Below are 57,671 nucleotides of genomic sequence, written 5' to 3'. Positions count from 1 at the left end.
AAGACAACATTTGAACCTTCTTCTCTCCCTGTTCAAAAACGACCATTTTCCTATGATAACCTGGGTTTTCAACTGCATAATTACTTCCCTTTAACAATTGAAACAGTAGCTTTACTAATATTTGTGTACCCGCCCCTAATACGATCTGGCTAGCTGAACAACGCACACCTCTAGATTCATACAAATAGTTCGCAATTTCTTCTCTTAAGCTCAATTCCCCTTGAGGGTGTCCAAGAAAAAGCAACTCCTTATTATGTGGCTGCCATACATCATTTATAAGCCTGCGGTACATAGTGAAAGGAAAAGTATTCGTATCAACTCCTGTTTGGGTGAAATCAAATGTATAGTTCTCCTCCCGAAACGGTACTTCTTCTACTTTCTCTTCACTTCCTTCTACATAAATCATTTTTTCAATTTTACATACAAAATAACCTTTTCTCGATGCCGATTCAATATAACCTTCTGCAAGTAATTGCTCGTAAACCGCTTCTACTGTATTCTTACTCACTTGTAAATAGCTCGCCAGCTTTCTTTTTGCAGGTAATTTTGTAAAAGCCGGAATCGTTCCATCTTTAATTTCTTTTTTTATATACTCATACAATTGCACGTACAATGCCTTTTTACTATTCATATTTAAATTAGGCGTTAATTCTAACATAATATCTGACCCCTTAATAAAACCGAAATCTGATACTTTTTACAGTACCAGAAATTATATATAATTCCTTTTATCATGTCACACATAAAAAATCAAATACTCGAGAGGGGATGCATGATTATGAACAACAATAGACAGATTGGACTCATTATGATTATTACAGGAGCTACCTTATGGGGATTATCTGGCCCGATGATTCAGTGGCTATTTCAACATACTAACGTATCATCAGTTGATTTTTTAACAATTCGCTTGTTGCTTGCGGGAATATTTATTTTATCCTTCTTACTTATAAAGAAACAAAACATATTTCAAATTTGGAAACATCCTAGACATTCTATACAACTTATTATTTTCTCTATTCTCGGCATGCTCGGTGCGCAATATGCCTTTATCGAAACAGTTCATATTAGTAATGCGGTCACAGCGACATTATTTCAATTTCTAGGTCCTGTTCTTATTACCATTTATGTCGCATTTGGACAAAGAAAATTCCCTGCTTCTATGCAACTACTCGCAATTATAACTGCCTTAACTGGAACGTACTTTATTATTACAAACGGTTCAATTGAAAATATTGTTTTATCGAAAGAAGCCATTATTTTCGGTCTATTAACAGCAATTGGATTTGCATTTTATACCCTTCATCCAGCTTCTCTTATTAAAGAATGCGGAACAACTGTAGTAATTGGCTGGGGGATGTTAATTGGCGGCATTGCCCTCCTTATTTGTAATCGCTCATTTGAATGGGATCAGCTTTCACAAACTTTTACACCAAAAACTTTTTCTATGCTTATTCTTATCATCATAAGTGGCACTCTTTCTTTCCTCCTTTATATCGGTAGTCTGAAATATTTAGCAGCAACAGAAACGAGCATTTTATCTAGCATTGAACCACTTGTAGCTGCCATCGTTTCAATCGCTTGGCTGAATGAATCCTTTGGAGCCTATCAATTATTAGGCGGCGTATGTATCGTTCTTTCTGTTATTTTCTTAACGATGCCGCAAAAAGAGAATGAACCTACCTTTACAACTGAACAAATATAAAAAATGTCAAAAGAGGTCGCACAAAACTTACGACCTCTTTTGACGTTTTAAAGGAATTGTCCCGCCTTCTAGCAAATACAATTACACTAACAATAAAAATTAGGAGTGTGACACCATGAAAAAAATTGGAACTATGCTACTTTTCTCCTTTCTCATCGCTGGATGCACACAAGCGCAGCCTGATTCAGAAGCACCTAAAAAAGAAGCTATCGCCACGTCATCCACCCAAGTTAATGCACCTTCCTTCTTTCATCTTAGCGTTTTAAAAGATGTAAATTGGGAAGAAACACCCTCCTTCATACAAGAAAAAATACCTTTAAAAGGTATCGAAGAAAAAATTGGAATAGCTGATAGCCCTATTATCGCAAATGAAAAAAATGAAATAATGTGGTACTTTTTAGATTCTGAAATGCCAACTGGAAAACTATCTATTATTGCACTAAAGCAAGGATCAGTAACTCCAACACCAGTACTCTTTCAACAAGAAACTTCCAAACCAACTTGGACTACTTCAAATACAATTGATTCCACTACAAACGAACTCCCTCTCACTATGTCACTACCTTCATCTGGATTATGGGTATTAAACATATATGTAAATGAAAAATATTATGATCAGTTTGTAATTACCGCTAAGTAAAGTGACAAAACTAAAACACTTTCTTACATCGATGTAATTTCTACGTCATATACTTCGATCGTTTAAGCATCTCTCTTCTCTTATACTTAAAGTAAGAAATGACACGAGGAGAGATGAAAAAAATGATAGAAGTGATCGTAGCAGTAACTAGGGTTTTAGTAGATGGTAAACAAGTTGCAATGGAATTAAATAAATAATTTTACACTTCTTCATTATTTTGCTTTCTTACCTCAAAAAAGCAGTGCCTTTTTAGGCACTGCTTTTAGCTATTAATAACTTGGTATTTCCGTAATTTGCGCCACCCCTGAATCAATGGCTGCTTTCGCTACAGCTTCTGCAACACTTGGAACAACTCTTTTATCTAACGGATTCGGGATTACATAATTCGCATTACGTTCTTCGTCCGTAATGATGTTAGCGATCCCATATGCTGCCGCTAATTTCATTTCTTCTGTAATATCGGTCGCGCGCACATCTAACGCACCACGGAATATCCCTGGGAACGCCAATACATTATTTACTTGATTCGCATAATCCGAGCGCCCTGTTCCTACTACAGCTGCCCCAGCCTTTAATGCATCCTCAGGGAAGATTTCTGGAATTGGATTCGCCATAGCAAACACAATTGCTTTCTCATTCATCGTTTGTACAAGTTCTTTCGTTAATACGTTAGGAGCAGATACGCCAATAAAAATATCGGCTTGATGAATTGCTTCTTTTAACGTTCCACGCACATATTCTCGATTTGTCTTTTTTGAAACTTCAATTTGCGCTTCGTTCATCCATGATTCACCTTCACAAACAATACCTTCTAAGCTAACTAGCGTAATGTGCTTTGCACCAGCCTTTAATAATAATTTTCCAATTGCAATTCCTGCCGAACCAGCACCGTTAATAACAATTTTCACATTATCCATTTGTTTGCTAACAACTTTTAATGCGTTAATAACAGCTGCTAAGACGACAATAGCCGTCCCATGTTGATCATCATGGAATACAGGAATATTCGTTTCTTCTTTTAATCGTTTTTCAATTTCAAAACAACGCGGTGCTGCAATATCTTCTAAATTGATTCCTGCAAATGTAGGCTCTAAATTTTTCACAAGGGTAACGATTTCATCTACATCCGTCGTACCTAAACATAACGGGAAAGCATCTACATTCGCAAATTTCTTAAATAAAATACTCTTCCCTTCCATAACAGGCATAGCTGCTTTCGGTCCAATATTCCCTAAACCAAGTACCGCTGTTCCATCTGAGACAACTGCCACCATATTACCACGTGCTGTATAGTCATACACTGTTTCTTCATCTGCTGCAATTGCTTTGCAAGACTCGGCTACACCAGGTGTATATGTCAGACTTAAATCATCCGCTGAATTTACTTCTACTTTACTTGTAATTTCAATTTTCCCTACTAATTCTTTATGCAGTAACAATGATCTTTCATTAATTTGATTTTCTAACATACTTATAGTCGCCCCTTAATTTGACAAGCTAGCTATATTTATATAGCTAGCTTGTTTGATCATGAAAACATTTTCAATAAAATTGTCGCTGTTACAACCATTGCTGCCCCGCCTAAACGAGTCGAAATTTGTGCGAATGGCATTAATTCCATACGATTTGAAGCTGATAAAATAGCAACATCTCCAGTTCCACCTAAACCACTATGACATCCCGTTACAATTGCTGATTCAACTGGATACATTTTCATCACTTTCCCTACAAGAAAACCTGATGCTACCATTGTAAGAACAACTGATGCGCACACAACAACATATCCTACTGAAAGAACTGCTGCTACGTCTTTTAGCGGAATATATAGCAATCCTAATCCAACCATTAACGGCCAAGTTAAATTCTTTGAAATAAATTTATATAAATGGAATGCTCCTTGCTCCATTTTTGCTGGCATTAATTTAAAGTATTTCACAAGTGCTGCTGAGAAAATCATAATGATTGCCCCAGGAATACCAATGAACTTAGAAGCAAATCCTCCGAAGATGAAGAACGTACACGCAATTAATAAACCCGCTCCCATTAATGAGAAGTCAATTGGCTTCTCTGTATTTTGTTCTTTTAATAACTCCGCTTGATTGTCTGTTTTCACTAATACACCGTTACCACTAAGCTCCGGTTTCTTCTCACCTAAACGCTTCATATACCCTGCACTCACAATTGCGAACATATTTCCAATAATAGCCGCTGGAATAAGCTGTGATACAAACGTTGCTGATGATTCGTTTAAAATATCACTATAAGCTAGCGATAATGGTAAAATCCCTTCTCCAATACCACCGCTCACAATTGGTACGATGATGAAGAAGAATGTTTGCTTCATTTCAAATCCAAATAATGAACCGACCAATAATCCTACTGCTACCGAAGCTAAGGTCCCTACTACTAAAGGTATAAACATACGAACGAAACCTTGTACTAACACTTTACGGTTCATTCCTAAAATACTTCCGACTACTAAACAAGAAATATATAAGTATAAAAAGTTCGATTTTTTCATTAACATAGTCGCAGCTTCCATTGAAGCTGGATTCATCCAGTTAAAAAATACAAGTAATGATGGAATAAATAATGAAAGTATTGCCGGACCGCCGATATTTTTTAAAATTGGAATTCTCATCCCAATGTCTCCTAAGAAAATACCCATGATCATAATAACTGCAAATCCACCAATCATATCTGCTGGCAATTTATTATATACAGATGCCCCATAAATAATAGCAGCCAATACTACATATAACGGTAAAGGTATAACACCGATTTTTACATTCATAATTTTAGAAGCGAAAGATTCTCTTTGTACTTCATTTCCTTCAGTAAATGATACCGCTTCCACATTCTTTTGAATTCCCATATGGCACCCCCTTGTTTTCTTAATAACAATATTAAAACGCTTTCAATAGTAAAAATAGTTTTTGTAAGTTTTGTAATTGATTTTGTAATTAAAAAAAGTATAAGCGACTTATAATAAGTCGCTTATACGTAAAACTCTATTTTATTTTGGTCAATACATCTTAATTTACTCACTGGTCTTCCTACATGTTGATACACCATTTCGTTTTCTAATACTCCAATTTCAGTTAAAAACATTACATACTTTCGAATAGAAACCCTTGAAACACCAACTAATTGCGCCATTTCCTCTGTTGTAAATGCTCGTCCATTCAGCGACTCGATCTTCTGCCAAATTAATCTCAACGTTTGCTTCGTTAATCCTTTCGGAAGTTCTTTAGTAACAGTGGGTTCTCTTTTTTCTTTTTGCAAAATTAGTGTATCTAATTCGGATTGACTAATTTTTTGTTGTTCTTTCATGAATGTAAGCTTTTCTCTATATATTGTTAAGGCTTCTTTAAATCGTTCAAATGTAAAAGGTTTAATTAAATAATCTACAACCCCGTATTGCAGTGCCTTTTTAATGCTCCCCATATCATGTATAGCTGAAATCATCATAATATCGATTTCTTTTTCTTGATTTCTAATATGCATTAAAAGCTCAAACCCATTCTCTTCAGGCATAAAAATATCAAGTAATACTAAATCTATCTGTGATTTCTCTAATACTTCTATCGCTTCTTTAACGGAGTTAACTACTTGAATAAGTTCAAATCCGCCTACTTGCTCTAAATAATGCGTATTTAACATTGCTACCATCGGGTCATCTTCTACAATTAAAACTTTAATCATATTTGCCTCTCATCCCTACCTTTAGGTATTTCAATTGTCATCGTTGTTCCCTTTCCTACTAATGAATGCACATAAATTTCCCCATTTATTCGCTGTATACTTTCTTTTACAAGATACAAACCATAACCACGGTTATCTCCCTTTGTGGAATAACCTTTCGTAAATAATGCCCCTATTTCTTCTTCTGGTATACCTTTCCCCGTATCTTGTACTGTAATGATTAATGTATCCCCATGTTGTATCTCAAGTTCAACTTGCTTCTTTTCACAATTCGTCACTGCCTCTAATGCATTATCAATTAAATTTCCGACAATCGTAATTAGTTCATGAATAATACTTTCATCATCTATTTCCGGCATGTAAGAATCTTCACTTATGATTAATTTTATATCTTTTTCTCTAGCATAGCTAAGTTTTCCAAGTAAAAAACCAGCAAATATTGGGCTCTTTATTCTTTTCATAACCCCACCAATTTCATATTGATGCTCTGATACCATACTGCTTATATACTTCTGTAATTCTTCATACTTCTTCATGTGTGTAAGCCCTAATACGACATGCATTTTATTCATAAATTCATGAGATTGTGCCCGTAACGCTTCCGCATATAGCCTAATACCAGTTAGTTCTTCTGCTAATTTTCTAATCTCTGTTTTATCACGAAATGTTGCAATCGCGCCAACTATTTCTCCTTTTACATATAAAGGGACACGATTTGTCACAATCTTAATTCCATAAATATTTTGTTCTTCGTTTAATTGTACCTCTCCCGTTTGTAATACTTCTTTTATACGTGAATTAGGCATGTACAACTCAACATCTTTACCGATAAAATCTTCTTCAAGTCCACTTTTCTTAAACAATCGTTTTGCCTCATTATTTATTAAAGTTACATTGGCCTCTTTATCTACAGCAATAATACCTTCCTTTACAGATTGTAGCATCGTATTTCTTTCTTCAAGAATTTTCGCTATCCTGTGAGGTTCAAGACCGAATAAGCTTTTCTTTATATGTCTAGCTAGCAATATTGCTCCTATAATTCCGACTAGTACTCCAACTCCGACACCAATATAAATGATATGTCTACTTTCCTTAACCCTCTCTTTTACATTATCTGCTGAAATACCAACGGCCACCGCTCCAAGTTGTTCACCTATTTCAGAAAATACAGGTACAAACACTCGCATCGAAATACCTAAAGTTCCTTCTGCCAGCGATACATGTTCCTTTCCTTTCAATGCAGGCCCCTCATCTCCTCCCATAAAATGATGACCTATTTTTTGAGGATTTGGATGTGATTTTCTTATTCCATTCATGTCCATAACTACAATAAATTGAACACCTGTGTTTTTTAATATTCTATTTGCATACGTTTGGATTGCAGAAGTATCTGCTTTCCCAATCAAACCATCGATTACAATCGAATCATTCGCCACAATGTGTGCAATTGTTTTTGCTTTCTCTGCTTGGCTATCCTCCGTTGTCCGTTCTACATTATGACTAATTAATATATCTGTCACAAGTAAAGAAAAAATCACAACTGTACAAACTAACAATGTAATCGTTTTCCATAAATTCCATAGTCTTTTTCTTTTTTTCATCCCATTAATAACTCCCCTAATTGCTAAATAGAAAAATAAGTAAGGTGATATTATTTTCACCTTACTTATCTGCTGTTATTATACTTTAAATGTACTAGTCATCACTTGTAGTTCTTCGGCCATCTCAGCTAAGTTTTGCGAGGCTGAACTAATTTCTTCCATTATGTAATGCGGATACTTGTGTAATTTTATACAAGTATGCTATATAAAACAATATATAATGATATTATGCACTTTTACATATTCACTACTTCTAAAGATTTAATCATAAAAAATAAGAGAACTTCAGCTTATATAATAAGCTGAAGTTCTCTTATTTCTTAACAAAAACTCTCTTACAATTCCTTACATCTCTTTCTTACTAATTGCTTTTCATATAACTAATCGCCTGACTCCCCATTTGTACCCATGCTTTTTCAAAGTTTCCTCTCGGCACTTTTACATCTAGGCTATCCTCGAGAGGGTCCCGAATATATACAAATTCTTCATCGTATCCAATCAGTACTACACAATGTTCATTATACGTAATAGAAACATCTCCACTATTTGTCTCCCATGTAGTAAATTCATCTTCATCTAATGGTGCAAATGTTGCATTCGTAATCATAACTACCGGTTGCCCTGATTTTATACTCTCATAAATTTCTTCTATACTCTTCCCTGTTAAGTCCACAGCTTTGCTAGGTAAATATTTTTTCGCTAACTGAAAAAGTGGTCCATGATATACACCATATCCAGATTCAGAAAAGGTATAAATATTCCCTACAAATCCTTCATTCGGATTCCCACGTACACCATCGTTCATAAAATCAACTTTCTTTATTTCATTTGCTAATTTCATTTTATCCGCTTTAACACCTGCATATTGTAACAGCATCGCTAAACTTGTTACTTCGCAGCCTCTATCTAGCTCTGGTAATTGCTGAATTAAAGGTACATTTGGTAAGATGACCTTTTCACCATTATTACTAAACTCTGCTTCTTTTCCGCTTCGTATATGGAAGAATGTTAACTTCTCCACATACTTTGTAATTCCATTTGTATATACATTCCATGCTGCTATAGCTAGTAATACCATACATATATACCACTTCCATCTCCGTATCACTCTCACGCCCTTTTTAGTTCGTTAAATAAGAATAAAACGCGTCAGCATCCGTGTGAATCACCGGTACAAAATTTAGTTCCTTTCCTTTTTCAGGCTGATTTTTTTTTATTTTTTCTGCTAGTTCTTGAACGTTCATATTCGTTTTATCCATATGAAGCTCATCTGCCATTTGTAGCACTTTTTGTTCATTAATTTCGCTTAATACTTGATATATATCTTTACCATACAAATCAATATGATACTTCTTTGCTTCTTCTTGTACTTTTTGTTCGTACACTTCTTGCGCTAACGCTTCTATCTCTTTTCCTTTTTGTGAAATACCTAGCTTCCCTGCTTCTTCTCTTACTTTCGTTCCGTAGATTTCTTCCGCAATATCTTCTATTTCTTTTCCATTTGTCGAAATACCTAATTTATCCGCTTCATCGTTAATTTTAATCGTATTAATTTGATTAATTAAATTTACAATCGTTGTATTCTCTGTAGATATGCCTAGCTTTAACGCTTCTTGCTTTATTTTTGTTTCATAGATTTCTTCTGAAAGAGTTCCAACATCTTTTCCTTCAATGGAAATTCCTAACTGTTCTGCTTCCCTTCCTACTTCCGTCTCATGGATTTCTTTTTCTAGCGTAATTTGTTCTTTCCCTTCCGTTTCAATTCCTAAATTCTCCGCCTTTTCTTCTGTATGCACAGCATGTACCTTTCCATTATTTAATTGTTCTTTACTGCGCTGCGTGTAATTTGTCTTTCCTTTTGATGTTTCAGAAGGAGAGGCACCCCCTAATATACTTAAGCTCATTACTCCAATAGTGAATACCGTCATCATTTTCTTTTTCAAAATTAATTCCTCCTTCTTACACTCTCTTTTCCATCATTCCCTATACATAATCGAAATAACGTTATGATCCATATAATCTGTTCAAATACCTTTTTATAATGGCTTCTTTATGCGACGAACTTTCTGTATATAATACATGTTATAAATAGTTTCTTAACTTTCCCTTAAAAAAAGACGACCTTGTAAAAACAAGATCGTCTTCTCACTTATATTCTTTGGTTTTTAGGGAAAATCACCTCAAAGCAAGTACCCTCTCCCCATTTGCTCTCTACTAATATTTTCCCATAATGCTTTTCTACAATCCAATTCGCGATTGAAAGACCTAATCCCGCTCCTTCTGACGCACTTCTCGCTTTATCTCCTTGATAAAAACGATTAAATAGTTTTGGAATGTCCTCATCTTTCACTCCTATCCCATCATCTTTCACTCTTATACGAATCGAACTGTTCGTTTGCGTACAATCGATTTGAATATGCCCACCTTCATTCGTATACTTCATCGCATTATCTAACAATATGACCATCATTTGATGAATGCGCTCTCTATCACCCATAAATGCTATACCATGCTCTACTTTCAATATCATCTCTTTTTCTTGATAGGAAGCGATTTCCTTATATGGCTCTACTATTTCTTCTAACAATGTATCTATTTCAAATATTTTCTTATCCATCTCAATTTGATTAGAATCCGAACGTGCTAACAACAATAAGTTGCTAACCAGTTTCGATAACCGCCTGCATTCCTTAGATATTGTAGAAATGTCCATCGCTTTTTCTTCTATCGTAGCGGAGGGTGACTGAAATAACACATCCGTCTTTGATTGAATAACTGCAAGTGGCGTTCTTAATTCATGCGATGCATCGGAAACGAACTGCTGCTGTTTCTCCCATGAATTTTGAATAGGTATGAGTGCTCTGCCAGCTAGGAAAAAGCCGATACCTATTGCACAGAGACTTCCTATACCACAACCTATAACGAGAATTAAAAATAAAGTATTTAACATTCCTTCTTCCGCTGTTATATCTCGCACAATTTGAACTATTTCTCCATCTTTTTGAAGCGAAAATGATCTAAAATATCGTCCTTGCACTTCAATATCTTGCAAATCCTCTAACTTTTTCGGAGAAAACTTTTCCAAATTCTCTTCAAAAATAGAACGAAATTTACGGTTATCGCCCTCTATTTTCACTATTTTCCCATTCCAGGTTATTCTAGTTACCCGTGGGTCTCCAATTTGGATATTCTCCATGCGTTTTCTTGGTGGTATTTTAACATCTAGTTTTTCTCTATACTGAGCCATCATTTTTATAGATTGATCCACTTCATTATAAATACGCTTATATGTGTACGAATAAACTATACTACCTAATACTCCTATTAATAAGATAAATACTAATGAGTTCACTATAGTCAATCGAATACGCGTCTTCTGAAACATGCTTCCCTTTTTCATTGTTCTTTTAATATATATCCAATACCTCGAACAGTTTGAATATCTTTCTGATAACCGAATGGCTCTAATTTTTTACGTAAATGATGTACATATACCTCTACAATTGCTACTGTCGTATCTGAATCAAATCCCCAAACACGATCAAAAATTTGTTCACGCATTAAAATCTTTCCGCTATTTTGAACAAGGTACTCTAGAAGCTCATATTGTTTTAATGTTAGCTTCATACTTTGTCCATCTACTTGAACATCTTTATCTTTTCCAAACAGCTCAATCCCTTTATAGCGAATAGTCTGCTTTGTTGTTAAACTACCGCTTCGTCGTAATAAAGCACGAATTCTCGCTTTTAATTCTGGTGCCTGAAATGGCTTAACGATATAGTCATCCCCACCAAAATCCAAGCCTTTCACGCGATCTTCTAAAGAATCTCTCGCTGTCAAAAATAGGACTGGTGTTTCAATCTTTTCATCACGTATTTTTTGAATCACTTCAAAACCGTCCATTTCTGGCATCATCACATCAAGCAAAATGGCATCATATATATTTTGTAACGCTAGAAATAATCCATCTTCTCCATTCAATGCTGTATCTACTTCAAATTCATCGCGTAATATTTGGACAATGGACTCTAATAAAGAAGCATTATCTTCTACTACGAGTAAGCGCATATTCTCACCTTCCACTGTATTATTCAATTGTATTTTTAATTACATTTTAACGTTTTTTTCGATATAAAATTTGGAAGATTTATTATAAAAGCTTTTCCTTAATTTTTGCTTAATAAAAAATTGAAAGAAATAAGGTTCCCCTTATCTCTTTCAACTTTTTACTACGTATACCTTTTTACTCGGCAATTCTAAACAATTTAACTGGCCACCATATACAGCACCGCCATCAATCCCTATAATACGATTACTACCAAAATACACGCCACAATTTTCACTACCATGAAGCGTTTTTGTTTCCGTATGACCAAATACAACAACCTTTTCGCCACTATACCCATTATGAAATTCATTACGAATCCACATTAACGTATATGGTTCACATTCCGAAACTCGCTTCAATGGCTCAACACCAGCATGTACAAATATATACTCTTCTGTTTCAACGTAATGATCTAATTCTTGAATGAACTTTACATGTTCCTCTAAAACATGAGATTGTAACATTGGTTTTCGGAAGGCTTCCTCATTGACCACAATATCTTCTTCTACAAAGCCGTAGCTGTATAAAGTCTTATCTCCACCATTCCTTTTTACCCAATGGTTCCATGAACGTTCCTCATCAGTCGTTAACGCCTTAATCATCATATCTTCATGATTTCCTTTTAAAACAAAGGCACCTTCTTCTTTTAAATCTTTTACCTTTTCAATTACAGCACGCGCATTTGGACCACGATCTACATAATCACCTAATAAAATTAATTGATCCTGTCTTGCATCGTATTGAGCTTCTTCTAATAACTGTTCGAACTTTTTTATTTCTCCATGAATATCACTAATAACAAGAATTCTTTTCATATTATCCCTCCTCTTTCTAATTATAGTTCAAAACGACAGAAAGTTTCGAATTGTAATTCCGAATCACATTTATTACAAACTAAACTATTACCCTTACAACAATGTAAGTCTCTTGTCATCCAATTCGATAGTTGCAATTGCTATATTTCCTTATACTAAAAGTAAGAAATGAAACAAAAACAAGGAGAGATGAGAAATGAAAAAAGTGATGGAAGTTGTAGTAGCAGTGGCAGAGGTTTTCGTAAATGGGAAACAAGTTGCAATGGAGTTAAACAAATAATGAAAAGGACAAGATTCATTCTAGACCCTTTACTCATATAAAAGAGATAAGGCTTCTTCATTTTTTTGATCCCTTATCTCCTTGTAAAGAAAGCCGTATCCTTTTTTCGGGATACGGCTTTTTCTTATTTTTGACTCGTACGAGCTGAAATACTAATCGCTCTATCTGTCGCTTTTGCAGCTTCATCTAATGCTTCTTTACTATTCTTTCCGTCATACATTGCTTCTAACGCTTTTACAACTGCATCTCTTGATTCTGGGAGCACACTAATCAATGCTCCTTGAGTTGCTGGAGATTGCTTTGTCGCTTGTAATTGTTCCACTGTTACTTTTAACTGTGGATATTTTTCATATTGCTCTTTTACTAATGGCTCATTGTATGCATCTGGATTAATAGAGAAATAGCCTGTTGCAGTATGCCATTTTGCTTGTACGTCTGGCTTCGTTAAATATTTCATAAAGTCCCAAGCACCTTGTTGTGTTTCTTCTGAAACCATATTCGTCATCCATAATGATGCTCCGCCAATAACAACACCATTTTGTTTCGAATCCTCTGGATATGGGATATATGACACGCCTACATTAAACTTAGATGCATCAATTAAGTCGCGAACACCAGCTGAAGAATCTAAATACATAGCAACTTGTCCAGACTGGAACGCGGCACGAATATCATCCCAACTTGCTCCATACTTTCCAAGTGCACCAGCTTTATTTAATTCATCTAACATTCCAAATACTTTTTGGCCTTCTTTACCATTAAATACCGCTTTCTTTGCAGCATCTTTACGACCATTTTCATTATCTACATATAAAGCACCTTGTGTCGCTAACAATTCTTCAAAGAACCAACCATAATTCAGCATTGAGAATCCATATTGTTTTACATTTCCGCCTTCTTTAATCGTTAACTCTTTCGCTGCTTCTTGTAATTCCGCATACGTTTGTGGGGCTTTCTCTGGATCTAATCCAGCCTTGGCAAAAGCATCTTTATTATAAATTAATACTGGTGTAGATGAATTAAATGGCATAGAATACATTTTTCCATCAACTGAATAATAATTTGTAATTGCTTTTTCCAACTTTGAAGTATCGTACTTATCTTTTTTTATCCAACTATCAATTGGCGTAATCTTTTTACTATCAATCATATATTTTGTTGTAATTTCACTCGACTGAACAAGAGCTGGCGCTTCTTTCGTAGCAGACATCGTTCTAAATTTCGTTAAAGATTCTTCATATGTCCCTTGGAATTCTGGCTTTATCTCATATTTATTTTGTGACTTATTATAGTCCGCAACAAGTCCCTCTAATACACCTTGTGTTTTTCCACCCATCGCGTGCCAGAAACGAATTACAGTTTTATCACCATTTTTTTCAACTGGTGCTACTTTTGCCTTTGCTTCAGGTTTCCCCTCCGTTTTACTACTTGAACAAGCGGTACTAGATAATGCCATGCTTGCTGCTATTAATAGAGCAGCACCTTTTTTAACTAAATTCATTTTATATTCACCTTCTCTTCTTTATTTAATCGCACCTTTTGTTAATCCTTGTTGTAATTGCTTTTGCCCTATAAAGAGTAAAATCAGTGTTGGAATGACAATAACCGTAACACCGGCCATTACGCTTCCCCAATCAGTTGCGACTTCTTGAGACTGAAGTTGCTTTACACCAATTTGAACTGTTCTTACTTTTTCATCAGTGGTCACTAGGAGTGGCCATAAATACATATTCCATGTTGTTAAAAAGCTATATACTCCAAGCGTAATAAAACTCGTTTTACAATACGGAATTACAACGCTAAATAAAAACCTTACATTTCCAATCCCTTCAATAAAAGCAGCTTCTTTCAGTTCATTCGGAAGCGTCATAAAATGTTGACGTAGTAAGAAAATACCGAAAGCTGTTGCAAAAAACGGCACTGTCATCCCAGCAAAACTATTGATCCAACCAAAGTTTTGAATCGTTAAAAAATTAGGTACCATCGTCGCTTCCCAAGGAATAAGCATCGTTGAAATAAACAAGAAGAAAATAAGATTTCTTCCTTTAAACTGAAGAAAGACAAAAGCATAAGCAGCTAAACTTGATACGATAAGTTGTCCAATCATAACGACTGTTGATACTACTAAACTGTTATATAAGTATGTAAAAAGGGGTACTTTTTGAAAAATATTAATGAAATTATCAAAAGTAAATTGAGTTGGAAATAACCTCCTCATTTGAATATCGTCTGGTGTCATAAAGCTTATTAAAAACGCATACAGTACAGGAAAAAACACCATTACTGCACTAATAATGAGCAGCATATATAATAGAAAATTTTGTTTCCACTGTTTAACGATCATTTATAATGCACCTTTCTCTCAGCAAACTTAAATTGAAGTAATGTAGCAATGAAAATGAAAATAAATAATACCATCGCTTGTGCACTCGCTGTTCCAAATTGATGATTCACAAATGCCTCTTTATAAATCGAATACACAATTAAATTCGTTGCATCATTTGGTCCACCGTGCGTTAAAATATCAATTTGTCCAAAGCTTTGGAACGCACTAATTAACGTTACTGTCACGATAAAGAATAAAGTTGGTGATAGCACTGGTAATGTAACACGGCGAAGCTTATATAAATAGCTAGCACCATCTATAGATGCACTCTCATATAAAGACGTATCAATATTTTGTAAACCACCTAATATAACTAAAAATGCAAATCCTGTATTCACCCAAACCGTTGTAACCGATACAGAGAATAGCGCCCAATCCGGACTCGTTAACCATGCGATTGCAGGTAGATTCATAGAGGCTAATATATTATTAAATAATCCGACACTTGGATGAAATAAAAATAGCCAAATCACCGCACTAGCAGCTACTGATATTCCCATAGTGGAAGAAAATAACACACGGAATAACCCAATACCTCTTACTTTTTCATTTGCAATCAATGCAAGAAATAAAGCAAGTATAATACTCGTAGGCACTGTATATACAACAAATAATAAAGTTGACTTTATGCTTTTGTAGAAAGCAGGATCAGAAAATAAATATTGATAATTTTCTAAGCCAACAAAAAGATTAGCTTCTCCGTGTATATCTGTTAAATAAAAGCTATAGTAAATCGTCCTAAACAATGGATAGAAAAGAAAAATCGAAAACAGTAAAATGGATGGCGCCAAAAACAATAATCCTATTCTTAACTCTTTCGTTCTACTCCATAAACTCTTCTTTTTTGACACTTTCGCTTGAGCCGGTAACTTGCCTACTTCAATCATTATTTCGCCACCACTTTCAACTCTTCTTCAGCTACCACTTTTAATCTTTCATTTGTATTTTGGTGAAAGAAGCATAACTTATCTTGCGAGAATAATAATTTTACTTTGTCACCTTTATTCAGGAGTAGCTGTCCAATGACTTTCGCACTCCAAGTTGTTCCATTTACCGCGAAGTTTAATATAGATTCATTCCCTAATACTTCTACAGATTGTAGCGTAACTTCTTGCCCTTCCTTGGACAGTGCAATATATTCAGGACGCATACCTATTCGAATTGTTCCTTCAGGTAATTGCTTTAACTGCCCTATAGATAATGGAATTTGTAATTGCCCTATATGTAATACTCCCTTTTCTTTGTCCACTTCTCCATCATTTATATTCATCGAAGGAGACCCTATAAAGCCCGCAACAAATTCATTCGCTGGTTCATTATATATTTCAAGCGGTGTTCCAACTTGCTGTATACTTCCTTTATTTAAGACCATGATACGATCTCCCATAGTCATCGCTTCTATTTGATCGTGAGTAACGTAAATCATTGTAATTCCTAACCGTTGCTGAATCTCTCTAATTTCAATCCTCATTTGCGCACGTAATTTCGCATCTAAATTTGAAAGTGGTTCATCCATTAAACAAATTGGTGCTTGACTCACAATCGCCCTAGCAAGTGCAACACGCTGTCTTTGTCCCCCTGATAATTGTCCTGGCTTCATCTTCACATATTCTTTCAATCCTACCATTTCAATTGCTTCCATTAATCGCTTTTGTCGCTCTTCTTTTTGTACTTTTCTTACCTTAAGTCCAAATAAAATGTTTTCTTCTACAGATAAATGTGGATATAGTGCATAATTTTGAAATACCATTGATAGATTACGGTCTTTCGGTTCTAAATCATTTGCAACACGTTCATTAATAATTAAATCTCCCGAAGAAATTTCTTCTAAGCCAGCAATCATTCGTAATAATGTACTTTTCCCACATCCTGAAGGCCCAACTAAAACAAAAAACTCGCCCTTCTTAATGTGAACCGATACACCTTTAACTGCTGTCTCTTCCGCATTTTTATACATCTTTGAAACATTTTTCAATTCGATCACAAGGTTGCACTCCTTTTTTCTTCTTGTATCCATACTTCATAATGACTCGTTGAAATCGCACTTGCTCCTGCACGAATAGCAATTTCCGCATCTTCCCGCGTTTGAATCAGTCCGCCTGCAATAATAGGAAATTCCATTTCCTCCGCTAGCTGCTTAATAATTGAAGGCATAATACCAGGCATAATCTCTACTGCATTCGGTTTAGTCGTTTTACAATTTTCTATTGATTTTGTAAGAGATAAAGTATCGACAATAAAAATACGTTGAATCGTTTTTAATCCAATTTTATTGGCATTTCGAATGGTCGAACCTTTTGTCGAAATAATGCCTTGTGCTCCAATAACATCTTGAATATACAAAAGAGCTTCCTCTGTATTTGTATTTAACCCTTGTATAAAATCACAATGAAGAAATACATCATGTCCATGTTTCTGTAATTCATATACACGCTCTGGTAACTCCAGCATTGAACCAGTCATAAGAAAAACTGTTTTCGGTAATTTTTTGTATGTATTGTATCCTTTCCAATCTTTTATCATCGCAATATAAGCTTCTTTAAACATTCATTCCACCTAGCTTTTCTATTTTTATCCAAACTAAAAACACCTACTTACATAGAACACCTTTCTTCTTATTTGAACTCTAGAGAATAGAGCACACCTAAGAAAGCGGCACGTTATATGTAAGCGGGTGTTCTCAAATGTTCTCTACCCTAGTTATTTTGTTACCTTTACTATATTACGAATTTATTAAGTCAGTTTTGATAGATTGTTAATTAGGTGTTAATCGAATGTTAATATTAACCATATCCACTTTTACATTAAATCATTACATATGAATAGCACAAACAAACTCCCAACTACCTTTAATATTCTATAATTAATACTTTATAATTTTCTTATCGCTGTTTGGATTAAAGCTATCCCCAGAAGTATATTTCTTCTTGTCTTGATATTGTCCATACTGCAACATCATCAGGATCATTTTCTTGAAACTTCTTATCTATCCCCTCAAACAATTTTTTCAAAACAAAAATCCCATTTACATACACATTACTGAATCCATCATACGAAATGACTTCTTCATTCTGTCTATCTAAATGGGATTATTTCATACTTGTTATTCCACCGGTTGTGGTTGTGGCTGCATTACTTCATTCGCTCCAGCTACCCTCAACATATTTGCAATATCTTTAAACCCTCTTTTTTCAGCATATTGCAGTGGCGTAATATTTTCCTTATTGCCCATATTTACATCTGCCCCGTGGTCAATAAGCATTTGAATTACTTTCTTATGATTTTCACTACCATTTCCTAATACGATTGCTTCTACTAAAGCTGTTCCACCACGAGCATTTCTGTAATTCACATCAATATCTGTATGCTCTAATAATTCTTTTACGACTTCTACATGGCCACGTTCAGATGCAGAAATGAGTGCTGTTCCACCTGATTTAGTAATTTCTTTCGTATTAACCCCTGCATTAATTAGTAGCTTTACAATGTCTGTATATCCTTCTCTACTTGCATAAAGAAATGGATTACTTTGTTTCTCATCTTTACTTTCAATATTAGCACCTGCACCAATTAACGCTCTAACTGTCTCTACGTGATTTTGATACGTTGCTGCAAGGATAGGCGTTTCTCCGTTGTCACCTTCTACATTTATATTGGCTCCATCTTGAATCAGCTTCATAGCTGTTTCTGTGTCTCCAAGAGTCGCAGAAAGTAGCAACTGTTTGTCCATTAAATTTATACTTTTTTCTTCTTTAGATTCTTCCTGTTCTTTATGCTTTTCTTTTTTCTTTTCGTTTTTCACATGAACCGGTTTCGATTCTGGCTCCTCTTGCTTATCGCAAGCCACTACCGTCATTAAAAGTCCTAATAACATACATAATAAAATTTTTTGTTTTCTCACAACTACAGCTCCTATGAAAGATAATGTTTTCTTAACCATTCCTCCATCACATACAATAACTCTTCTTGATTACATTTATCCATAAGCCCTTTATATTCCTTCTTTAATCGGATTATCTAAACTTATACCTATGTTTCTCAACCTATATTAGCGAAGCAATTAGTTTAGCACGATTTTACCGCATTTGTATACATTTCTAAAAAGTACATACATGATTGCTTTAGGTTACTATATTCCATTGTAACCGTTCTTCTAAAAATTTTACACCTTTTCTATATTTGCACCTGAGTAATAATAGAAAAAGACAACTATGTAGTTGTCTCTTTCTATTATTAATGATGCCCACCGTGATTTCCCTTTTTCGGGTTCCCCATCATCTCTTTATTCATTTCCCATTTATGCTCTGATAGCTCTTTATATGAAAGAACTTTCCCTTTATAGTTAGACACAAAATTCTCTGCATCCTTTTTATTTTCAAATGAAATGACATTATAAGCCATCGGTGTCGTTATTGTTTTATCATATACGTAAGTCGCATCTTCTAATGAAATCCACTCTTTCGAATCATAATCTCGAACAAATTTTTCTTTCGTCTTTTCCCCTGGATTAATCTCCATCCATTTATACATACAACCAATATCATCAAACTTTAACGCTTTTCCATTTTCTAAAATAACTTCTGTTGCAAATTGATTATCCATTACCCCAATTTGGCAAATATCACACTTATCATGTTTCTCATCAATTGCCACAGCCTCTGCTCGTTTCTTACCACATCCTACTATTGTAAAGACAAGGAATAAGCATATAGCAATCATCACATACTTTGTTCTCATTTCATTTCCTCCCTAACCGTATCTTCTACAAGGAGCATATCAAAAACTTGTGTGCGATTTGTGAAAAAACAATGTGGCTTTTGTAATAAATGGAACAAAAAAGATGTGTAGTCATTTCTACACATCTCTCATCATTCACAACCTGTAATTAATAAATCGTCTTCTAACGTAACTAATAATGTATCTGTATGAATTTGCTGCCCAACAACTACATTTACTAATCTTATATTTCCACTGATACCGATCGCAACTTTTTCAAGTTCACCGTTATTTTTTTGGATCATCATTAATTTTTCCCACTCATATACGTAAGAAGATTCATTAACAAAAATCTCCTCTACTTTTCCTTCATAAGAGCTATAAATCTCTTCCATTCTCTTTTTCATATAAAATCTACTCCCTATGTCACACTTCAATATTTTCATCTTATTCTACCATTCTTACGGAGGGCGGCTTACTTTTTAAAAAATTCAAATTAACTACCGTGAACAAAATGACCAAAATAAAAATTATGCTTCTAATGATGTTATTTTTCAAATTATTTACCATTTGAATGAATGATTTTATGATAAACAAAAAACATTTTTCTGAATTTTCATTCCATTTTGAAAGCGCAATCATTTTTGAGGGGGAGATTACATGTTAGCACTACTTGGATTTACGATGGTACTTGTCTTTATGTTTTTAATTATGACGAAACGTATGTCAGCACTAGTAGCATTAATATTAATTCCGATTACTTTCGCATTAATTGGAGGCTTCTATGCAGACATGGGGCCTATGATGTTAGAGGGAATTCAAAAACTTGCACCTACCGGTATTATGCTTATGTTTGCTATTTTGTATTTCGGAATTATGATTGATAGCGGTTTATTCGATCCTGTCATTAGTCGAATTTTGAAATTTGTAAAAGGAGATCCTTTAAAAATTGTTGTTGGTACAGCGATTCTTACGATTATCGTTTCATTAGATGGGGATGGAACAACGACATATATGATTACTGTTTCCGCAATGTACCCACTATATAAACGCCTTGGAATGAATCCACTTATATTAGCTGGGGTTGTTATGTTAGGGGCAGGAGTGACAAACCTTACACCGTGGGGCGGACCGACAGCTCGTGTTATGAGTGCTCTTGGACTAGACGCATCAGAGCTCTTTACACCACTTATACCAGGAATGATCGCGGGTGCCATTTGGGTCGTTTTCGTTGCTTACTACCTTGGCAAAAAAGAAAGAAAACGTCTAGGAATTATGGATGTACAATATTTAAAACAAATGCAAACGATGGATGAGCAAGCTGCAACAGTAGAAACTGCTGTTCATAAACGCCCGAAACTTTTATGGATTAACTTTTTATTAACTGCTACATTACTTATCTGTCTCATACTAGAAGTTATGCCGTTACCTGTTTTATTTACGATTGCTTTCGCTATTGCTGTTATGCTTAACTATCCAAACTTAGAACAACAGAAAGAACGTATTGCTTCTCACGCAGGAAACGTATTAGCGGTTGTTTCTCTCGTATTTGCCGCTGGAGTTTTCACTGGTATTTTATCAGGAACAAAAATGGTAGATGCAATGGCTCAAAGTGTAGTCACTCTTATACCAGACGCTCTTGGACCACAACTACCAATTATTACAGCTCTTCTTAGTATGCCGTTCACATTTTTCATGTCCAATGATGCATTTTACTTCGGCGTATTACCTATTTTAACGAAAGCTGCCGCTGCTTACGGAATTAGTGCAGCTGAAATGGGACGTGCTTCTTTACTCGGTCAACCTGTTCACTTATTAAGTCCTCTTGTCGCATCCACTTATTTATTAGTTGGGATGGCAAAAGTTGATTTTGGTGAACATCAACGCTTTACTTTATTGTGGGCAGTTGGAACGACAATGGTAATGTTGATTACTGGAATTGTAATTGGGATTATTCCAATATAAGATAAAAAAACAGTAGAGGACACACATTCTCTACTGTTTTTCGATTATGAAGAGAAAAGGAAATACCGTCTCTCTGGTCTCCCAACACTCCCATATGTAAGCTCTGCATGAACTTTCTTTCCTGATATTAAATATTCTAAATAACGCCTCGCTGTTGACCTGCTTACTCCTACCATTGCACTTAACATTTCTGCTGTAATTCCTTCTTCATTCACTGTTAACATATGCTTTTTTATTTTTGCTAGAGTTAAAGGATCTATCCCTTTCGGGGCATATTCCATTTCATTTCCCTTTACGCCTCTTTGAGACCATAAATGTTCAATTTGTTCTGTAGATAATTGATTATTTTTCTTTAACTGCACAATCTTTTTTTGATAATTTTCCAAACTTGCTTTAAATCGATCAAACATAAGTGGCTTTACGATATAATCTGTTACTCCGCCTCTTAAGGCGTGCCTTACTACATCTGTTTCCGATGCCGCTGTAATCATAATAATATCTGTATCATGTAAATTATGCCTAATATACGTGACAAGTTCCGTTCCTTGCATATCAGGTAAGTACACGTCTAATAAAACGAGCTGTGGCTTCACAAGGTCTAGCCATTCTTTCGCTTGTTCTCCATTCGTTGCTGTTCCAATTACTTTAAATCCCTCAACCTTTTCAGTAAAACGCCGATGAATGTCCGCAATGCGAATATCATCTTCTACAATCAATACTTCAATCTCCTCACCCATCACAATTCGCCTCTCTCTTTTGGTAATGCAATAATAAATAATGCACCACCTAAATCCCCTTTTTCTATTGCGATACTTCCATTTAAATCTTCCACTAACTCTTTCACTTTTGCTAATCCATATCCTCGCTTCCCGCCTTCTTTCGTCGAGAAGCCTTTATAGAATATGCTAGTAATGACCTCATCATGGATCCCTTGTCCTGAATCTTCCACTTCAATTACTATTTCTTCCCCGATATCAGTTACAAACATTCTTACCTTCTTATCATCCTTTTCATTTCTTTCAATCGCTTCAAATGCATTCGTAATTAAATTTCCTAGAATAGAAACGACATAATTACTCTCAATGTGCGGGCTTAATTTGTCTAAACTACTTTCTCGATCTAGCATAAAATCAATCTTCAACTCTCTTGCTCTATTATAGAATCCAATTAAAATCCCACCTAACCACGGATTTTGAATTCGCTTCATAATAAATTGAACAAAATCTTGATATACCGCTGTTTCCTTATGAATAAGCTCTAAAGCATCCTCATATGATTCTAACTGAATAAGACCTGAAAGCGTATACAACAAATTATTATATTCATGTGTTTGCGCTCGTAATGCCTCTGTATATTGCTTCGTCTGAGATAATTCTGCTGTTAACTGATCCATTTCAGATTTTAAACGTAAGCTCGATACAACGCCAGTTACTTTATTCTTTACTTTAATAGGTAGGCGATTCGCGATCACAGCCTGCCCTTTTATATTTAATTGACGATCAAACTGTTCTTCACCAGTTTGAAATACATCTAGTATTGTTGAATTAGGAATTACATTTAAAATAAATTCTCCAATAATATTTCGTTGTTTATCTAGCGAAAGAATATCATAAGCCGCTTGATTGACTAAACTAATCATGCCATTTTGATCAATAACAATAATCCCTTCACGTACAGATTGAATCACTGTACTATGCTCTTCATATAAAGATGAAATTTCTTCTGGCTCCATCCCAAACATCATTCTTTTTATACTTCCTGCTAAATATATAGAGCCAATTATTCCAATTAAAAGACCGATTATTGTAATCCAAAATACACGCTTTCCATACACTTCTACGGCTCCATGAATATCATCCATTGAAAATCCAACAGACACCACGCCAATAATTTCATTCTCCTGATTACGGATTGGAACTTTGCCGCGTAATGAAGGTCCTAATGATCCAGTTGCTTTCGAAACATAAGATTTTCCTTCTAATAGAACTCCTTTGTTATCCCCACCAACCATTATTTCTCCTATTTTATCTCGCTTAGGATGTGCATATCGAATCCCCTCTTTGTTTCCAACTACAATAAAATCAGCATCTGTATCAATTCGAATTTTTTCTGCAATTGGCTGAATAATAGAAGCTGGATTTTCTTTTTGAAAAGCTTCCGTTATTTCAGGTATAGCAGCAACTGTTTTCGCAACATGCAAAGCACGTTTCCCAATTTGCTCTTCTACCGTTTCAGACAATATGTAATAAAACAAATAACTTGTTAACAGAAGTACAACTAAAATAAGGGTACTAATTGTTAATGTAATCCTCGGTTGTAGTTTTAATTTTTTAAATTTCAAAACCATTCCCCTAACATGATTAAAGATAGAATTTAACGAAAATACAGTCTTTTGTTTTTACACCTAATCATAACACGGTTACTCTATATTTCTTTCTTTTTCTATTCATAAAAAAGAAACGAAGTACAATTACTACCTCGTTTCTTAACATTTGTTATTACACTTTAAACTTTCCAATCATCTCTTGTAATTCTTCTGCCATTTGCGATAAATGAACTGCTGCTGCATTAATTTCATCTACTGAAGCCAATTGTTCTTCTGAAGAACCAGCAATATTTTGAACGCTTGCTGCATTTTCTTCAATCGTAGCTGCAATTTCATTAATAGATGCACTAACTTGTTTTGCATCTACTGTCATTTGTTTCGCTACTTCTACCATACTATCAATTTGTACAACTGTATCATCTGTAGACTTCAATATTTCAGCAAAGCTTTGCTTCGTTTCATTTGCAACTACAAGCCCCGATTGTACTTCTGTTCCAACTTGCTTCATAGAACTTACCGTTTCTTTTATGTCAAATTGTATCTCTTTTACTAGGTTTCCAATTTCCGTAGAAGACTGTCCTGATTGTTCTGCTAACTTTCGTACTTCATCTGCTACAATTGCAAATCCTCTTCCCTGCTCTCCAGCTCTCGCTGCCTCAATTGCAGCATTTAATGCTAATAAATTTGTCTGCTCTGCAATATGTTGAATTACCTCAAGGATTGCTCCAATTTGTTTCGATTTATCATCTAATAAAACAATCACTTTATCTGATTGTGAAACAGAATCATGGATTAATTGCATTTGATTCACAGTCTGATCAACTAACTTCCCACCATCTTCAGCCCTTTCCTTCGTATACATAGATGCTGTGGATACTAATGAAGAACTATCTGCAACACGCTGAATTCCTTCTGTAACTTCTTCTAATAATGTTGCGCCTTCTTCGACTTCTTTCGTTTGTATTTCCGCTCCACTCGACACTTGCTCTATCGCTTGTGTAATTTGTTCCGTCGCTTCACTTGTCTGCTTCATACTAGCTGTTAATTCTTCTGAAGATGCTGCTACATGACTTGCTGAAGTATTTATATTGGAAATAACCGCTTGTAATGATGCCGCCATCTCGTTAAAACTGTCTCCAAGCTGTCCAATTTCATCTTTAGAATGAACTGCAATAGATTCTGTTAAATCGCCTTCACTAATTTTTTTCGATGATATAACAAGTTGTTTTAACGGCTTAATAATAGAAGCAATAATAAAGTAAATTAAAATCCCGCCAATTATTAATGAAATACCAATAACAGTTATCGTTTTATAGAAAATAGGTTCAGCTGCTTCAATAATTTCTTTTGAAGGCATAACTCCTGCTATTTTCCATCCCGTCTGCTTATTTGTTATAAAGGTAATATTGCGATCCTCACCATCAAGTTTGAATGTAAAATCACCTGTTTCCTGTTTGTATAATTCTTTCTCCAGTTTATCTTCTATTTTGTCACCTGGCTTCAGCGTCGGGTGCGCAATTACAGTTTTAGATTGGTCGAAGATGGCTACATATCCTTTTTTACCAATATTGACCATTTTAGAAGTGTTTACAATATCATTAATAATTAAATCAATACCGAGAACACCACTTTTATCCTCATTTTGTTTTGCTATTGTAATAACAATATTCCCTGTTGTCGTTGATTTATAGGGAGGTGTGACAATCACTTCTCCGCTTTTTTGTGCTGCTTCTTTATACCAATCTCTTTCTGCCGGATTATACCCATCTGGCATTTGAATAACTGGTGATTGAATAAATTGTCCAGTACTAGAACCCGTATAAATCGCTTCTATTTCTGGATGTAATTTATTATATTCTTCTAATTTACTTTGCACATTTTGGAGCTGATCAGTTCCATAACTTACTCCATTAAATAACTTTGTAAAATATACTGCGTCTACCTTTTTACTGTCTATCTCTTTGTTAATAACATTGTTTAAAATCTTTACGTTATCATCTGCTGATTGTAAAATTGTTTCATTAAAATTTGTCTTCGCCTGCTGATAAGACGTCCAACCAATTACAATACTTGGAAGAATTAAAACCATAACAAATGATACAAGTAATTTTGCTTTTAAACTACTACTCCTTAATTTCCCTTGAAACATATTTCTACCCCTCCATACCATTTTAAATGTAATTACCTTACACTTAATTTCTTTATATAAATCATACGATTATAATGTATCAATGCGACTCTCTCTAACTCTTTCTCTCTGAAAGAGTTGATACATACCTTTTTCATTCTATATAAATTAAATAATTAAAACAATATATAAAAATGTATATTATTCGAAATATTATAATTCACAGAAGAACCTCTAGTATCTTACTTACTAGAGGTTCCTCCCACTTTACTACTCTTTATCTTTTTCTACTTCTTTTTTCGCATCTTCTACTACAGATACAACAGGTTTATCGTTTGATAATTGTTGTATCGCTCCTTTTCCTGCAAATCCTTCTAATAACTCTTTTAAATCAATGCCAGAAGAAGCTTTTAATGTTTCTTGCATCGTTGCCATTAAATCAGTCGCATAACCTGCAACTTTTCCGGCACCGCTATTTTTACCACCGCCGCCTGTATCGACAACTGTAATTTTATCAATGTTGCTAAGTGGGCTTGCAACTTCCTTCGCATAACTTGGAAGCATGTTAAGAACCATATCCATAATTGCCGCTTGGCCATATAATTCAAATGCCTCTGCAATTTTTTGTTTCGCTTCTGCTTCTGCTAAACCTTTTAACCTAATAACATCTGCTTCCGCTGTACCTTGTGCTTTTTGTACTTCTGCTTTTGCTTGACCTTGCGCTTTTTCGATTTCCGCCTTCGCTAAACCTTCTACACGTACTTCTTCCGCACGAGCTCTCGCTTCAGCTTCAATCTTATATTGATCTGCATCTGCTTTTTTAATTTGTTTTACTTTTTCTGCTTCCGCTGATTGCTCAACAGCATAGCGATCTGCATCTGCTTTTTTCTTTACTTCTGCATCATACTGCTTCTCACGACGCGCAATCTCTTTTTCTTCTAATTCAATTTGTTTCTCACGCTCAATGATTTTAACGCGCATTTGCTCTTCTGTAACACCTTGTTGCGCTTTCGCTTGTTGTAATTCGTAAGAAAGATCCGCGTCTGCACGAGCTTGTTCTTGCTCTCTCTTATAAGATTGTACTTTTAATTCTTTATGTTTTTCAGCTTCAGCGATTTGTGCATCACGTTGATATTCTGCTTCTTTTGCTTCTTTCTCTGCACGTGCTTTTTCAATACGCGCTTCCTTTTCACGCTCTGCATTCGCAACTGTTGCATCACGTTTAACCATTGCAATTTGTGGCTGACCAAGTGCATCTAAGTAACCGTTCTTATCCATGATTTCCTTAATTGTAAAGGAAACGATGCGAAGACCCATTTTCTTCAAGTCAGTTGAAGCTACTTCATGTACCTTTTGTGCAAATTGCTCTCTATTACTATACGCATCTTCTACTGTCATAGAAGATAAAATCGCACGTAAATGCCCTTCTAAAACTTCTTTTGCTTCTATTTTCAACTCTTCCGTTTCTTTTCCTAAATATTGTTCAGCTGCTGTAGACACTTCTTCAATTGTCGATCCTACTTTAATAATAGAAACACCGTTTACTGTAATCGGTACACCTTGTTTCGTATACGTATCACGTGTTCCCACTTCTAATTTGTAGTTTAATAGGCTTAAAGGCTCTGCTCTTTGCATAATTGGAACTACGAAAGTACCGCCACCGCGAATAATCTTAATCTTCTTTCCATCATCAGTGGTAACTACATTTTTCCCGCCACCAAGCCAGTTTCCTGTAACAATTAATGCTTCATCTGGTCCAACTGTTCGATACTTTGTAATAAATACTAAAATGAGTAGAAGTAAAATTGCGAGTAATACTCCACCGATAATTAATGGAATCGTCATGTAAATTCCCCCTTATAATTTTGGTTTCTTTAAAGAATAAGCGATGTTCTGTACAAGCAAAACACCATCTTGGACTCCCTCGATAATAACTTCGGTTCCTTGTGAAATATCTTTCTTCCCAACTGTTTTAGCTAGAATTGCATTACTTCCAAATTGGGAGGAAATTAATACTTCACCAAACCCTTCTGTAGGAATTGTCGTAATGACTTCTCCCTTACAACCAATGAATTCATCCATCCGTTGCACAGTGTTTTGTTCTGCTTCTGCAATTGGCTTTAAAATTAATATTTTCATTATGAAAACACCAATAAAAGATATAGCGCATGCACCAGCGAAAATAAGAATGCTATTAAAGGAAAATAAATATTCTCCTATATAACTAAGTCCACATAACATGGCGAAGAAACTAAGTAATAAAGTAACAACGGATACCGATCCGCCTCCAAAACTAAATATGGATTCAAATATATCTCCAAAAAAGATATAAATCACAGTGAGTATAGTAGCAATAATAAATCCATATAAATAAATTGTCTCAAGTGGATAACCGAATAAAACCATTTCTTATCCTCCTCTCTTAAACAATCCCTTTTTTGTTATGTGTATGCCCCACCTCTTCCAAAGATTATTGTTCTTAATTTTCAGTTATTTACTTTTTAAAGAAAAGCCTGTAAGACAGGCCCCCTAAAAAAGAACAGGAGAAGCCTATTGTGACAGGCTCCTCCTAGTAAATAACCGATATATTATATATCTATATAATATACTATTTTCCACAAAAAGTAAAGTTAAACATACATTGGAAAAGCACTTATTTTACTGATAATTCGTACGTTCCATCGCCATTATCATATTTATATACATACAAGTAATACTTACCTGGTTTTGTATTAAATTTTGCCTCTATACGATTTCCATTAGCTTGACCGTAAGCAGCATAATTTTGCATATCTGATTCATGATGAAGCACCCATGTCATCCCGATTCCATACTCATTTAAAACGGAAATATCGATATCTTTCGCTGACGCTATATTAAATGTATAAACATCAGTGTGATCTCCGCCGATAAGGCTACCTTTTATAGTAGTGTTTACCCCAATACGATTCGCTTCTTCTGGACGATTATTTGGTTCTAATTCTGTTAAACTTCCATCTTTAATCGTAACAGTTGTTTCGCTTCTACTCTCTTCCCCTTTATCATCTTTTACTAGTAACGCAACTTTGTAAGTTCCTTCTCTTTCATAGGCATGTACTGGATTAACCTCTGCACTTGTGCTTCCATCTCCAAAGTCCCATAAATAAGAAGCGATTGTTCCATCTTCATCTTTTGAGCCATCACTTTTAAATTGAATACCTTCTTTTACAAGTCCATTATAAGGACCATTTATATTAACCGTTGGAGCTTTATTTTCTCCGTCATCTTTTGCGATACCATGGAAAACTACATCATATTCAAATTGCTTTGAGCTATTCACACGGTAATTGACGAAGTATGCTGTAACAGTTTTGTAGCCACTCCATTCTTTTTGTGCCAGTTGTTCTAAAGCTTCATTTACTTTCTTACTCATTGCTTTCCAATCTTCTGACTCACCTTTTGTTACACTACCTGTAAATGTACCTTCTAGTGTAAATGTATTAAAGAATTGAGAGCTATGTTTTGTCATTTTTGCATCTTTCATCGGTAACGTATCACTAATTTCTTTCTCTACTGCTGTTAAAGATTTTGGTGCATGTTCAGCTAAATAATCATCTGCTACTTCCGGTACATTATATTTATCTTGATTATCGATGAGCTGCTGCATATACGCTTGATACTCTTTATTTAGTGTAGAATCTTTACTTAGCTTTTCACGATAGGCATCATAATTTTTTACGTCATTCGTACGAATTAAATCTTGAATTTTATCAAATGTTTCAAACTGATGTGTATATAAGTAAGACTGCAGTGCAAACGAGTAATTATAGAAATCCCAAGAACCATATTTAGCAAATAATGTGCGCTCTGCTGTATAACGGCTTGCAGGATCAGATGATAATCCACTAATGATGCTCTTTCTCGGTACTACATTATTTGTACGAGTAGATCCTGCGAAAAATTCTGCATTTCCTTCTTGGAACCAAGTTAATCTCTCATTTTGATACATATCTCCTCTTCCAAATAAACCTGGCACTTCAAATCTACCTTGAAGATAATGAGTAAACTCATGACGGAACAGCTCTTCTAGACTATAAATACTTTGCTCTGGCGTGCGCTCATATGTAAAGAATGTTCCTGTTTCTTCAATATAAATTCCACCGTTGTTTGTTTCATATCCATACAATTGTCTGTTTAACTGATATTCGTCTGGAGTATTATAGATTACTATCGTTAATACGTCGTCCGCATTGCCTGGCTCTAACGCTTTGTCATTCCCAATTACACGATGATACTGTGCTTTTACTTCCTTTGCAGCCCAGTATAGTCTCTTAATTTTTTCTTCTGATACTTTATCTCCTGTTTTAAACACAATAGACCCATCGTCGAATGTATACGTTTTTGGTAAGTACTGTTCTTTTCCTTCCTTACGTATCGTCTCTAAATCTACCGTATTACCGCTATAATCTTTTCCGTTATAATTTGTCGTAATTTGTTCTACTGCAACAAAATACGGCTCACTTAAACGCGGATACATATGCATTGCTCGCGTAACAATCTCTAATCCTTTATTTGGATTACTATGAAACTTCCCTAAACGACTAGCAAAATAAATTCCATTATTAACGAGCCACTTATTTTCCGGTGTTACTTCATTTAGAAGAGCGATACGATTTATTTCATTAATAAATCCATCTACTTTTCCATACCACATTGTTTCATTCGCTTCTTTACGAGCTTCAATTAGGTAAGACTGCATATCATAATCAATACCTTGCATCATATCGTATACAGCTTGTCCTTTCATACGATCGTCTACATATGTATGAAAATTATCATTGTATTGTTTTAAAATATTCGATGCGTATTGAACCGTTTCCACATCACTTGAAGCATTACTAATTAATTTACCGTATGCAGATACGACTGCATCTTGCTCATATGTACCGAGCTTAAAGTTTGGATTTGTTGCGATTGCTTTTAAAGCAGGTAAACATTTATCCTGGAAGCTTCTCTCATTTAAATCACTTAATTCATTATTGTAAAATGCGAGATAAAAAGCTGAACGTAACACTTCCGTAAACGTTTGAATTCCTTTTGAATCATCTTTCGTAAACGTACTACCTCGGTGAGCTAATTCATCTATAACCGCTTGCATTTTCCCTTTGTCTTTATAAAAAGCCTTTGCATCTTCATTGAACTGGAATAAGTCTGTAATTTGATTCCATTTAATACTTCCTAGCGTTTCAACCAATTCTTGATTATTCATTTTGTTTAAATCAGCCATTGAATAGCTTTCTTTAATTTGCTTTACTTCTGAGCTCTTCATAATAGATGCTGGTCGCTGTGAAAAGTCTCCTACTTTTAACCGTTCTTTAAACGATAATGTCTCCTCTGCTTTAGAAACGTGCCCAATCTCATCTACTGGCTTTTCGATTCCAACCGGTTTCGAATGCAATACATTATATGGTACCTTTTCTTCTGCTGATACATGAGTTTGAATTGCCCCCAGTGATAGAGCCATTGTACTAATACTAAGCATTACTTTATTAATTGTTGATTTCTTGTTCATATCCTTGCCCCCTATTCAAATATTCCATTCACGAATTTAACATAAAATCTAGATGTAACAATGTAAAATGCAATATTTCATATTATTTCTTCTTACATTTTGTACATATCGTGAACAACCTTCCCTTTATCTAACCTCCAATAGTTATGAATCTATAGCGATTAAACAGTCATTTCACACGTATCAAAAAGAGAATTTTTTGACAATTAAACCTTTAATTGTTATGATTAATATAATTGTTAACTTTATTAAACAAAGGTGGGATTCTATGATAAAAAAAGAAAACAGTGTATTTTATATCTCCTTCTTGCTAACAACGTTATTCATCATATGGGGAATTACCCCGGCAAGTTGGATACAAGGCTATGATTTACAAAGCGTTACATCTTCTTTAAACTCATTTATCCTCAATAAATTTGGATGGTTTTACTCTCTACTTATGACCACAATGATTATTTTAGCCACGTATTTAGCATTTTCTAAGTACGGTTCTATTCGTCTTGGTAAGGATGGAGAAAAACCAAAGTATAGTTACCCATCTTGGCTATCCATGTTGTTTGGGGCAGGAATGGGAATTGGACTCCTCTTTTATGGAATCGCTGAACCGATTTCACATTTTACAGATCCACTAACAGGAAAAGCAGGTACAGAGGAAAGCGCCAAGCTTGCTATGCAATATTCATTTTTCCACTGGGGTCTCTTTCCATGGTCACTATACGCAATGGTTGCTTTAACAATTGCATATTTCACATTCCGCAAACAAAAAGGTAGCACAATTGGGGCTACAGTTACTCCATTATTTAATCGATCGAAAAATTCTCCTATCGGAAAAACAGTGGATATTTTAGCTGTTTTAGCCACAGTATTCGGTATTGTGCCATCTGTTGGGATTGGTGCTCAACAAATCGCCGGAGGATTAAGCTATTTATTCCCTTCTATTCATAATACTTTATTTACTCAGCTCGTACTTATCGCCATCTTCGCTGTTTTATATTTAGCAAGTGCACAAACAGGCTTAGATCGTGGGATTAAATATTTGAGTAACTTAAATTTCTCTCTTGCAGGTATATTACTCGTCTCCTTTTTACTTTTAGGACCAACTGTATTTATTATGAAATATTTCACATCTACACTCGGTTCTTATATCGGAGCTTTACCTAGTATGGGATTAAATTTAGGCGCATTTAACGAAAAATCTTCTTCTTGGATTGAAAACTGGACTATTTTCTATTGGGGATGGTGGATCTCTTGGTCTCCATTCGTCGGTACATTCATCGCCCGTATTTCTAAAGGACGCACAATAAAAGAATTTATTTTTGGAGTTGTATTAGTCCCAACTCTTATCTGTACATTTTGGTTTGCAGTATTTGGCGGTACCGCTATCCATATGGAAATGTTCCAATCCCTTGGCATAGCTGATGAAATCGCAAAGAATGGTACAGAGATTGGATTATTTGCTGTTATTTCACACCTACCATTCTCTACATTTTTAACGATTATCGGGTTAATTTTAGTAGCCACATTTTTCGTTACTTCTGCCGACTCGGCAACATTTGTTGTTTCAATGCAAACGAGTAACGGAAGCTTATCACCGAAAAATAGTTTAAAACTTATATGGGGATTAACAATCGCGATAATTGCAGCTCTTTTATTACAAGCTGGAGGGTTAAATGCACTACAAATTGCAGCTATAATCGCAGCTCTACCATTTTCTATCGTAGTCGTTCTTATGATTACTTCGCTCTTTAAAGAGCTACGAAAAGAAGATATTAATTCGCAAACGAAAGAAGTTCCGAAAAAAATAAAAAAGGTTATGTAACGATTAGCACCTCTTCTAAAAGAAGCATTCGTTCCTCAAATTAGTCCTGCATCCCTTATTACTGAGGGCGGCAAAGTAAATGAAATAAAACCCATTCGTATGAAATATAATCTTCATACGAATGGGTTTTTACTCTATTATATAGTGTTGTAAACATGCTTTTTCCTCAAAACCTACTTTCTTGTACAACTCCATCGCACGATCATTATTCGTGTTCAAACATAGTTCTATCTCTCTCATCCCTTGGAACGAGAAAATATACTGAATAGCAGCTTGTAATAACCGCTCTCCGACACTTTTTCCATTTATATCCTTCAAAAAAAGACATTATCATAAGCATATTTCAAAATGAAATCGCCATAATAATGTCTTCTCAAAAAATCATATAATTATTTTACGTTATAGTAAGATAAAACGTTTTTATTTCTTAAATAATCTCTTTCTAAATACAAACATACTTAATGCTGAAAGAACTAATGCTAGGCCACCAAATAAAGATACAGTATTTTCTTGTCCACCTGTTGCTCCTAATGATTTCTTGCTTTCTTCTTGCTTATTAACAGCTGGTTTATTTTCTTTCACACTTTGATTCTCTACTACTTTTTCTTTCACAACATGATCGTTCACGCTTTGTTCTTGAACTGCTACTGAATGATTTACTGCGTCTTTTGAACCTTCAATTTCTTTTACTGGTTCTTTTACTTCTTTCGATCCTTCAACTCCTGTTGTTGGCCCTTCCACTTCTTCTTTTGGTTCTTCAGCCTCTTTTACTTCTTCTTTCGGTTCTTCAACTTCTTTTGTTGGTTCTTTTACTTCTTCTTTCGGTTCTTCAACTTCTTTTGTTGGTTCTTTTACTTCTTCTTTTGATCCTTCAACTTCTTTTGCTGGTTCTTTTACTTCTTCTTTCGGCTCTTCAGCCTCTTTTACCGGCTCTTTTACTTCTTCTTTTGATTCTTCAACTTCTTTTACCGGCTCTTTCACTTCTTCTTTTGATTCTTCAACTTCTTTTGTCGGTTCTTTTACTTCTTCTTTTGATTCTTCAACTTCTTTTGTCGGTTCTTTTACTTCTTCTTTCGATTCTTCAACTTCTTTTGCTGGTTCTTTTACTTCTTCTTTTGATCCTTCAACTTCTTTTGCTGGTTCTTTTACTTCTTCTTTTGATTCTTCAACTTCTTTTGTTGGTTCTTTTGGCTCTTCTTTCGATCCGTCAACTTCTTTTGCTGGCTCTTTTACTTCTTCTTTCGCTACTATATTTTGCATAACTGTTCCACTGAATAATAGAGATAGACCGTGATAATTTCCATTTAAGGAGAACGCATAAACTTTTTCTCCTGGAGTTTTCCATACGACTGTTCCTCTATCAGTAACGATACCATCTGTACCCTTCAGTTCAATATCTTCAAAGATTTCTCCCTCTAAATCGTAGATAGGAATTTGTATTTCTTGATTCATTTGTCCATCTTCTAAAATAATTTTCTGATTTTTAATATCAATAAACATCCATTGAGCCAATTGAATAATCGGTCTTACATCACGGATCTCATTTCCAGCCAATTTCAAACTAAGTAAATCAAGCATAGAAGATAGAATAGAGATATCTTGAATCTTATTATCGGATAAATTTAACCACTGTAAGTTTTTCAAGTTCGCTAATGGAGAAATGTCTCGTACTTTATTGCCCATCATTTCAAGCTTATTCAATTTGTTAACTTTGCTAATCTCATCTAAATTATTGATTTCATTATTATTTACTAACAATGCATCTAGATTTTTCAATTGATGAATTCCATCAAGAGCAGCAGTATCAAGTTTATTATTTGATAAATCGAGAGTTTTTAATTTCTGAATCTTAAATAGTTCTGGAACATTTTTTATGCTGTTATTGCTAACATTTAATTTTTCAAGATTCTCTAATGAATGAAGTGGTTTCATATCTTCAATTTGATTATTGGATAAATCTACTGACTTCAAACTTCTCAAACTCGAGATAAATTCTACATTTTTCACATTAACATTTTTTAATGTCAATTCTTCCATATTTATCATAAATTCTAATCCAGAAAAATCTGTTATTCCCTCTTTTTCCCCATCTGTAATTTTCAAAGTCTTAACCGTTAATAAATCTTCTTTCGTTATAGGGGTATTTACATTTTTGCGTTCAAAATTATGTTTATTCATGTATTGTCTTAGTTTCATATCTTGAATTACGTTAGAGCTTTCTTCTCGTTTTTCAACGATATTTTGTATTACCCTTCCTTGGAACCTTATCTTGCTTTCCCCAGCATCCATCTTAAATTCATACATTTTTTCTCCAAGACTATCCCACTTTATTGATCCATTCGTAATACTTCCGCCTTCACTCTTCCACTCAATATTTTGAATTGCTGTCCCATTTACATCATATACAGGAATTTTCACTTCTTCATTCATATACGCTTCATCTAAAAAGACTTTTTGTCTTTGAGCATCAATCTTAATTCGTTTTCCTAATTCTTGAATAGGTCTTATATCATGAATCTCATTTGTCGCAAGTTTTAATTCATATAAGTTATTTAAATTACTAAGTGGTGATACATCCGAAACATAGTTTTCCTCTAAATTAAGTGTTTGTAAACCAGTTAGTTTAGATAATGTTGTAATATCTTTAATATCATTTTTTTCAAGATTAAGTTCAACGATGCTACTCATCTTACTAATCGGCTCAATATTTACAAGCCCGTTACTTCCTACTCCTAATGTCCCTAACTTATTCATTTGCTCAATTCCTGTAAGATCAGTAATCTTATTATTACTTACATATAGCTTCCTTAAAGAAGAAACATTATATAAAGGCTTTATATCACTAATTTTATTACCTGATAAGTTAACTGTTCTAACCTTTTTTAGTTGACTTAGTGGCGTAACGTCAGCAATTCTATTATTTTGTAGCTCTAGTATATCCAGTCTTTCTAAGTTTACAAGCGGCTCAACATTTTCTATTTTATTAAAAGATAGATCAACTACTTTTAAACGTTTTAGTTGTGAAATAGAAGCTATATTTCGTACATCAGACCCTTGTATTGTTAGTCTTTCTAGATTTTCCATATACTCTAATCCTTTTAGACTCTCAATTCCTTGACCTGCATATATATTTAATTCTTTAATTCCTTTTAAATCTTCCTCTACTATAGGTTCATTTACATCTTTTCTATTTAATACATTTTTATTAATTACTTGCTGTAATCGTTTATCACGTATTACATTTTGTGTATCCTCGATTTGCTCTTCGTCGTCTTCTTCTATATCACTTTCTACAAATGTTCGCATATTCACTTCAAACTGAACTTGGAATTCCTTATCGTACCCTAAAGTCGGAATTAAAATATGCATTTGCATACTATATCTTTTTCCTAATTCCCCTACTTCAAATTGTATAACTTTCGTTCCATGTTTTCTTTTATCTTCTGATAACACCTTTACATCATGGAACACACCTGGTTCTTTACTATCTTCGATTTTCAGGTAGTCGAAGAAATCACTATCTTTTAATGTTGCTGTAATCATTCTTTTCCCATTTTCAATTGTTAGCTTTGGATCTTTTATATATACAGTTGCATATGACTCTTCATTTGAGTTATCTTTATACGCCTTAATTATCGCATCAAATACATGCTTTTTTGGACTTTGTGCAGCCATTTTCTCTGTAGTAGCGGTAGCCGCTAAGACAGGTGTAGCATAAACCGCAAACGGCAGCGATAATGTCGCAGCTACTAACATCGCATTTATATGCTTTCTTTTATTTTTTTTCAACTTTACATCTCCTCCAAAATTTATAAATCTAAATGTAATCATATCTCGAGTAAATGATAATGATTTTCATTATCGGTGTCAACTAGTAATATAAATATTTCGCAAAAACTTCTTAAAAATTTCACAAAAAAATAACCCCTTTTTTAAGGGGTTATGCCATTTTCTCTCCTGATTCTTCTCTAAAAAAGCTCTTCATCGCATGGAATACATCTGCTTTTTGCTTTAAAATATAATATCTGAAATTCTCATCTTTAATATTTTTATAGGCTGACATGAGGGTACTGTGGCGGTTGTATTGGTTCACTTCCCCATACCCAAACATATTACACTTCTTCATTAATTCTTCCACAAGCTTTACACATCTAGCATTATCTGATGTTAAATTATCACCGTCTGAAAAATGGAATGGATAAATATTATAGCGGTCTGGTGAGTATTTATTATCAATTAGCTCGAGTGCTTTCTTGTATACAGAAGAACAAATCGTTCCACCACTTTCTCCTTTTGAGAAAAACTCTTCTTCTGTAACGACTTTTGCTTCCGTATGATGGGCAATAAACTCAATATCTACTGTTTCATACTTCGTTCGTAGAAATCTCGTCATCCAGAAAAAGAAGCTACGTGCCATATATTTCTCCCATATTCCCATCGATCCACTCGTATCCATCATCGCTAATACAACAGCTTTTGAATCTGGCTTTAATACTTCATTCCATGTGCGGAACTTTAAGTCTTCTTGGTGAATCGGGTGGAAGGATGCTTTACCACGCATCGCATTTCGTTTATATGCGGATATCATCGTTCGTTTCTTATCGATATTTCCCCATAATCCTGTTTTTCTAATGTCATTAAATTCAACATGTTCAATCCGGTTTTCATCCATTTCTTTTCTCTTTAAATTAGGCAGCTCTAACTCTTTAAAAAACGCTTGCTCTAATTCTAGAATAGAGACTTCAGCTTCATAATAATCTTCTCCAGCCGCATCCCCTGCTCCTTTTCCTTTTCCTGGTCCTTTTTGCTTTTGACCACCTGATCCATCTCTCGCAACGACATCACCAACTTTGCTGTCACCATTTCCTTGCCCAACATGTTTGTTTTTATCATAATTGTACCTAATCTTATATTCATCTAAAGAACGAATTGGTATTTTTACAACATCCTTACCATTAGACATAACAATGCTTTCTTCGGTTACAAGATCGGGTAAATTATTTTTAATTGCCTCTTGTACTTTCTCTTGATGGCGTTGTTGGTCGTCATATCCTTTGCGATGGAGGGACCAGTTTTCCTGTGAAATCGTATAATTTGGTTGGTTTTCTTCACCCATTTCTTTCCCTCCTTACTGTAATTGTCTTCCTATATGAACAGCAAGCTAGAAATTTTGTTTTATACTGTGCCAGCTAGAATGAATGGTAACTGCCCATTGAACATCATCCCATAAACATATATAACGTTTTTCATATAATACTCCGAGCATACTAAACAAAATTTTGCCACTCACATACTAGAAAGATTCAGCCGTTGATAAGAAAGAAACACAATGCATAGTTGCACACATTTACACTTTGCAACATATTGTATTGTGTTGGCTTTTTTCGTATGAATGGTTGGTTACTCTATCATATGCATATTGTAAAAATAATTGACAATAAATTCATAAAATTGCATCTTAATTTATTGCATTTGGACAAGGTATGACACTTTACACATATGAATGGATAATAAAACGCTGTCCCGCAAAATACAAGAGACAGCGTTTTGTTATCAAACTATCGGTTTAGCAGGCTACCTACATAGCGTAATAATTCATTCGCAGATGAAGAATTATAGCCGTGCTCATCAATTAAGCGGGCAACAACATCATTGATTTTCTTAAGCTGATTTTCGTCTGGTGTTTTCGTTGATGTTGTAATTTTCACTATATCTTTTAAATCAGCAAATAGTTTTTTCTGAATCGCTTCGCGAAGACGCTCATGTGAATTATAATCAAAGCGTTTTCCTTTACGCGCATAAGCAGAAATGCGAATTAAAATTTCTTCACGGAATGCTTTCTTAGCATTTTCTGAAATTCCAATTTGCTCCTCAATTGAGCGCATTAGCTTTTCATCTGGACTCATTTCTTCACCTGTTAATGGGTCACGTAATTTCGATTTATTGCAATATGCTTCAACGTTATCTAAGTAATTATCCATAAGTGTCTTCGCTGATTCTTCATATGAATACACGAATGCTTTTTGTACTTCTTTCTTCGCAATTTCATCATATTCTTTTCTCGCTAATGAGATGAAATTCATATAACGCTCACGGTCTTCATTACTAATTGACGGATGCTGATCCAACCCGTCTTTGAGCGATCTAAGTACATCTAATGCGTTAATAGATGGTACCTCTTTTCGAATAATTGTAGAGGAAATTCGGTTAATAACATAACGAGGATCAATACCTCTCATACCTTCATCTTGATATTCACGTTGCAGCTCCTCTACATCAATCGCATTATAACCCTCTACCGTTTCTCCATCATATAAACGCATCTTTTTAATTAAATCAATATCCGGACGCTTCGGATCTTTTAAACGAGTTAAAATCGTAAACATTGCTGCAACGCGAAGTGTGTGTGGTGCAATATGAACATTGGATACATCACTTTCACGAATCATTTTTTCATAAATATGTTCTTCTTCACTCACTCGTAAATTGTATGGGACTGGCATTACAATAATTCTTGAGTGTAATGCTTCATTTTTCTTGTTTGCTATGAAGGAACGATACTCTGTTTCATTCGTATGGGCTACAATTAATTCATCTGCTGAAATAAGCGCAAATCTTCCCGCTTTGAAATTCCCTTCTTGCGTAAGCGATAATAAATGCCATAAGAACTTCTCGTCGCATTTTAACATCTCTTGGAATTCCATCATCCCACGGTTTGCCTTATTCAATTCTCCATCGAAGCGATACGCTCGTGGGTCTGATTCTGAACCATATTCTGCGATTGTTGAAAAGTCCAGACTACCTGTTAAATCGGCAATATCTTGTGATTTAGGATCAGACGGGCTAAATGTACCAATCCCTGTACGGCGATCTTCCGAGAAGAAAATACGCTCTACAACTACATCCTCAATTCTTGAACCATACTCTTGCTCTAGACGCATAACGTTGAGTGGCGATAAATTCCCTTCAATTCTAACTCCATACTCATCAAAGAAATCATCCCGTAAATGGTGCGGAATTAAATGAAGCGGATCTTCATGCATTGGGCAGCCTTTAATTGCAAAAATTGCTCCTCGATCTGTTCGTGAATATGTTTCTAAACCTCGTTTCAACATCGTAACTAGCGTTGATTTCCCTCCACTAACAGGACCCATTAATAATAAAATACGTTTTCTAACATCTAATCGTTTTGCAGATGGATGGAAATATTCCTCTACAAGACGTTCTAAAGCATCCTCTAATCCAAATAGCTGATTACTAAAGAAGTTATACTTTCTTCTACCATCTACTTCTTCAATTCCAGCATCTTTTATCATATTGTAAATGCGAGAGTGTGCTGTTTGAGCCACCCATGGTCTTTCCTTCACAAGCTCCAAATACTCTGCAAACGTACCTTCCCATTGTAAGCGTTCTTCTGCTTCTCGATACTGTTCAATTTTTTTTAGAATATCCATTATAGCTCCTCCCCCATCTCCTTGTTCAATCGGATTATTATAAAAGGTATGCTAGGATGTCCTCAAACATTCTTTAAATCAAAATGAAATATACAGTAGTGTTATAAAATTCTCTCCAAAATTCAAAGAAAATTCTGTATAATATAGGTATTAAAGTTTTTACACCGCTATTCATTTTAAATAAATTCTTTTCTTCCAAGAACCTTACATACATTTTCAATTCATATTTCAGATTCACAAACTGAAAAAACAGGAGGGGAATTAGTATGAAATTATTATTAATTTTAGGTGTATCACTCACATTTCTTACAGCCATTTTTACATCTGGTTACAATGATAAACCTGGTACACATAAAAAGTGATGTGCTTCTAAGCACATCACTTTTTTATCAATCATTTATAATACACATTTTCCACATCATCTTTTGATAAAGGTCGGCTATAATAATAACCTTGTACAAACTTCACATTCTTTTCCTTCAAAAATTGTATTTGTTCCGCTTTTTCTACTCCTTCTGCAATTACATTCAATTCCAAAGTATGAGCTAAATGAATAATTGCAGCTGTAATATTCGTATCGCGTTCATCTACATGTATACCTTCCATAAAAGAACGATCAATTTTCAACGTATCAATTGGATACGTTTTTAAATAACTTAAAGATGAATATCCCGTCCCAAAATCATCTAAATGAATCTTTAAATTTTGTTCTTTTAATTGTAGCAATACTCTTTTCGATATGTCTTTATGTATAAGGGCTCCTTCTGTAACCTCAATCGCTAATAGATGAGCTGGTACATTATACTTATGTAACGCTCGTGTAATCATCTCTATTAGTGTAATAGAGCGAAAGTGCCTGGCTGAAATATTAACTGCAATCGGGACCACTTCATATCCTTTATTTAACCATTCACGTATTTGCCGACACACTTCATTTACTACCCATTCATCAAGCTTAATAATAAATCCTGTTCTTTCTGATAGCGGAATAAATTGATTGGGAGAGACAAACCCTAATTCTTTATTGTCCCATCTTATTAAAGCTTCCATACTAGCTATTTTTTTCGTTTCAATATTCATTTGTGGCTGATAATATAAGAAGAATTCATTTTTTTCTATAGCACGATGTAATTGGTTTTCCATTATAAACCTTTGTTCTCGCTCACAATCTAATCCACTACAATAAAAATGATAATGCCCTTTTCCTTTTTCTTTTGCTTTTTCCAAAGCAGCATCAACTCTTTGGAATAATATTTTTTCATCCTCTCCATCTATTGGAGACATTACAATTCCGATTGACGCACTTAAATACACGTCCTCTTCTTCGATTACAAAATGTTCACTAATCTTTTTTAATATGCTTTTTGCAACTACCTCTACACGTTCTTTCGTTATATTTTCTATTAACATAACAAATTGATCATCGTGTTCTCTAAATAAGTGCATACCACCTATTTGGATACTGCTTAAACATTCTGTCACTTTTTGTAATACTTTATCTCCTTCTTTATGACCAAAAGTATCATTAATAAGATGAAATTCATCTAAATCTATAAAGATCAACGAAAAATCTATCTTCTCATTTAAAAAAACATTTAACTTATTTGTACATGAAATTCTATTCATTAATCCTGTTAATTGGTCATAATAAGCTAAATATTCTGTTCGCATTTCATTCAATACTTGCCTTGTAACATCCCTCGTAACAATATATACCCCAACAATTTCACCGTTCACAATAATCGGAATAGTTCTCAACGAAATATAGAGCTCGTACCCTTCTTTATGAACATATTTCTTTGATACAATTTGTTTTGCTCTTCCTTGCAGGGCTCCTTTAAATATAATTTGAAAATCTTTTTCATATTCTTTATTAATAAATTCAAAAATAGATTTTTTATGTAATTCTTCATGTCGGTATCCAAATATTTCATACGTTGCTGGGTTTGCATATGTAATTCTACCTATAGAATCTATAGATATAATGGAGTCATTATTATATTCTAGTAATGACTTAAATAACATTTGTTTTTCCTCTATTTCAATCTTCTCCTCAATTTGAGCTGTAATATCCCTCGTAATACAAATAATAAACTGACATACTCCTTCTTCATCCAATACAGGATTAAGTGAAGATTCATAATGTAAGTTACCAGTTGGTAAACTAACTACATCACAAAAGGTATGTGCTTTCGCTTCGCTCGCTACTTTTGCATATTGCACTTGCAATATTTCCGCCGTATCTTCTGGTAATACTTCAGCAAACGTTTTTCCATAACATTCTTCGCTCAGCTTCGCATAATCCATACCTATCTTATTTACATAAATATATTTAAAGGTTTCCTCATCCATAACTTTCACAATAAATACTAAATCTTGAATAGCATGTAATAATCCTCTTCTTATTAAATCCATATCTATCATACTTAAAAAGGTATTTTGATTATTATATTGTTCCTTCATATTTATCTCAACCCGTCTGATCTATTTTTATTCATATATCCCCATTCTATATGAATATGTACCCTTTTTTAAATGTATGATTACATATTATTTTTATTTTTAGAAAAAAAGTCGCCATATGGCGACTTTTAATAAACAATTTCTAAATCTAATCCTGGATAATTTTGTTGACGGAATGCTTCATAAATTAAAATAGCTGCTGTATTAGATAAATTTAATGAGCGCACTTTATCAGTCATTGGAATACGTAAACAATGATCGAAGTTTTCTTCGATTACATTAGCTGGTAAGCCGTTTGTTTCTCTTCCAAATACAAAATAGTAATCCTTCTCACGTTTGCTATAATCAAACGCTGTATGAGCTTTCTCGCCATACTTTGTTAAATAGAAGAATTCACCGTCTTTATTTTTCTCATAAAATTCTTCAATTGAATCATAATACGTAACTTTCACGTGCTGCCAATAATCTAATCCTGCACGCTTTAACATTTTATCATCCGTTGAAAATCCAAGCGGTCTAATCAAATGTAATTCTGTTCCAGTTGCTGCACAAGTACGAGCAATATTCCCTGTATTTGCTGGAATTTCTGGTTGATATAAAACAACATGTACTCCCACGCGATATTCACCTCTGTTTTTTGTCTACTACGTATTATACCACTTGAGCGAAAAATCTCTACCCATTAATAATGTGAAAGAATTTATATTTCATTTGTGGTGTATATTTACTAGAATCTTCATAGTTCCAATAACGCCGACGGCTATTCGCTGAATGTGCATTTACAAGTGGCATACCATCTGCGTCTTTTGCTACTACAATCGTCGTATGATTCCACCTACCATCATCCTCGAAATCATAAGCAATGACATCACCAAGAATAAGGTCCTCTGGCCGTTCTACCGCTTCTGCTCGAAGCCCCGTTGTAGCACCTGACAAATACCAATAAAAAGAGTGTGCAACAGCCCAGCTCCAACTCCACTGATTCCCCCTTTGCCACCATCCTTTACGAATATTAGGATATCCATTCATTGGTACTTCTCCAGTATGAAGACATTGAGAAATAAAATTCGTACAATTATCAGGGAAATTACGATATACAGGGTTTCGATCATCCCACCAACGCTCTGCATATTTAACTGCCTCTAAACGGTTATACTGATAAGAACCATACTTCTCTTTTATAAATTCCCTTTCTAACGTCTCATTCATTCCAGCTGCTTCTGGCACTTCAATAGCATAATCACCTATTACCCGGCTATTATTTAAACAAACTCTTCGTTTTAGTTGTTCCTCTTCGATATAAAATAATTCTTTATGCTTAACTAAATATTTAAAATGTATTTGATAATCAATTTCTTGATGATTGCTATTATTTAATTGTCTCATGAAAGAAACGTCCGCAGTTGCTTTCACTATATGTGCATTACGCTTTTGAAACAATTGTTTCTTTCTCTGTGCTATTTGGAATAAATCTTCAGCAATACCATCTACATTTGTTCGTTTTTCTGTTATATATGCTAAAAATTGTTGTACTTGCTTTTCAATATTTATTTTTACAACCATTTCGTCTCCCTCCCATATTACAATATGAAAAAGGGAGATATTATCTACTCTTTTTTCTGCGCTAACAATTCAAGCCCGCGATTCATTTCATGAAGAACCTCTTCATCTTTCTCACGTTGCATCGCTTTTTCAATGGCTTCGCCCACGCCATCTCCACCAATTTTCCCAAGTGCCCATGCTGCTGTTCCGCGAAGTACTGGTCTTGGATCATCTTTCATAACACCGATTAAATCAGGAATTGCTGATGCTTCTTTAAAATGCGCAAGTGCCAAAATCGCATTTCGTTGCAACGGCTTTTTACCTCTCCATGAACCAGACATAATTCCATATTTCTCTTTAAAATCACGATTACTAATTGTTAAAAGTGGTGTTAATAAAGGCTTCACTAACTCAGGATCTGGTTCCATCTCAGGGTGATTATGAAAATCCATTCCTTTATTTTTCGGACAAACTGTCTGACATGTATCACATCCATAAATACGATTTCCTATTTTGTCGCGGTATTCCTCCGGTAGGAATCCTTTCGTCTGCGTTAAAAATGCAATACATTTCTTCGAGTCTAACTGTCCTCCTTGTATTAAAGCGCCTGTAGGACAAATATCAATACATTTTGTACAGCTCCCACATTGATCTTCTATCGGCTGATCTGGTGGGAATGGAACGTTTGTAATCATTTCTCCTAAATATACATATGAACCAAATTCAGGTGTAATAATAGCACAATTCTTACCACTCCAACCAATACCGGCACGCTCCGAAACAGCTCGATCACTTAATTCACCCGTATCAACCATTGACTTCACTTCTATATCGGGAAGTTTTTCGATTAAATATGCTTCTAATTTTTGCAAACGATCTCGTAAAACAAGATGATAATCTTGTCCCCAAGAAGCACGACAAAAAATCCCGCGGCGTTCTCCACGCTTACTTAATGGTGCATTTTTTAATTTTGAAGGATACGCTAATGCAATCGCAATAATTGATTTTGCGCCAGGTAGTAGAAGCTGCGGGTTCGTTCGCTTTTCTATATCAGGCTCTTCAAATCCAGATTGATAATTTAATTGTTGCTGCTGGATTAAGCGCTGCTTTAATTCTTCAAATGGTGAAGCACTAGCAAAGCCTATTTTATCTATACCAATTGTTTTACTATACGCAATTACATCTTGCTTTAATTGTTCAAAATCCATTCCTAATCGCCTCCTCAGATGAATCCACCTCTTATGTAACGTCTATATTGGTTAGCAATTCACTTTTGGAATACTATTCTTTACTTCTATTTTCGCATACAATTATGTTTTTCAAACATTAAAAAACGCAATGCCTCGTTTATCTTAGAAACGAAACACTGCGTTGATCACAATTTATAGAAAAACATTTAATAAAATTTGGAGCGGGTGAAGAGAATCGAACTCTCGACCAGAGCTTGGAAGGCTCTTGTTTTACCACTAAACTACACCCGCAAATATGAAATAAATATAAGATATTAGAATAACTTATGTAAAGTAGTATAGCATGTAAAAAAAACGTAAGCAAGAATTTTATCGAAAAAAGTCGAAAAAGTGATGAATAGCTCATCACTTTTTCAATTCTTTATCAATCGCCTTCTTCATACTATCGAAATCAGGGTTTGCAAGATTTCCGTTTATGTATACTGAAGGAGCACCTTGAACTTTTAATTTTTGAGCACGATCTGAATCTTTACGTACTTTTTCTTTTATTTCTTTACTGTGTAAATCTTTCTTAAATTGTTCTACATCAACTTTCGGAAGCTTCTCTTTCACAATGTTAAGAAGTAATTCTTCTGTAATCCATTCTTCCGTGTCTTTCTTTTGACTTTGATAAATCTCATCATAGAAAATCCAGAATGAATCTTGATCTTGTTTATAAATTGCTTCACCAGCTGCTGCACCTAAATCAGAGTCTTTTCCGATAAACGGGAAGTTAATAAAATATAACTGCACTTTACCTTTATCAATATACTCTTCTTTTAATCGTGGTAATACTGTTACATCCCAAGTACGACAAGCAGGGCATTTGAAGTCTCCAAATTCAACTACCTTAACTGGTGCATCATCTTTCCCTAAAGATTGTTGTGTGGAATAAGCAAACATCTCATTCCCTTTATCTTTTTTGTCATTTATGATGCTATACGCAATTGTTCCAATTACAATCAATACTGCGATAGAAAAAACTATACCAAGAGCCATGAGTTTATTTGATTTCATATACATTCCTCTTTAAATTCATATTCTGTATACAGCATTGTACACAATACACATAATATCAACACTTCTATACGTCACGCAATGAACACGCTCACATAAATTACAAAAATACAATAATTGTGACGATATTGTGTCACAATTTGTCACAATTTATTCAAAAAAAAGAAGCACCTATGTAGGAACTTCCTTTAGCTTACTGCTTTTTCACGCGCATTATTTAACATCGATTGCTCTGTTTTTATATCATGACGAATGACTAATTTCTCACTAACTGCTTGCACATACTCATCATGATTGATATAGCCTTCTTTCTCCATTAATCTCAAAACGACATTTCGTCTCTCTACGGCCTTATCATAATTTTGTGCAGGTGAGTAATAAGCAGGTGCTTTTACTACAGCAGCCATCATCGCACTTTCAGCTAGCGTTAATTGACTCACCTTTTTACCGAAGTAAAGGTTTGCTGCTTTTTCAATTCCCCATGCTCCTTCTCCGTAATAAATATTACTTACATACAATTTTAAAATTTCATCCTTCGTAAATGTGCGTTCAATTTTTTTCGTATAAAAAATTTCTTTCCACTTACGAGAAAATGTACGTTCATTCGTTAAAAAAGCATTTTTGGATAATTGTTGTGTAATTGTGCTTCCGCCCTGTACAACGCCACCAGCTTTTATATTCTCAACAGACGCCCTAATAATCGCTATATAATCTAAACCGTTATGATGATAAAACCTTTTATCTTCTGTCGCAATAAATGCATGTGTTAATGATTCTGGCACCTCTAACTTAGCCGGTACATGTAATTTACTAATATCACTTTGCTCGATCATCACATTTCCAACGAATAATAACGTACAACTTAACAATAATAATAAAATAATGGCTTTATAAAAAAATTTAGTCATTGGATTTAATGCAACTTTTTGATGATAGTTCACCCTAGATAATACTCGTTCTTTCATCTTGAACACCTCTTTTCCACACAGCGTATAACTCTTACTTTAAGAATACCTTGTTGTAAAAAAACATCCCATCGATTTCTCTTACACGTACCTTACATCATTGTAAGGTATAAAGTGAAACTTTCATCAGCCCTCCCCAATCGGGCTTTCCGGCAAATAGCGGGGTAAAAAAGTATTGTATCACAGTCTTTTTTTATCTACTATTCATCTGAAATATTGAATATAGATTATGCTAAACCAATAGCAGAGTATACCTTAAGCCTATACTTCCCTATTAAACACCCTATTTTCATTATATCATCTACAAATATATATATTTGTAAGTATCTAGTAATCTAAATGTATACACTATATCATACATTATACAGAACAAACGTTCTTAAAATCAATACTAGCACTATTATTATTTTGACCTTTTTCTTAAACAGTATACAAAAAAGAGTAGTGATTTGATTGTATCTCAAATCAGCTACCCTTTTCTTTACAATCTACCTATTAAATTATACGGCTGCACTTCCCACGTTTCATATGGAATACAATGTGTTGCTCTCATCGCATCAAGCGTTCTGGATTTCATATGAGGACGCGTTATATACTCATCTATGTTCTCTTCATTTAAAGTAACAAATTTAGCCTCTTGTATTTCTTCAGGTTGAATTTTTATTTCACCGCTCACATATGCCACTTTAAAAACAACAGATAAAATATGCATAGAAGCATTATAGTAAACACCTGTAACTCCAACCGGCTTCACAGTTAAACCCGTCTCCTCAAACATTTCCCTACAAACAGCTTGATCGAGCGCTTCCCCTTCTTCCACCTGTCCTCCTGGCAACTCCCACGTATCCGATCGCCAATGTACTTTAGCTAATAACACTTCATCTTTTTTATTTGTTAAATAACCTGCTACAGCAACGATATGCTTTGGTATTTTATGTTCCATAATAAGCCTCCTAGCAATAATGAATATTTCATATATCCCTATAAGCATATTCTCTGCCTACAACAAAATACCTTTACTAATTCATCACCTTAATTAAATTCATAAAAAGAAGCCCCTATCCGTTAAACGAACAGGGGCTTCTATCGTATTATTCTCCTAAGTCTACGTTGTGGTAAACTTGTTGCACATCTTCTAAATCTTCTAATGCATCAACCATTTTTTCAAATTGTACTTGAGCATCTTCAGGAAGTTCTACATCATTTTGTGCAAGCATTGTTAATTCTGCAACTGTGAATTCTTCAACACCAGCATCTTTAAGTGCAGATTGTACGGAATGGAATTGATCAGGTTCAGCATACACGATAACAGAATCTTCTTCTTCTAGAATGTCACGTGCATCAACATCTGCTTCCATTAAAATTTCAAGAACTTCATCTGATGTTTTACCTTCAAGACCGATAACAGCTGTCGCATCAAACATATAAGCTACAGAACCGTTTACACCCATGTTACCACTGTTTTTGCTAAATGCAGCTCGTACATCTGCTGCAGTGCGGTTTACGTTATTTGTAAGTGTATCTACAATTACCATAGATCCGTTTGGTCCAAATCCTTCATAACGAAGCTCGTCATAATTTTCTTCTGAACCGCCTTTTGCTTTTTCAACTGCACGATCAATAATTGTTCTTGGAACATTGTATGTTTTCGCACGTTCTAATACAACTCTAAGCGCTTGGTTTGATTCTGGATCTGGCTCGCCTTGTTTTGCTGCCACATAAATTTCACGTCCAAATTTCGCGTATATACGGCTTGTATTTGCATCTTTTGATGCTTTTTTTTCTTTAATATTATTCCATTTACGACCCATACTTCCCACTCTCTTTCCCGTTTTAAATCTACATAAAAATATTAATATGAAATATAATGTGTATTCAACACATTTTTAAAAGAAATATAAAAAGTTCATTTTTGATTCATATTACAGACATAATATAAATCACTATCATTTTGTTCTATCGACAAGTTATATTATACATGAATTTCTACATCTATTACGAATTTTAGAAGCACATAGCACAATTTAACAAAAAAACTCTAACATTTTTGTTAGAGTCTTTTTATATCGCCGATACCGATACTCCCGAAGTAACACGATTTTGAGTCGTAAATTTTTATTATAAATGGCTAAACCAAATCAAACTAGATTTTCTAAACCTATATTTTCTGAATATCTCATCTAAGAAAATACAAGTTATATAGGTTGTTTAATATTATAAATGAGAATGTAATTTTTCCTGTTCCTTCTTTTTTGCTTCTTCTTTCTTTTTTTCTTCTGCTTCTTCGTAAGATTTTTGCTCTATTAATCCAACAAAAAAATCATCATATTCTACTGCATTATTTATTCTACGGAATCCCACATCTAGTTCTTTTTCATCGTCGCTAATTATTTGTTTAAACAAATTCCCTATTAACTCTCTTGCTTTTATTAGTTTTTCATCAGTTGTTTCATGTAATATTTTATAAATGGTTTGTGTTTTTTTATCATTTGATACATCTCCAATACCAATTGCATTTTCAAAATTTGATATTGAACAAAAAACTCTTATTTTATTATTTTCTTTGAGATTTAATATTTTTTTACAATTCGTTAATTGAGCTTTTAATGTCTTAGAAGCATGCTTTGGGTGATTATCTACATCATGTAAAACATCATAATTAGAATTAAATTGATTTAAGATTTTCATTAAAGTTACAATTGTTGCTTTACCTCTTGCTCTAATAATATGCAAATTTACATTACTTAATTTTGCTAAGTGTTTAAAAGCAATATACTCAGTATCTCCTTCAACAATTAATACTTTATCTGCAAAGAAAAACTCGTTTACATACGAATCAACATAATTTAAAATTTTCATATTTTGGATATCATCATCATCAAATTGATTATTAATAGATTTATATAATTGTACAGCTTCTTTTTCACCAACTCGAAATACTTGAATGGAAGTATGCTTTTCCGATAAATCTATAAGTATTGGAGAATGACTGGAAATCATCAGCGGCATTTTTTCGCCGATTTTATATAATGACCGACTTAATGCTCTAACTGCTTCTGGATGTAGGAATGCTTCTGGTTCATCTATTAATAATAATTTGTCATCGTTTTCACCCATAAGCTTATTTTGAATCATATTTTGAATAAGAAATATCAAACTCATTCGTTGTAAACCAGTACCTTGGTTTGCTAATGGCATAGCTGACTGTTTTGTATTATCAATATGTACACTAGAGTTTGTTGACTTTAATATATCATTTGACGAGAAACCTTCAGTTTCTCCACCAACTACATTTAACGCTAAAGAATCATTTGAAAATAATACTTGTAAGTCACCAGAAACATCTTGACTTACTTGCTTAAGAATCCTATCAGTGTTTGATTTTAACTTTTTTAGGAATTCTGGATATGATTTTTTTATTTGGGCATATTCCTTCGCTAATTCAATCGTTTCTTGTTCATGCTTAGAATCGGCATCAATATTCTCAAGCTTTTGTAAATCATTTTTAATTATTTCCGAATATATCTCCTGAATTAAACCATTAATATCATCGGGTAACATAGATGGTGTTATGTAAAAAGGCTTATTATTTAAAATTTCGTCCAGTGTTTCCTTTAAGTCATGAGAGTTCTTAATTTCTATATTTTTTTCATCATAAAATTTAGGAACAGCTTCTTCTTTATATTTTTTTATAATGACAATTTTTTCTTTATCAGATTCAAATTCAGCTTTTAATATAATCTCTTTATTTTTTTGAGAAAAGCAATCATTAGGAATTGTTTTTGCTTTAGTCTCTTTTTGAAAAAAACAATTTATAGCTTCTAATACAGTAGATTTACCTGTATTATTTCTTCCTGTCAGAATTGCAATCGAATCTTTAGAAAAATTGATTGTGAAAGTATTTTTAAAAACCTTGTAATTCGTAACACTAAACTTTATCAGCCTCACTATATATTTCTCCTTTTTTACATTCATTTGAATTCTATCATATATATCTTTGTATTCGATCCCTACTTATTTATCTAAAGTTTAATAAAAACTATTTATTACTTTCTATTCCCCTATAAAACGGATTAAATCCTGTTTTATTTTCATTATTTAACTCATCAAATTTATCTACATTTAACCCCAACTCTTCATATTTTTTATCATCAAATATAAATATTTGCACATCTTTTTTCGAAACATCCTCATAAAATTTTGAAATAATCGTTCCTATCGAACTTATATTTTCTTTATCAAAAGGCTTTGAAATATGATCAAGAACTAAGATTGGGATTATTGGTGTTCTTTCTTCACAAATCAAAAGTCTTATAAAGGCTAAATATCCGCATAATTGAACTAGCGTATGTCTTGCCATGCTTCCCATAACATAATTTACTTCATCTGGTTTGTCCTTATTTTTTATACTCTTTCTAGTCTGTAGTACATTCCCACTTTTAATATATTTGATTCTGAATCCATTTTCATTTATATCTGTATTCACTATCTCTGAAACTCTATATGCTGATTTATAAAGTTTTGTTATGTATTCAGAAAATTGATTGATTTTTTGTATATCGTCTGCATTTTGAAGATCTTTTAAATTTCCCTTTAAAGCTTTCAATTTGTTGGTCTTGATTTGTAATTCTTTATCAACATCATATACGTCATCGCTAAGATATTCCTCAATCAGCATTATCGCTTTGATTTTTTCATCAACTGAAAAAATTTGAAATCTAGATTCATTATCCTGTAATTGTTCTTTCAAGTTTTTTCTTTTATCCTTCAATTTTAAGATAGTCTCATCCTTAATTAAATATTTAGAAAATGATATCGCGTCATCCATTTCTTCTAAAAGTTCAGTTAGAGGTTTGGTTAAGTATGTTAACTCTTTATTATCATTTAATAACTCGTTTAAGACTTGTAACATCTTTTTCCTATTCTCATATTCTTTAAGCATTTCCTTAGAATCATGCTTTCTATTCTCATAAACCTTTATTTGTTCATCGAGCTCACTATAAGAAGCTTCTAATTCCGATATAACTTTAGATTTGATTAGCTTTTTATCAACATTTAATTTTTTATATTCTTTAATAAACTCCAAAACTTCCGATGTATTTTTACCATTATAAATTCTAGTAGAGCTTAACTTTTTCAAATTATTATTAACCTGGGATTTAATAAATGAATATTTAGAGGCCTTTTCTTTAAGCTTTGCTATATCTTTTTGAAGAATTTTCATTTGATCTTGTAATGAAAAAATTTTTTCAATGTTCTTATTAAATATGTAATTTAATACCGAGTTCAACTTTGTATAATATTTTACATCTCTACATTTATCTAAAAAATTATATGTTAATCCTTGTCCTTTTTCTCCCAGAAAATTAAACATAGTAAATGCCCTAAAAGTCAAACGTTCATTAGTAAACTGTTTTAATTCCTTGAGTATATCGTCGTTTGCAAAAACTGCGTTTAGCTTTTCTTTATACTCTTTTAAATTTATATAATCCTTTTCATCAAAAGAATCCTTTTGATAATAAAAATAATTTTTTTCTTTATCCAACGTTCTTACAACACTATATTTAATTTTTTTATATTCAAAAATCATTAAAGCTTTCTCAAATGAATCTTTATACCATACTTTTTTAGCAATATCTTCAGAAGAACCTAACATAAAATCAATAAATTTATAAAACTCTGTTTTACCCGTACTGTTTCCACCTTTAAAGTAATTTATCCCATTTTTAAACTTATAAGTGAAACATTCATTACTAGGAGAGTGTATTTGTAATTCGATAATTTTAAACACTGGATAAAACCTCCTTTAAAAATTGTTTGTCTGATATCTTCTCACTTTCTTTAATAGCCTTTATTAAAAACGTGTTACTTTCAAACTTCCCGCTACTATACTTATCTTTTAACATATGAAGTATGCCATTTCCAAAATGTAAAATACCATTTTTTAATAATAGATCTATAGCCATTATTATATATTTCAATTCATAAAAGAAATATTCATCACCAGCCAGTATAGATAAACTCTTATACATAAGATCTTTTGTATTCTTAGCATTATATACTTTAAAGTTTTCTACATCTTCCTTTTTTATCAAATATGCATAAACTATAGATTTAGGTAACGTTAGTTCTCTTTGCACATGAAATAATTCATTTAAAATTTTACAATAGCTGCTTAATAACAACACCTCTGATTGCAGCTGTAAATTATTCACATTCCTCATCCTTCCATGAAATTTTTTTATCATCATCTGTATTCTCCTTTGTGAGGAAAATAGCTGAACCCCATCTTATTTGTTCATTATTAGCATAGGAATTAGATTCATTCTTAGTTCCGTCTAATCTGAAAAATGGATGTTCTTTATTTTCAAGCCTTAATCTTCGTTTAACCGATGAAAAATTCGCATAAGTCGTATCTTCAATAGATTCAATTTTTCGTACTCTATTTCTCTCTAGAATCATAAAACGATAGCGGCTATAGTATAGCATGTATATCATATGCTCTTTCATTTCCTTTGAATTAAGATCACACTCATTGAGCTGTATATACTCTCTACTGCTAACTATTTTTTCATCTTTTATATCCAATCCCTTTTGAGTTTCTTTATATTCTGAGAAATCAGGATTCACCTTAATGTCACTAATTTCACACGATATCTTTTCAACTAGCTCTAAAAACTCAGAACAGTTTATGGTATACGCTTGCTTATTGTTGATTTTTTCTAAAATCTCATATGTTATCTTTTCTAAAAGTGTTTTTATACGCAAAATATAAACCTTTTCTTTATCCTCCCCATCTCTTTGTCTAAATAAATATACATATGCCTCTATTATATTATCATCAATATCTTCTATCGCTTTAAATTCAACTTTACCTTTAACAGTTTTATATGTATTTACAAATAATGTTTTATTGTTTATAAATTTCTTTTTTAACTTTCCAATTATAGATCTTGGTTTATCTTTTAATTCTTCTTGATCAATTTTTAAGAATAAATCTTCTGCTGTCATATTAAATAGAATGTTCTTATTGCCATAGATCTCTGGTGTCACTAAGGTATATTTGGAAATATTACTATTATAGCTCTCTAGTAAAATCCAATTCATTAAAATCTTTAAAGCTGTTCCATTATCTATTTTTGTTCTTTTTACTTGAATAGCTTGAAGTTCATTTTCTCTTAAAAGAGTATGGTTAAAGGACATTTCATTTAAATCTAGTGTGTCTATATCCGTTTCTTTTATAGTTACATCATCATACGTTTCAAATTCTAACTGCATATTTTTTTTTAACATTGTAAGATACCATACAAAGACTCTTATTTGATAAGTGAAACCACCTAAAGTATGTATTCCACTTGAATCTGTTTCAAATACATCTGACAAAAACTTCACCTCAGTTCCAAATTCACTATAATTTTCTAATTTAAATTAATTATAACAGTCATTAAATATTTATTTAACTTTAATCTTTACAAATTTTACACACAAGTTTCCCTAATATATCAGTTGTTTGTTAAACAGGGCCATTTTTAAAACTTATTTTCTTAAAGGTGATTCCTAATAGGGATCTTTATATTCTAAACAAGACACATAACAAATTTGAAATATTCGATGGGTATATATAGTAAGAGCATTTATTGTCAATTCAAGTAAGTTTTAATATGCATTCAATATTAAAAACGAGCTATTGATTATTAAACTAAAGCTATTCCTCTTCATTCCTCTACCTATTTCCATAATATTCCCATAATCACTTTCTATCGTTGTATAATTAAAATCGGAAAAAATTTGAAGTGGAGATGAGAGGATAATTATGACACATTCAAATAAGAAAAAAGCACATGGTCTTAAAGGAATTGGAGAGAAATTAAACCCAACTATCTATCAAGTAAGATTCATGAAATTAGATGAACCAATTCAATTTGAGTCATTTCCTGAATTAAAGGAATTAGGGGACTGGTTGAGTACTTCAACGCACATGTGGGCGTGCCACTCAACTATGTACAAGTACAACAAAGAAGAGTTTGAAAAGAGATTTTTAGAAATTACAAACTTAACCGTTGATAATGTACTAATATCTACTGGTGGTGTCGGATTTAACTTCATGTCACCGGGTTGGAGAAATTCGCTCTAGAGTGCTCGAAGGGAATATTGTATAGAATACCGGAATTAAAAGGATAAAAATGAATGTTTGTTTTTATCCTTTTAATGTTTCTTAGTTTACTCACCGCACACTATTTTGTCACGCGAAGAAAATACAAAAAAACTCTATACAGTTAGTATAGAGTTTTTTTACGCCGTTCATGATACCGATGGTCGGGGTCGAACCGACACTCCCGAAGGAACACGATTTTGAGTCGTGCGCGTCTGCCAATTCCGCCACATCGGCACAAAAGAAAAGGCGGCAACCGGATTTGAACCGGTGATAAAGGTTTTGCAGACCTCTGCCTTACCACTTGGCTATGCCGCCATATGAAGTTTTATTGGAGCGGAAGACGGGATTCGAACCCGCGACCCCAACCTTGGCAAGGTTGTATTCTACCACTGAACTACTTCCGCAAAAATGGCTGGGCTAGCTGGATTCGAACCAGCGCATGACGGAGTCAAAGTCCGTTGCCTTACCGCTTGGCTATAGCCCATCGATTTCTTACTTAATTATATGTAAGTATCCATTAGATTATTTGTAATTTTTAAAATAAAAATGGGGCGACTGATGGGAATCGAACCCACGAATGCCGGAGCCACAATCCGGTGCGTTAACCACTTCGCCACAACCGCCATGTTGTGTAAATATATTTGGCAGGGGCAGTAGGAATCGAACCCACACTGGAGGTTTTGGAGACCTCAGTTCTACCTTTAAACTATGCCCCTATGTAAATGGTGGAGGGGGGCAGATTCGAACTGCCGAACCCGAAGGAGCGGATTTACAGTCCGCCGCGTTTAGCCACTTCGCTACCCCTCCGAAACTTACATGGTGCCGGCTAGAGGACTTGAACCCCCAACCTACTGATTACAAGTCAGTTGCTCTACCAATTGAGCTAAGCCGGCGTATTTTATTAAAATAAATGGTGGCTCGGGACGGAATCGAACCGCCGACACGAGGATTTTCAGTCCTCTGCTCTACCGACTGAGCTACCGAGCCTTATTAAAATGGCGGTCCCGACCGGGGTCGAACCGGCGATCTCCTGCGTGACAGGCAGGCATGTTAACCACTACACCACGGGACCATTTGGTTGCGGGGACAGGATTTGAACCT

Annotated in this window: 45 protein-coding genes, 11 tRNA genes and 1 pseudogene (1 of these 57 running past the window's edge); 5 read left to right on the top strand and 52 right to left on the bottom strand. The window is 34.0% G+C overall.

What is annotated here, in order from left to right; translation table 11 throughout:
- Positions 1–658, bottom strand: partial view of a MocR-like pyridoxine biosynthesis transcription factor PdxR gene (gene pdxR, locus ACTFOB_RS15790; RefSeq protein ID WP_440026841.1) — the 5' portion only. Its footprint begins 743 nt before the window's first position; 658 of the gene's 1,401 nt are visible here — the first part of the coding sequence; the start codon lies at positions 656–658; its stop codon lies beyond the left edge, outside the window.
- A gap of 120 nt (positions 659–778) precedes the next feature.
- On the opposite strand from pdxR, the gene ACTFOB_RS15785 reads away from it, so the two are divergent.
- Together ACTFOB_RS15785 and ACTFOB_RS15780 are read left to right on the top strand one after the other, a co-directional pair.
- Complete coding sequence (locus ACTFOB_RS15785) at positions 779–1,705, top strand: DMT family transporter (protein WP_440026839.1); 927 nt, start codon at positions 779–781, stop codon at positions 1,703–1,705.
- Between the two features lie 115 nt (positions 1,706–1,820).
- The gene (locus tag ACTFOB_RS15780) at positions 1,821–2,345 is read left to right on the top strand and encodes a DUF4871 domain-containing protein (RefSeq protein WP_440026837.1); all 525 of its coding nucleotides are present in this window, start codon (positions 1,821–1,823) and stop codon (positions 2,343–2,345) included.
- 269 nt (positions 2,346–2,614) lie between these two features.
- Here the strand turns inward: ACTFOB_RS15780 and ACTFOB_RS15775 are convergent, their stop codons facing one another.
- The 17 genes from ACTFOB_RS15775 to ACTFOB_RS15695 form a co-directional block, all read right to left on the bottom strand.
- The gene (locus tag ACTFOB_RS15775; RefSeq protein ID WP_440026835.1) at positions 2,615–3,814 is read right to left on the bottom strand and encodes an NAD(P)-dependent malic enzyme; all 1,200 of its coding nucleotides are present in this window, start codon (positions 3,812–3,814) and stop codon (positions 2,615–2,617) included.
- 59 nt (positions 3,815–3,873) lie between these two features.
- The gene (locus tag ACTFOB_RS15770) at positions 3,874–5,220 is read right to left on the bottom strand and encodes a 2-hydroxycarboxylate transporter family protein (RefSeq protein ID WP_440026833.1); all 1,347 of its coding nucleotides are present in this window, start codon (positions 5,218–5,220) and stop codon (positions 3,874–3,876) included.
- Positions 5,221–5,342: 122 nt separating this feature from the next.
- Entirely contained in the window at positions 5,343–6,050 is a 708-nt protein-coding gene (locus ACTFOB_RS15765) for a response regulator (RefSeq protein ID WP_440026831.1), read from the bottom strand.
- Positions 6,047–7,651: a sensor histidine kinase gene (locus ACTFOB_RS15760; RefSeq protein ID WP_440026829.1), complete on the bottom strand. Its 1,605-nt coding sequence runs from the start codon at positions 7,649–7,651 to the stop codon at positions 6,047–6,049. The genes ACTFOB_RS15765 and ACTFOB_RS15760 overlap by 4 nt, the downstream gene beginning before the upstream one ends.
- 361 nt (positions 7,652–8,012) lie before the next feature.
- Complete coding sequence (locus ACTFOB_RS15755) at positions 8,013–8,759, bottom strand: C39 family peptidase (RefSeq protein ID WP_440026827.1); 747 nt, start codon at positions 8,757–8,759, stop codon at positions 8,013–8,015.
- Positions 8,760–8,772: 13 nt separating this feature from the next.
- Positions 8,773–9,594 carry a transporter gene (locus ACTFOB_RS15750; protein ID WP_440026824.1) on the bottom strand — a complete coding sequence of 274 codons (822 nt, stop codon included), beginning with the start codon at positions 9,592–9,594 and terminating at the stop codon, positions 8,773–8,775.
- Between the two features lie 206 nt (positions 9,595–9,800).
- On the bottom strand, positions 9,801–11,036 hold the full coding sequence (locus tag ACTFOB_RS15745; protein WP_440026822.1) for a sensor histidine kinase: 1,236 nt from the start codon (positions 11,034–11,036) through the stop codon (positions 9,801–9,803).
- An 11-nt stretch (positions 11,037–11,047) separates the two neighbouring features.
- The gene (locus tag ACTFOB_RS15740) at positions 11,048–11,719 is read right to left on the bottom strand and encodes a response regulator transcription factor (protein WP_001238626.1); all 672 of its coding nucleotides are present in this window, start codon (positions 11,717–11,719) and stop codon (positions 11,048–11,050) included.
- Between the two features lie 150 nt (positions 11,720–11,869).
- Positions 11,870–12,574, bottom strand: coding sequence for a metallophosphoesterase family protein (locus ACTFOB_RS15735; RefSeq protein ID WP_440026820.1), 705 nt, complete (start codon positions 12,572–12,574; stop codon positions 11,870–11,872).
- 404 nt (positions 12,575–12,978) lie between these two features.
- Positions 12,979–14,355, bottom strand: a complete 1,377-nt coding sequence (locus ACTFOB_RS15730) for an ABC transporter substrate-binding protein (RefSeq protein WP_440026817.1) — start codon at positions 14,353–14,355, stop codon at positions 12,979–12,981.
- Positions 14,356–14,376: 21 nt separating this feature from the next.
- The gene (locus ACTFOB_RS15725; protein ID WP_440026815.1) at positions 14,377–15,198 is read right to left on the bottom strand and encodes a carbohydrate ABC transporter permease; all 822 of its coding nucleotides are present in this window, start codon (positions 15,196–15,198) and stop codon (positions 14,377–14,379) included.
- Positions 15,195–16,127: a carbohydrate ABC transporter permease gene (locus ACTFOB_RS15720; RefSeq protein ID WP_440026812.1), complete on the bottom strand. Its 933-nt coding sequence runs from the start codon at positions 16,125–16,127 to the stop codon at positions 15,195–15,197. Before ACTFOB_RS15720 ends, ACTFOB_RS15725 begins: the two co-directional genes overlap by 4 nt.
- Positions 16,127–17,224: an ABC transporter ATP-binding protein gene (locus tag ACTFOB_RS15715; protein ID WP_440026810.1), complete on the bottom strand. Its 1,098-nt coding sequence runs from the start codon at positions 17,222–17,224 to the stop codon at positions 16,127–16,129. The genes ACTFOB_RS15720 and ACTFOB_RS15715 overlap by 1 nt, the downstream gene beginning before the upstream one ends.
- Positions 17,221–17,787 (bottom strand): glycerol-3-phosphate responsive antiterminator, encoded by a 567-nt coding sequence (locus tag ACTFOB_RS15710; protein ID WP_440026808.1) that lies wholly within the window; start codon positions 17,785–17,787, stop codon positions 17,221–17,223. Before ACTFOB_RS15710 ends, ACTFOB_RS15715 begins: the two co-directional genes overlap by 4 nt.
- Positions 17,788–18,343: 556 nt before the next feature.
- Positions 18,344–19,180 carry an ankyrin repeat domain-containing protein gene (locus ACTFOB_RS15705; protein ID WP_440026806.1) on the bottom strand — a complete coding sequence of 279 codons (837 nt, stop codon included), beginning with the start codon at positions 19,178–19,180 and terminating at the stop codon, positions 18,344–18,346.
- A gap of 293 nt (positions 19,181–19,473) precedes the next feature.
- Positions 19,474–19,977 carry a nitrous oxide reductase accessory protein NosL gene (locus ACTFOB_RS15700; RefSeq protein WP_440026804.1) on the bottom strand — a complete coding sequence of 168 codons (504 nt, stop codon included), beginning with the start codon at positions 19,975–19,977 and terminating at the stop codon, positions 19,474–19,476.
- Positions 19,978–20,108: 131 nt separating this feature from the next.
- Positions 20,109–20,363, bottom strand: coding sequence for a hypothetical protein (locus ACTFOB_RS15695; RefSeq protein WP_440026802.1), 255 nt, complete (start codon positions 20,361–20,363; stop codon positions 20,109–20,111).
- Positions 20,364–20,616: 253 nt separating this feature from the next.
- Here ACTFOB_RS15695 and ACTFOB_RS15690 point away from each other — a divergent pair, with 253 nt between their 5' ends.
- The gene (locus ACTFOB_RS15690) at positions 20,617–21,921 is read left to right on the top strand and encodes a CitMHS family transporter (protein WP_440026800.1); all 1,305 of its coding nucleotides are present in this window, start codon (positions 20,617–20,619) and stop codon (positions 21,919–21,921) included.
- A 44-nt stretch (positions 21,922–21,965) separates the two neighbouring features.
- On the opposite strand, the gene ACTFOB_RS15685 is transcribed toward ACTFOB_RS15690, so the two are convergent.
- From ACTFOB_RS15685 to colA, 7 genes and pseudogenes are all read right to left on the bottom strand, one after another.
- Entirely contained in the window at positions 21,966–22,658 is a 693-nt protein-coding gene (locus ACTFOB_RS15685) for a response regulator (RefSeq protein ID WP_440026798.1), read from the bottom strand.
- Positions 22,658–24,268: an ATP-binding protein gene (locus ACTFOB_RS15680; RefSeq protein ID WP_440026796.1), complete on the bottom strand. Its 1,611-nt coding sequence runs from the start codon at positions 24,266–24,268 to the stop codon at positions 22,658–22,660. Before ACTFOB_RS15680 ends, ACTFOB_RS15685 begins: the two co-directional genes overlap by 1 nt.
- Positions 24,269–24,419: 151 nt before the next feature.
- A complete protein-coding gene (locus tag ACTFOB_RS15675; protein ID WP_440027033.1) occupies positions 24,420–25,280 on the bottom strand; it encodes a methyl-accepting chemotaxis protein in 861 nt (286 codons plus the stop codon).
- A gap of 78 nt (positions 25,281–25,358) precedes the next feature.
- Positions 25,359–26,336: pseudogene (locus tag ACTFOB_RS15670) on the bottom strand (HAMP domain-containing protein); the annotation flags it as partial.
- A gap of 309 nt (positions 26,337–26,645) precedes the next feature.
- Positions 26,646–28,220, bottom strand: coding sequence for a flotillin family protein (locus tag ACTFOB_RS15665; RefSeq protein WP_440026795.1), 1,575 nt, complete (start codon positions 28,218–28,220; stop codon positions 26,646–26,648).
- Positions 28,221–28,232: 12 nt separating this feature from the next.
- Complete coding sequence (locus tag ACTFOB_RS15660; protein WP_440026794.1) at positions 28,233–28,781, bottom strand: NfeD family protein; 549 nt, start codon at positions 28,779–28,781, stop codon at positions 28,233–28,235.
- 247 nt (positions 28,782–29,028) lie between these two features.
- Positions 29,029–31,926: a collagenase ColA gene (gene colA / locus ACTFOB_RS15655; RefSeq protein ID WP_440026792.1), complete on the bottom strand. Its 2,898-nt coding sequence runs from the start codon at positions 31,924–31,926 to the stop codon at positions 29,029–29,031.
- Positions 31,927–32,194: 268 nt separating this feature from the next.
- On the opposite strand from colA, the gene opuD reads away from it, so the two are divergent.
- Positions 32,195–33,745, top strand: coding sequence for a glycine betaine transporter OpuD (gene opuD / locus ACTFOB_RS15650; protein ID WP_440026790.1), 1,551 nt, complete (start codon positions 32,195–32,197; stop codon positions 33,743–33,745).
- Between the two features lie 129 nt (positions 33,746–33,874).
- Here opuD and ACTFOB_RS15645 read toward each other — a convergent pair whose 3' ends face one another.
- From ACTFOB_RS15645 to ACTFOB_RS15565, 17 genes are all read right to left on the bottom strand, one after another.
- Positions 33,875–34,063, bottom strand: coding sequence for a GNAT family N-acetyltransferase (locus ACTFOB_RS15645; RefSeq protein WP_440026788.1), 189 nt, complete (start codon positions 34,061–34,063; stop codon positions 33,875–33,877).
- A 102-nt stretch (positions 34,064–34,165) separates the two neighbouring features.
- A complete protein-coding gene (locus ACTFOB_RS15640) occupies positions 34,166–37,534 on the bottom strand; it encodes a leucine-rich repeat domain-containing protein (protein WP_440026786.1) in 3,369 nt (1,122 codons plus the stop codon).
- A 151-nt stretch (positions 37,535–37,685) separates the two neighbouring features.
- Positions 37,686–38,861, bottom strand: coding sequence for a sporulation protein YhbH (gene yhbH, locus ACTFOB_RS15635; RefSeq protein ID WP_440026784.1), 1,176 nt, complete (start codon positions 38,859–38,861; stop codon positions 37,686–37,688).
- 442 nt (positions 38,862–39,303) lie between these two features.
- A complete protein-coding gene (locus tag ACTFOB_RS15630) occupies positions 39,304–41,199 on the bottom strand; it encodes a PrkA family serine protein kinase (protein ID WP_440026782.1) in 1,896 nt (631 codons plus the stop codon).
- A gap of 393 nt (positions 41,200–41,592) precedes the next feature.
- Positions 41,593–43,662, bottom strand: coding sequence for a sensor domain-containing protein (locus ACTFOB_RS15625; protein WP_440026780.1), 2,070 nt, complete (start codon positions 43,660–43,662; stop codon positions 41,593–41,595).
- Positions 43,663–43,790: 128 nt separating this feature from the next.
- The gene (trmL, locus tag ACTFOB_RS15620; protein WP_000538149.1) at positions 43,791–44,279 is read right to left on the bottom strand and encodes a tRNA (uridine(34)/cytosine(34)/5-carboxymethylaminomethyluridine(34)-2'-O)-methyltransferase TrmL; all 489 of its coding nucleotides are present in this window, start codon (positions 44,277–44,279) and stop codon (positions 43,791–43,793) included.
- Positions 44,280–44,337: 58 nt separating this feature from the next.
- The gene (locus ACTFOB_RS15615; RefSeq protein ID WP_440026778.1) at positions 44,338–45,225 is read right to left on the bottom strand and encodes an amidase domain-containing protein; all 888 of its coding nucleotides are present in this window, start codon (positions 45,223–45,225) and stop codon (positions 44,338–44,340) included.
- Between the two features lie 44 nt (positions 45,226–45,269).
- Positions 45,270–46,412, bottom strand: a complete 1,143-nt coding sequence (gene queG, locus ACTFOB_RS15610; RefSeq protein WP_060629454.1) for a tRNA epoxyqueuosine(34) reductase QueG — start codon at positions 46,410–46,412, stop codon at positions 45,270–45,272.
- Between the two features lie 199 nt (positions 46,413–46,611).
- Positions 46,612–46,685, bottom strand: a tRNA-Gly gene (locus ACTFOB_RS15605).
- 114 nt (positions 46,686–46,799) lie between these two features.
- Positions 46,800–47,450: a DsbA family protein gene (locus ACTFOB_RS15600; RefSeq protein ID WP_151635548.1), complete on the bottom strand. Its 651-nt coding sequence runs from the start codon at positions 47,448–47,450 to the stop codon at positions 46,800–46,802.
- 188 nt (positions 47,451–47,638) lie between these two features.
- Positions 47,639–48,415 carry a transglycosylase domain-containing protein gene (locus ACTFOB_RS15595; RefSeq protein WP_440026777.1) on the bottom strand — a complete coding sequence of 259 codons (777 nt, stop codon included), beginning with the start codon at positions 48,413–48,415 and terminating at the stop codon, positions 47,639–47,641.
- 481 nt (positions 48,416–48,896) lie between these two features.
- Positions 48,897–49,358, bottom strand: coding sequence for an NUDIX hydrolase (locus ACTFOB_RS15590; RefSeq protein WP_440026775.1), 462 nt, complete (start codon positions 49,356–49,358; stop codon positions 48,897–48,899).
- Between the two features lie 148 nt (positions 49,359–49,506).
- Positions 49,507–50,226: a YebC/PmpR family DNA-binding transcriptional regulator gene (locus tag ACTFOB_RS15585; protein ID WP_440026774.1), complete on the bottom strand. Its 720-nt coding sequence runs from the start codon at positions 50,224–50,226 to the stop codon at positions 49,507–49,509.
- Positions 50,227–50,629: 403 nt separating this feature from the next.
- The gene (locus ACTFOB_RS15580; RefSeq protein ID WP_440026772.1) at positions 50,630–52,363 is read right to left on the bottom strand and encodes an ATP-dependent nuclease; all 1,734 of its coding nucleotides are present in this window, start codon (positions 52,361–52,363) and stop codon (positions 50,630–50,632) included.
- Positions 52,364–52,454: 91 nt separating this feature from the next.
- Complete coding sequence (locus tag ACTFOB_RS15575; RefSeq protein WP_440026770.1) at positions 52,455–54,206, bottom strand: hypothetical protein; 1,752 nt, start codon at positions 54,204–54,206, stop codon at positions 52,455–52,457.
- Positions 54,199–54,630 carry a hypothetical protein gene (locus tag ACTFOB_RS15570; RefSeq protein ID WP_440026769.1) on the bottom strand — a complete coding sequence of 144 codons (432 nt, stop codon included), beginning with the start codon at positions 54,628–54,630 and terminating at the stop codon, positions 54,199–54,201. The genes ACTFOB_RS15575 and ACTFOB_RS15570 overlap by 8 nt, the downstream gene beginning before the upstream one ends.
- Positions 54,623–55,798 carry a hypothetical protein gene (locus ACTFOB_RS15565; protein ID WP_440026767.1) on the bottom strand — a complete coding sequence of 392 codons (1,176 nt, stop codon included), beginning with the start codon at positions 55,796–55,798 and terminating at the stop codon, positions 54,623–54,625. The genes ACTFOB_RS15570 and ACTFOB_RS15565 overlap by 8 nt, the downstream gene beginning before the upstream one ends.
- A 430-nt stretch (positions 55,799–56,228) precedes the next feature.
- Between ACTFOB_RS15565 and ACTFOB_RS15560 the strand changes: the two genes are divergently transcribed.
- Positions 56,229–56,549, top strand: a complete 321-nt coding sequence (locus ACTFOB_RS15560) for a DUF3884 family protein (protein WP_440026765.1) — start codon at positions 56,229–56,231, stop codon at positions 56,547–56,549.
- Between the two features lie 173 nt (positions 56,550–56,722).
- On the opposite strand, the gene ACTFOB_RS15555 is transcribed toward ACTFOB_RS15560, so the two are convergent.
- The 10 genes from ACTFOB_RS15555 to ACTFOB_RS15510 form a co-directional block, all read right to left on the bottom strand.
- Positions 56,723–56,804 (bottom strand) — tRNA-Leu (locus tag ACTFOB_RS15555).
- A 10-nt stretch (positions 56,805–56,814) separates the two neighbouring features.
- A tRNA-Cys gene (locus ACTFOB_RS15550) sits at positions 56,815–56,885 on the bottom strand.
- Positions 56,886–56,899: 14 nt separating this feature from the next.
- Positions 56,900–56,974 (bottom strand) — tRNA-Gly (locus tag ACTFOB_RS15545).
- A 5-nt stretch (positions 56,975–56,979) separates the two neighbouring features.
- Positions 56,980–57,054, bottom strand: a tRNA-Gln gene (locus tag ACTFOB_RS15540).
- A 63-nt stretch (positions 57,055–57,117) separates the two neighbouring features.
- A tRNA-His gene (locus tag ACTFOB_RS15535) sits at positions 57,118–57,193 on the bottom strand.
- Between the two features lie 19 nt (positions 57,194–57,212).
- Positions 57,213–57,286: transfer RNA gene (locus ACTFOB_RS15530), tRNA-Trp, on the bottom strand.
- A gap of 7 nt (positions 57,287–57,293) precedes the next feature.
- Positions 57,294–57,377: transfer RNA gene (locus ACTFOB_RS15525), tRNA-Tyr, on the bottom strand.
- 10 nt (positions 57,378–57,387) lie between these two features.
- Positions 57,388–57,463: transfer RNA gene (locus tag ACTFOB_RS15520), tRNA-Thr, on the bottom strand.
- An 18-nt stretch (positions 57,464–57,481) separates the two neighbouring features.
- A tRNA-Phe gene (locus ACTFOB_RS15515) sits at positions 57,482–57,557 on the bottom strand.
- 9 nt (positions 57,558–57,566) lie between these two features.
- Positions 57,567–57,642, bottom strand: a tRNA-Asp gene (locus tag ACTFOB_RS15510).
- Between the last annotated feature and the right edge of the window lie 29 nt (positions 57,643–57,671).

Source organism: Bacillus cereus group sp. MYBK79-1, from assembly GCF_051915365.1.
In the GTDB taxonomy this organism is placed as follows: Bacteria; Bacillota; Bacilli; order Bacillales; family Bacillaceae_G; genus Bacillus_A.
The sequence above is the reverse complement of the archived record's forward strand: the minus strand, read 5'-3'. Positions and strand labels throughout refer to the sequence as shown.

Excerpts from the sequence above, each read along its gene's own strand:
- ACTFOB_RS15735 (WP_440026820.1), bottom strand. The coding sequence starts at position 12,574 with ATGAAAAGAATTCTTGTTATTAGTGATATTCATGGAGAAATAAAAAAG.
- ACTFOB_RS15615 (WP_440026778.1), bottom strand. The coding sequence starts at position 45,225 with ATGGTTGTAAAAATAAATATTGAAAAGCAAGTACAACAATTTTTAGCA.
- ACTFOB_RS15590 (WP_440026775.1), bottom strand. The coding sequence starts at position 49,358 with ATGGAACATAAAATACCAAAGCATATCGTTGCTGTAGCAGGTTATTTA.
- ACTFOB_RS15625 (WP_440026780.1), bottom strand. The coding sequence starts at position 43,662 with ATGAAGGAACAATATAATAATCAAAATACCTTTTTAAGTATGATAGAT.
- ACTFOB_RS15695 (WP_440026802.1), bottom strand. The coding sequence starts at position 20,363 with ATGAAAAAGAGAATGGAAGAGATTTATAGCTCTTATGAAGGAAAAGTA.
- ACTFOB_RS15730 (WP_440026817.1), bottom strand. The coding sequence starts at position 14,355 with ATGAATTTAGTTAAAAAAGGTGCTGCTCTATTAATAGCAGCAAGCATG.
- ACTFOB_RS15765 (WP_440026831.1), bottom strand. The coding sequence starts at position 6,050 with ATGATTAAAGTTTTAATTGTAGAAGATGACCCGATGGTAGCAATGTTA.
- ACTFOB_RS15705 (WP_440026806.1), bottom strand. The coding sequence starts at position 19,180 with ATGGTTAAGAAAACATTATCTTTCATAGGAGCTGTAGTTGTGAGAAAA.
- ACTFOB_RS15680 (WP_440026796.1), bottom strand. The coding sequence starts at position 24,268 with ATGGTTTTGAAATTTAAAAAATTAAAACTACAACCGAGGATTACATTA.
- ACTFOB_RS15710 (WP_440026808.1), bottom strand. The coding sequence starts at position 17,787 with ATGTTTAAAGAAGCTTATATTGCGATGATAAAAGATTGGAAAGGATAC.
- ACTFOB_RS15585 (WP_440026774.1), bottom strand. The coding sequence starts at position 50,226 with ATGGGTCGTAAATGGAATAATATTAAAGAAAAAAAAGCATCAAAAGAT.
- ACTFOB_RS15775 (WP_440026835.1), bottom strand. The coding sequence starts at position 3,814 with ATGTTAGAAAATCAAATTAATGAAAGATCATTGTTACTGCATAAAGAA.
- ACTFOB_RS15675 (WP_440027033.1), bottom strand. The coding sequence starts at position 25,280 with ATGAAGCAGACAAGTGAAGCGACGGAACAAATTACACAAGCGATAGAG.
- ACTFOB_RS15770 (WP_440026833.1), bottom strand. The coding sequence starts at position 5,220 with ATGGGAATTCAAAAGAATGTGGAAGCGGTATCATTTACTGAAGGAAAT.
- queG (WP_060629454.1), bottom strand. The coding sequence starts at position 46,412 with ATGGATTTTGAACAATTAAAGCAAGATGTAATTGCGTATAGTAAAACA.
- ACTFOB_RS15595 (WP_440026777.1), bottom strand. The coding sequence starts at position 48,415 with ATGAAAGAACGAGTATTATCTAGGGTGAACTATCATCAAAAAGTTGCA.
- ACTFOB_RS15780 (WP_440026837.1), top strand. The coding sequence starts at position 1,821 with ATGAAAAAAATTGGAACTATGCTACTTTTCTCCTTTCTCATCGCTGGA.
- ACTFOB_RS15600 (WP_151635548.1), bottom strand. The coding sequence starts at position 47,450 with ATGAAATCAAATAAACTCATGGCTCTTGGTATAGTTTTTTCTATCGCA.
- ACTFOB_RS15760 (WP_440026829.1), bottom strand. The coding sequence starts at position 7,651 with ATGAAAAAAAGAAAAAGACTATGGAATTTATGGAAAACGATTACATTG.
- ACTFOB_RS15690 (WP_440026800.1), top strand. The coding sequence starts at position 20,617 with ATGTTAGCACTACTTGGATTTACGATGGTACTTGTCTTTATGTTTTTA.
- opuD (WP_440026790.1), top strand. The coding sequence starts at position 32,195 with ATGATAAAAAAAGAAAACAGTGTATTTTATATCTCCTTCTTGCTAACA.
- ACTFOB_RS15785 (WP_440026839.1), top strand. The coding sequence starts at position 779 with ATGAACAACAATAGACAGATTGGACTCATTATGATTATTACAGGAGCT.
- ACTFOB_RS15740 (WP_001238626.1), bottom strand. The coding sequence starts at position 11,719 with ATGCGCTTACTCGTAGTAGAAGATAATGCTTCTTTATTAGAGTCCATT.
- ACTFOB_RS15745 (WP_440026822.1), bottom strand. The coding sequence starts at position 11,036 with ATGTTTCAGAAGACGCGTATTCGATTGACTATAGTGAACTCATTAGTA.
- ACTFOB_RS15560 (WP_440026765.1), top strand. The coding sequence starts at position 56,229 with ATGACACATTCAAATAAGAAAAAAGCACATGGTCTTAAAGGAATTGGA.
- colA (WP_440026792.1), bottom strand. The coding sequence starts at position 31,926 with ATGAACAAGAAATCAACAATTAATAAAGTAATGCTTAGTATTAGTACA.
- ACTFOB_RS15665 (WP_440026795.1), bottom strand. The coding sequence starts at position 28,220 with ATGACGATTCCATTAATTATCGGTGGAGTATTACTCGCAATTTTACTT.
- ACTFOB_RS15700 (WP_440026804.1), bottom strand. The coding sequence starts at position 19,977 with ATGAGAACAAAGTATGTGATGATTGCTATATGCTTATTCCTTGTCTTT.
- ACTFOB_RS15725 (WP_440026815.1), bottom strand. The coding sequence starts at position 15,198 with ATGATCGTTAAACAGTGGAAACAAAATTTTCTATTATATATGCTGCTC.
- yhbH (WP_440026784.1), bottom strand. The coding sequence starts at position 38,861 with ATGGGTGAAGAAAACCAACCAAATTATACGATTTCACAGGAAAACTGG.
- ACTFOB_RS15720 (WP_440026812.1), bottom strand. The coding sequence starts at position 16,127 with ATGATTGAAGTAGGCAAGTTACCGGCTCAAGCGAAAGTGTCAAAAAAG.
- ACTFOB_RS15630 (WP_440026782.1), bottom strand. The coding sequence starts at position 41,199 with ATGGATATTCTAAAAAAAATTGAACAGTATCGAGAAGCAGAAGAACGC.
- ACTFOB_RS15660 (WP_440026794.1), bottom strand. The coding sequence starts at position 28,781 with ATGGTTTTATTCGGTTATCCACTTGAGACAATTTATTTATATGGATTT.
- ACTFOB_RS15685 (WP_440026798.1), bottom strand. The coding sequence starts at position 22,658 with ATGGGTGAGGAGATTGAAGTATTGATTGTAGAAGATGATATTCGCATT.